This window comes from Thermoactinomyces sp. DSM 45891, assembly GCF_900119485.1.
Classification (GTDB): Bacteria; Bacillota; Bacilli; order Thermoactinomycetales; family Thermoactinomycetaceae; genus Baia.
The window spans coordinates 10,882-63,760 of record NZ_FPJZ01000016.1; the positions used below are offsets into that span (position 1 = coordinate 10,882).

General features: G+C 42.4%; 49 protein-coding genes and 1 pseudogene. 45 read left to right on the forward strand and 5 right to left on the reverse strand.

Annotated features, from left to right (window positions below; translation table 11 throughout):
• Window positions 1–771: pseudogene (locus BT147_RS11790) on the forward strand (hypothetical protein); the annotation flags it as partial.
• Between the two features lie 350 nt (window positions 772–1,121).
• Here BT147_RS11790 and rpsT read toward each other — a convergent pair.
• Complete coding sequence (gene rpsT / locus BT147_RS11795) at window positions 1,122–1,379, reverse strand: 30S ribosomal protein S20 (protein WP_072335511.1); 258 nt, start codon at window positions 1,377–1,379, stop codon at window positions 1,122–1,124.
• Window positions 1,380–1,535: 156 nt separating this feature from the next.
• On the opposite strand from rpsT, the gene gpr reads away from it, so the two are divergent.
• Window positions 1,536–2,639 carry a GPR endopeptidase gene (gene gpr, locus BT147_RS11800; RefSeq protein WP_072335514.1) on the forward strand — a complete coding sequence of 368 codons (1,104 nt, stop codon included), beginning with the start codon at window positions 1,536–1,538 and terminating at the stop codon, window positions 2,637–2,639.
• A 132-nt stretch (window positions 2,640–2,771) separates the two neighbouring features.
• Here gpr and BT147_RS11805 read toward each other — a convergent pair whose 3' ends face one another.
• Window positions 2,772–3,566 (reverse strand): AAC(3) family N-acetyltransferase, encoded by a 795-nt coding sequence (locus BT147_RS11805; RefSeq protein WP_072335517.1) that lies wholly within the window; start codon window positions 3,564–3,566, stop codon window positions 2,772–2,774.
• 146 nt (window positions 3,567–3,712) lie between these two features.
• Between BT147_RS11805 and BT147_RS11810 the strand changes: the two genes are divergently transcribed.
• The 14 genes from BT147_RS11810 to deoC all read left to right on the forward strand — a co-directional run bounded on the left by BT147_RS11810 (window position 3,713) and on the right by deoC (window position 19,115).
• Window positions 3,713–4,885, forward strand: a complete 1,173-nt coding sequence (locus BT147_RS11810; protein ID WP_072335520.1) for a stage II sporulation protein P — start codon at window positions 3,713–3,715, stop codon at window positions 4,883–4,885.
• 10 nt (window positions 4,886–4,895) lie between these two features.
• Window positions 4,896–5,372: a DUF3679 domain-containing protein gene (locus BT147_RS11815; protein WP_286119430.1), complete on the forward strand. Its 477-nt coding sequence runs from the start codon at window positions 4,896–4,898 to the stop codon at window positions 5,370–5,372.
• 106 nt (window positions 5,373–5,478) lie between these two features.
• On the forward strand, window positions 5,479–7,296 hold the full coding sequence (lepA, locus tag BT147_RS11820; protein WP_072335535.1) for a translation elongation factor 4: 1,818 nt from the start codon (window positions 5,479–5,481) through the stop codon (window positions 7,294–7,296).
• Between the two features lie 62 nt (window positions 7,297–7,358).
• The gene (hemW, locus tag BT147_RS11825) at window positions 7,359–8,513 is read left to right on the forward strand and encodes a radical SAM family heme chaperone HemW (RefSeq protein ID WP_072335538.1); all 1,155 of its coding nucleotides are present in this window, start codon (window positions 7,359–7,361) and stop codon (window positions 8,511–8,513) included.
• 93 nt (window positions 8,514–8,606) lie between these two features.
• Window positions 8,607–9,641, forward strand: a complete 1,035-nt coding sequence (gene hrcA, locus BT147_RS11830) for a heat-inducible transcriptional repressor HrcA (RefSeq protein ID WP_072335541.1) — start codon at window positions 8,607–8,609, stop codon at window positions 9,639–9,641.
• A 54-nt stretch (window positions 9,642–9,695) separates the two neighbouring features.
• Window positions 9,696–11,234: a TCP-1/cpn60 chaperonin family protein gene (locus BT147_RS11835; RefSeq protein WP_286119409.1), complete on the forward strand. Its 1,539-nt coding sequence runs from the start codon at window positions 9,696–9,698 to the stop codon at window positions 11,232–11,234.
• A 15-nt stretch (window positions 11,235–11,249) separates the two neighbouring features.
• A complete protein-coding gene (grpE, locus tag BT147_RS11840; RefSeq protein WP_072335544.1) occupies window positions 11,250–11,846 on the forward strand; it encodes a nucleotide exchange factor GrpE in 597 nt (198 codons plus the stop codon).
• A gap of 34 nt (window positions 11,847–11,880) precedes the next feature.
• Window positions 11,881–13,716 carry a molecular chaperone DnaK gene (dnaK, locus tag BT147_RS11845; protein WP_072335547.1) on the forward strand — a complete coding sequence of 612 codons (1,836 nt, stop codon included), beginning with the start codon at window positions 11,881–11,883 and terminating at the stop codon, window positions 13,714–13,716.
• Window positions 13,717–13,743: 27 nt separating this feature from the next.
• The gene (dnaJ, locus tag BT147_RS11850) at window positions 13,744–14,859 is read left to right on the forward strand and encodes a molecular chaperone DnaJ (RefSeq protein WP_072335550.1); all 1,116 of its coding nucleotides are present in this window, start codon (window positions 13,744–13,746) and stop codon (window positions 14,857–14,859) included.
• A gap of 50 nt (window positions 14,860–14,909) precedes the next feature.
• Window positions 14,910–15,848, forward strand: coding sequence for a 50S ribosomal protein L11 methyltransferase (prmA, locus tag BT147_RS11855; protein WP_072335657.1), 939 nt, complete (start codon window positions 14,910–14,912; stop codon window positions 15,846–15,848).
• 17 nt (window positions 15,849–15,865) lie between these two features.
• Window positions 15,866–16,600, forward strand: coding sequence for a 16S rRNA (uracil(1498)-N(3))-methyltransferase (locus BT147_RS11860; protein ID WP_072335553.1), 735 nt, complete (start codon window positions 15,866–15,868; stop codon window positions 16,598–16,600).
• Window positions 16,601–16,612: 12 nt separating this feature from the next.
• Window positions 16,613–17,962 carry a tRNA (N(6)-L-threonylcarbamoyladenosine(37)-C(2))-methylthiotransferase MtaB gene (mtaB, locus tag BT147_RS11865; RefSeq protein WP_072335556.1) on the forward strand — a complete coding sequence of 450 codons (1,350 nt, stop codon included), beginning with the start codon at window positions 16,613–16,615 and terminating at the stop codon, window positions 17,960–17,962.
• Between the two features lie 45 nt (window positions 17,963–18,007).
• The gene (locus BT147_RS11870) at window positions 18,008–18,439 is read left to right on the forward strand and encodes an NUDIX hydrolase (RefSeq protein ID WP_072335559.1); all 432 of its coding nucleotides are present in this window, start codon (window positions 18,008–18,010) and stop codon (window positions 18,437–18,439) included.
• A 4-nt stretch (window positions 18,440–18,443) separates the two neighbouring features.
• Complete coding sequence (gene deoC / locus BT147_RS11875; protein WP_072335562.1) at window positions 18,444–19,115, forward strand: deoxyribose-phosphate aldolase; 672 nt, start codon at window positions 18,444–18,446, stop codon at window positions 19,113–19,115.
• A 204-nt stretch (window positions 19,116–19,319) separates the two neighbouring features.
• On the opposite strand, the gene BT147_RS11880 is transcribed toward deoC, so the two are convergent.
• Window positions 19,320–20,279 (reverse strand): Na/Pi cotransporter family protein, encoded by a 960-nt coding sequence (locus BT147_RS11880; protein ID WP_072335565.1) that lies wholly within the window; start codon window positions 20,277–20,279, stop codon window positions 19,320–19,322.
• A 166-nt stretch (window positions 20,280–20,445) separates the two neighbouring features.
• A complete protein-coding gene (locus BT147_RS11885) occupies window positions 20,446–20,904 on the reverse strand; it encodes a hypothetical protein (RefSeq protein ID WP_072335568.1) in 459 nt (152 codons plus the stop codon).
• A 90-nt stretch (window positions 20,905–20,994) separates the two neighbouring features.
• Here BT147_RS11885 and BT147_RS11890 point away from each other — a divergent pair, with 90 nt between their 5' ends.
• The 20 genes from BT147_RS11890 (at window position 20,995) to BT147_RS11985 (ending at window position 39,154) form a co-directional block, all read left to right on the forward strand.
• Window positions 20,995–21,348 carry a histidine triad nucleotide-binding protein gene (locus tag BT147_RS11890; RefSeq protein ID WP_072335571.1) on the forward strand — a complete coding sequence of 118 codons (354 nt, stop codon included), beginning with the start codon at window positions 20,995–20,997 and terminating at the stop codon, window positions 21,346–21,348.
• Window positions 21,349–21,589: 241 nt separating this feature from the next.
• The gene (gene rpsU / locus BT147_RS11895) at window positions 21,590–21,766 is read left to right on the forward strand and encodes a 30S ribosomal protein S21 (protein ID WP_072335574.1); all 177 of its coding nucleotides are present in this window, start codon (window positions 21,590–21,592) and stop codon (window positions 21,764–21,766) included.
• Window positions 21,767–21,784: 18 nt separating this feature from the next.
• Window positions 21,785–22,228, forward strand: coding sequence for a GatB/YqeY domain-containing protein (locus tag BT147_RS11900; RefSeq protein ID WP_072335577.1), 444 nt, complete (start codon window positions 21,785–21,787; stop codon window positions 22,226–22,228).
• 135 nt (window positions 22,229–22,363) lie between these two features.
• On the forward strand, window positions 22,364–23,110 hold the full coding sequence (locus BT147_RS11905) for an NfeD family protein (RefSeq protein ID WP_072335580.1): 747 nt from the start codon (window positions 22,364–22,366) through the stop codon (window positions 23,108–23,110).
• Between the two features lie 43 nt (window positions 23,111–23,153).
• Window positions 23,154–24,116, forward strand: a complete 963-nt coding sequence (gene floA, locus BT147_RS11910; RefSeq protein ID WP_502688571.1) for a flotillin-like protein FloA — start codon at window positions 23,154–23,156, stop codon at window positions 24,114–24,116.
• Between the two features lie 29 nt (window positions 24,117–24,145).
• Window positions 24,146–24,571: a hypothetical protein gene (locus BT147_RS11915; protein ID WP_072335585.1), complete on the forward strand. Its 426-nt coding sequence runs from the start codon at window positions 24,146–24,148 to the stop codon at window positions 24,569–24,571.
• Window positions 24,572–24,677: 106 nt separating this feature from the next.
• Complete coding sequence (locus BT147_RS11920) at window positions 24,678–24,872, forward strand: alpha/beta-type small acid-soluble spore protein (protein ID WP_072335588.1); 195 nt, start codon at window positions 24,678–24,680, stop codon at window positions 24,870–24,872.
• 106 nt (window positions 24,873–24,978) lie between these two features.
• The gene (locus tag BT147_RS11925) at window positions 24,979–25,260 is read left to right on the forward strand and encodes a YabP/YqfC family sporulation protein (protein WP_072335591.1); all 282 of its coding nucleotides are present in this window, start codon (window positions 24,979–24,981) and stop codon (window positions 25,258–25,260) included.
• A 34-nt stretch (window positions 25,261–25,294) separates the two neighbouring features.
• Window positions 25,295–26,488 carry a sporulation protein YqfD gene (yqfD, locus tag BT147_RS11930; RefSeq protein WP_143187997.1) on the forward strand — a complete coding sequence of 398 codons (1,194 nt, stop codon included), beginning with the start codon at window positions 25,295–25,297 and terminating at the stop codon, window positions 26,486–26,488.
• 5 nt (window positions 26,489–26,493) lie between these two features.
• The gene (locus BT147_RS11935) at window positions 26,494–27,462 is read left to right on the forward strand and encodes a PhoH family protein (RefSeq protein WP_072335597.1); all 969 of its coding nucleotides are present in this window, start codon (window positions 26,494–26,496) and stop codon (window positions 27,460–27,462) included.
• 32 nt (window positions 27,463–27,494) lie between these two features.
• On the forward strand, window positions 27,495–29,639 hold the full coding sequence (locus BT147_RS11940) for an HD family phosphohydrolase (RefSeq protein WP_072335599.1): 2,145 nt from the start codon (window positions 27,495–27,497) through the stop codon (window positions 29,637–29,639).
• Entirely contained in the window at window positions 29,636–30,106 is a 471-nt protein-coding gene (gene ybeY / locus BT147_RS11945; protein WP_072335602.1) for an rRNA maturation RNase YbeY, read from the forward strand. The genes BT147_RS11940 and ybeY overlap by 4 nt, the downstream gene beginning before the upstream one ends.
• Before the next feature lie 11 nt (window positions 30,107–30,117).
• Complete coding sequence (locus BT147_RS11950) at window positions 30,118–30,813, forward strand: diacylglycerol kinase (protein WP_072335604.1); 696 nt, start codon at window positions 30,118–30,120, stop codon at window positions 30,811–30,813.
• On the forward strand, window positions 30,810–31,232 hold the full coding sequence (locus tag BT147_RS11955; protein ID WP_286119431.1) for a cytidine deaminase: 423 nt from the start codon (window positions 30,810–30,812) through the stop codon (window positions 31,230–31,232). Before BT147_RS11950 ends, BT147_RS11955 begins: the two co-directional genes overlap by 4 nt.
• Window positions 31,225–32,136, forward strand: a complete 912-nt coding sequence (gene era / locus BT147_RS11960) for a GTPase Era (RefSeq protein ID WP_286119424.1) — start codon at window positions 31,225–31,227, stop codon at window positions 32,134–32,136. Before BT147_RS11955 ends, era begins: the two co-directional genes overlap by 8 nt.
• A gap of 92 nt (window positions 32,137–32,228) precedes the next feature.
• The gene (locus BT147_RS11965; protein ID WP_072335610.1) at window positions 32,229–32,360 is read left to right on the forward strand and encodes a YqzL family protein; all 132 of its coding nucleotides are present in this window, start codon (window positions 32,229–32,231) and stop codon (window positions 32,358–32,360) included.
• A 13-nt stretch (window positions 32,361–32,373) separates the two neighbouring features.
• Window positions 32,374–33,150: a DNA repair protein RecO gene (recO, locus tag BT147_RS11970; RefSeq protein ID WP_072335613.1), complete on the forward strand. Its 777-nt coding sequence runs from the start codon at window positions 32,374–32,376 to the stop codon at window positions 33,148–33,150.
• Window positions 33,151–33,667: 517 nt separating this feature from the next.
• A complete protein-coding gene (gene glyQ, locus BT147_RS11975; RefSeq protein WP_072335664.1) occupies window positions 33,668–34,558 on the forward strand; it encodes a glycine--tRNA ligase subunit alpha in 891 nt (296 codons plus the stop codon).
• Window positions 34,551–36,632 carry a glycine--tRNA ligase subunit beta gene (gene glyS, locus BT147_RS11980; RefSeq protein ID WP_072335616.1) on the forward strand — a complete coding sequence of 694 codons (2,082 nt, stop codon included), beginning with the start codon at window positions 34,551–34,553 and terminating at the stop codon, window positions 36,630–36,632. Before glyQ ends, glyS begins: the two co-directional genes overlap by 8 nt.
• 500 nt (window positions 36,633–37,132) lie before the next feature.
• Window positions 37,133–39,154, forward strand: coding sequence for a M4 family metallopeptidase (locus BT147_RS11985; protein WP_072335621.1), 2,022 nt, complete (start codon window positions 37,133–37,135; stop codon window positions 39,152–39,154).
• A 101-nt stretch (window positions 39,155–39,255) separates the two neighbouring features.
• Here BT147_RS11985 and BT147_RS11990 read toward each other — a convergent pair whose 3' ends face one another.
• Complete coding sequence (locus BT147_RS11990; RefSeq protein ID WP_072335624.1) at window positions 39,256–40,173, reverse strand: apurinic/apyrimidinic endonuclease family protein; 918 nt, start codon at window positions 40,171–40,173, stop codon at window positions 39,256–39,258.
• A gap of 230 nt (window positions 40,174–40,403) precedes the next feature.
• Between BT147_RS11990 and ccpN the strand changes: the two genes are divergently transcribed.
• From ccpN to BT147_RS12035, 9 genes are all read left to right on the forward strand, one after another.
• Complete coding sequence (ccpN, locus tag BT147_RS11995) at window positions 40,404–41,036, forward strand: transcriptional regulator CcpN (RefSeq protein ID WP_072335626.1); 633 nt, start codon at window positions 40,404–40,406, stop codon at window positions 41,034–41,036.
• A 10-nt stretch (window positions 41,037–41,046) separates the two neighbouring features.
• The gene (locus BT147_RS12000; RefSeq protein ID WP_072335668.1) at window positions 41,047–41,871 is read left to right on the forward strand and encodes a pyruvate, water dikinase regulatory protein; all 825 of its coding nucleotides are present in this window, start codon (window positions 41,047–41,049) and stop codon (window positions 41,869–41,871) included.
• Window positions 41,868–44,519, forward strand: a complete 2,652-nt coding sequence (gene ppdK / locus BT147_RS12005) for a pyruvate, phosphate dikinase (protein WP_072335630.1) — start codon at window positions 41,868–41,870, stop codon at window positions 44,517–44,519. Before BT147_RS12000 ends, ppdK begins: the two co-directional genes overlap by 4 nt.
• 378 nt (window positions 44,520–44,897) lie before the next feature.
• Entirely contained in the window at window positions 44,898–46,727 is a 1,830-nt protein-coding gene (gene dnaG, locus BT147_RS12010; protein WP_072335633.1) for a DNA primase, read from the forward strand.
• A gap of 30 nt (window positions 46,728–46,757) precedes the next feature.
• Window positions 46,758–47,879 carry an RNA polymerase sigma factor RpoD gene (gene rpoD / locus BT147_RS12015; protein WP_072335636.1) on the forward strand — a complete coding sequence of 374 codons (1,122 nt, stop codon included), beginning with the start codon at window positions 46,758–46,760 and terminating at the stop codon, window positions 47,877–47,879.
• Window positions 47,880–48,100: 221 nt separating this feature from the next.
• Complete coding sequence (locus tag BT147_RS12020) at window positions 48,101–49,240, forward strand: acyl-CoA dehydrogenase family protein (protein WP_072335639.1); 1,140 nt, start codon at window positions 48,101–48,103, stop codon at window positions 49,238–49,240.
• A gap of 166 nt (window positions 49,241–49,406) precedes the next feature.
• On the forward strand, window positions 49,407–50,006 hold the full coding sequence (locus BT147_RS12025; RefSeq protein ID WP_072335641.1) for a GNAT family N-acetyltransferase: 600 nt from the start codon (window positions 49,407–49,409) through the stop codon (window positions 50,004–50,006).
• Between the two features lie 87 nt (window positions 50,007–50,093).
• Window positions 50,094–51,194 (forward strand): 4-hydroxyphenylpyruvate dioxygenase, encoded by a 1,101-nt coding sequence (hppD, locus tag BT147_RS12030; protein WP_072335644.1) that lies wholly within the window; start codon window positions 50,094–50,096, stop codon window positions 51,192–51,194.
• 111 nt (window positions 51,195–51,305) lie between these two features.
• Window positions 51,306–52,784 (forward strand): M1 family metallopeptidase, encoded by a 1,479-nt coding sequence (locus BT147_RS12035; RefSeq protein WP_072335646.1) that lies wholly within the window; start codon window positions 51,306–51,308, stop codon window positions 52,782–52,784.
• The last annotated feature ends 95 nt before the right edge of the window (window positions 52,785–52,879 follow it).

A 52,879-nucleotide genomic window follows, 5' to 3' on the forward strand; every position in this document is an offset into this window, starting at 1 on the left:
GCGGATGGTGCAGACGGCGCTACAGGACCTCAAGGAGATACCGGGCCTCAAGGACCGACGGGCGCGGATGGTGTAGACGGCACTACAGGACCTCAAGGTGCTACCGGGCCTCAAGGTGCTACCGGGCCTCAAGGTGCTACCGGGCCTCAAGGACCGACGGGTGCGGATGGTGCAGACGGTACTACGGGACCCCAGGGAGACACGGGACCTCAAGGTGCTACAGGACCTACTGGTGCCACAGGGGCTGGACCTCAAGGACCTACAGGACCTACTGGTGCCACAGGGGCTGGACCTCAAGGACCTACGGGACCTACGGGAGCTAATTTGATGGCTAATAATGCAAGATTCGCTCCTAGTGGGACAGTTTCTACTGGATCGCTCGGACCGGTTGCTCTTGCTCCAGTATTTAATAACAGTAATGGAAGTATCAGTCTAAGTGGTAATAATATCGTCTTATCTCCGAATAGCGTTTATTATGCTTCTGTAGATCTTCGAGGAACTTATACTCCATCAACAGATGGTTTAACAGTTGTAGAATTGCTCGCAAATATGAATGGTGGCGGAGGAACTGTTATGACAGATCAATATTCTTCCGCGGGGATGACAGGAGTTCAAAATCCAAATGTCTGGACTGTAAATGCATCAGGATTAATACAGACTACTCCTGCAAGCACACAACTTTCACTTTCTCTTCAGATTTCACCTCAATCTGGCGGATCTGCGGCATTTACTGTAAATAGAAGTAATGTAAGCATTATACAAATCGCATAGTATATCCCAAATATCATTTTTTTGGTAAAGTAAAAAGAAATTACCCTTTGTATTTTGGTTGATGGTACACCCCATCCTCCTACTACAAAAGGGCGATTTCTTTTTACTTTACCCATTTACAGGCTTTTATTCATAAAGATAACCTGCTCGAAGCAAAGTCCGAAAGGACGGGATTCAATGAAATCGTATGAAAACACCACAACACCCATTCATTCGGAGGAAACAAGCAATGGGCGCGATGAACGACTTGCAGATCATTTGATGTAAAACACCCTTTATTTCATAAACAAACGATTTGAATGTACAAAAAAAGCCTTCCCACAGTTTAGAGGGTCGGCCGGTTGCTTCCACTACGCTTGAAGCTTTTTCGCTAGACGGGACTTCTTACGAGCCGCTGCGTTTTTGTGTAATAGACCTTTGGTTACTGCTTTATCCAAAGAACGGCTAGCCTCTTGTAAGGCTTGAACAGCTAGGTCTTTGTTGGAAGCATCAACTGCGGTGATATACTTTTTCACAGAAGTACGAACAGCGGATTTTTGAGCCGCATTGCGTTCGCGACGTACCTCGTTGGTTTTAGCGCGTTTAATAGCAGATTTAATGTTAGCCAATGAATTCACCTCCAGAGAAAACGTTACGCATCTCATTACGTGCAACATGCAACATTTTAACATGCGTATTGGTAAAAAGCAACCAATACAGAGAATTAGAAGATCCATCCTGGGTCAAAATACCATAGAGAAGAAAAGGATGAAAGTAGGTATATTATGAACCAAGAACATCAAATTCAGCTACCCCCGTATTCGATTCGGACGGATCTAGCTCGTGAGGCGCATGAAATGGCAGTTCAAAAGCATCACGAAAAAGGACAAATTCAGATATCGGGTGTTCGAATCGAAGAGACAAAAGATCAAGGAATTACGACTAGCTGGATTTGGGTTGACAATCAAGCTGGCGCACAAGAACTGGGGAAAATGCCCGGAACCTATCTTACGATTGAAGTGCCTGCCCTACGAGGTAAAGATTCTGTTCTCCAACAGAGAGTAGCAAAACACTTTGCTAAGGAATTTTCTCGTTTCCTTCACGAAGTTGGAATTGGCTCAGATGCTTCTTGTTTGTTAGTAGGATTAGGTAATCGAAATGTAACAGCGGATGCACTAGGACCTTTAGTAGTCGAACATTCTATGATTACGAGACATTTATTTCTATTAGCTCCTGAACAAGTAGCGGAAGGATATCGTTCAGTCGGAGGAATCGCACCCGGGGTACTCGGCACGACAGGGATGGAGACGAGCGAAATTATCAATGGAATCGTGCAACATGCTAAGCCCGATTTCGTTATCGTGTTTGACTCTCTAGCGGCACGCGCCTTAAATCGTGTAAATACAACGATTCAAGTGGCGGATACAGGTATTCATCCTGGATCAGGAGTAGGAAATAATCGCAAGGCAATAAACAAAGAGACCCTAGGAATTCCTGTTATTGCAATCGGAATTCCTACGGTGGTGGACGCTGTTACGATCGCTCATGATACGATTGATTATGTATTATCCCATGTAAGTCGTGAGATGCAGGGGGTCAAAAATAACCCACTTGATCCTTACAATCGTCCAACTGTTCGTGATCTACAATCGCATGAGGTTCCGTTAGAGACACGTAATCGCATGATGGGCATGATTGGGAAGTTAAGCCCAGAGGACAAGCGAGGATTGATTAAAGAGGTATTGCAGCCATTGGGACAAAACTTAATTGTAACGCCGAAAGAAGTGGATGAATTTATTGGCGATATGGCGAAGCTGGTTGCACTTGGTGTTAACTGTGCCCTGCATCCAGCTGTAAACAATGAGAATGCTTCGATGCATATGCATTAGGATTTCATTAGAAGCAAAGTGCTGTCTCCTAAGCTCATTGCCCCTATTCCATTCTCATATATTGATCTTTCGGCAATGGTATAAAAAATGAGCGATTTTCTAAAATAGAGGGTCGCTCATTTTTTATGACAACTATTTACAACCATACAACGATTGCAAATAAGAAACCGCAAACTTATGAGCTGATTCTGCAGGGAATAGGTAACATTCTCCTTTACCAATGAGGCTATTTACACAATCAGGCTCCTCTTTCCATTTCTCCCCCATAGCTACAAACGGCTCCGCATCTACTTCTATATGTGAAAACGACTTCCAGACTCTTACACCATCTTCAATCATAGCGCATGCGTACGTGGTTATAGGAATATTGCACTCATACTCCGCACGATGCCAGAAGGTAGTTGTCTCTAGGGCAGAGCCTAGATGAAGAACATATCCCTTTTTCCCTAATAAGCGATCTAAGGGTGAATCGGGTCCAAAACCGATATTAATCGTGTGATGAGCGAGGATCTCAGCGGCATCTTTTCCCCAGGCGGCAAATGACCACACAGGATGTTTACTTCGAAGCACTCCAGGAAGAGTGCGAAATAATTCAGGAACGACCCCCATCCCCATAGTAGGTGTATGAGATGGATCATAGGGGGGCATGTGTTCTCGAATGGATTCCCACCAATCCTCCGGCGCTGGTGGGGCAACCCAATGGGCAGGGTCAGAATTACCAGGGGTTTGTGTAGGCATGAGAATCGTCCCTTGATCCGTTACGATTTCCATTAGTGCGCGACATACTACTTCCGCACCTCCACATACCCAACCTAGTTTTGATAAAGAGGAGTGGACAATCAGTGTCATTCCTTTGTATACCCCGAGGTTGTGGAGATCCTCTTTCAATGAGGTGAGAGTGATCATAGGTCCTTGTAGTGGTTCCATCACGTTATGCTCCTTTTCAGATAAATTAATAATATGGCAATACCCTAATTCTAGTTAAAGAAACATTTGAGTCTCATATTCTAGTTCTATCAACTTCTACTCTCTCATAAGGTGTAAGAGAAACCACAACTGTGGGAGGAATAGAGTTGAAAAAATGGAATTTTGCTAGTTTCACTTCGGTAAATATGTCTGGACAACGTGTCCGTCGAAACTTTGTGATTTTAATGTTGTGCACAGCAGTCATCTTTATGATCGCGGGGGGCTTTGCTGTTTTACAGGCGAAAGTTACGACCCACACAACAGACGGGAACCCTCTTACCTCCCATGTATCAAATCAAACTCTCATCTCTTTATTAGGAGGAAATATTCCTTACTTAAATGAGAGTGTCCAAACGCCTAGCAGAGATAGTTTGATCTCTAGACTCGCTTTGGAACTAATGATGAGCATTGATATAAAAGATCCACGTACCTTTCTCGGTCATGAATTGCCTAGTTTTGCGCTGTTTGATACAGAGATTTATCTAGCGAGTGAGGATGTAACCTTTGATTCCATTCCAATCGATACACCTCCTGATGCGAAGATTGAAGACCAGATCGCGAAGGCCATTGAAAAGGCGGTCCAGAGCGGTGAGTTACCGGATGATCCGAAGAAATTGGTGGGGGCGGGTCCTGGTACTAAGAAAGTATTTATTTATCATTCCCATTTTTCAGAGTCGTTTCTACCAGAGATAGGGAGTACGAATCCTAACTCGGCCAGTCATATGAGCAAAAATATCACAATGGTGGGAAAAAGACTGCAGCAGGAATTAGCCAAGATGAATATCGGTTCGATTGCATCCAATAAACCCTATCCCTATACCACCGCTTATGCGATGTCGAAGCAGACAGTGATAGCTGCGATGAAACAAGAAAAAGAGTTGGAGTATTTTATCGATATTCACAGAGATTCACAGAGAAGAGATCATACTACTAAGACTTACAATGGAAAGACATATGCTAGATTTGCTTTTGTAGTAGGGAAAGCTAGTAAAAACTATGCTCAGAACCTAAAACTAGCAGAGTATCTGCATAAAGAGATGAATCGACTTTACCCGGGGCTATCAAGAGGTGTGTTCCAAAAGCCGAAGACAAGAGGGACGAATGGCGAGTACAATCAATCACTCTCTCCTAATTCGATGCTTGTCGAAGTTGGTGGAATTGATAATAATTTTGAAGAAACGTATCGAGCGGTTGATGTTTTGGCAAAAGTGTTAGGTGAGAGGATTGTGGACGCTACCCCTGCAAAAGGAACCGTCCCCTCCACCAAGGAGAAGAAGTGAGGTGTCTTCTATGCGCTGGATGATTCAATCAGTCAGCTTACTGGTAATGTTAATCTTAGGTATTTTCCTTGGGATTGATTCTGCAGAGAAGAACATGCAGAAGATGCAGGGAACAGAAGGTGCTCCCCGGGCAGTTCAGGTTACCCCTACAGATGGGAAAGTACAAATTCAGGTACTAGGGAAAGATGTGATTCTAAACAAAAATGATTCTTTGTTTGAGGATCCTTCTTCACCTTCAGAATCTTCGACCCCGACCCCGGCTGAATCAGAGAAACCGAAAGCACAGTCGTCTTCCCTTCCACAACCCAATACAGATGCCGAGGTAAGTGGTGGCAGTAGCCTAGCTCAGTTTGGCAATGAACTAGGTGGAGGATTAAAGACGACGACTCGTAAGGTGCTAGATTTCATGTTTGGTTGGACAAGTAATGGGTCGAATCTATCTGAACCTCATATACAGGGCTCAGATTCCGGTACAACTCCTCCATAAGGGGGGTTGTATTTTTTATGTTTTCTTTCACCTAGCAAAAGCCAATCCCCCTCTGTTATAATAAGAAAATGCAATTCGTGCGCCTAAGTAAGCAGGAGGTAACGGGATGGATAGAAAAGAACGTCAGCAACACACCCGTAACTTTTCCATTATTGCTCATATTGACCACGGAAAGTCGACTTTAGCAGATCGCATTCTCGACTTTACTGGGGCTTTGAGTGAACGGGAAAAACAAAATCAATTCCTAGATAAAATGGATTTGGAACGTGAACGTGGAATTACGATTAAATTACAATCAGTTCGGCTTCCCTATAAAGCAAAAGACGGAAACGAATATATCTTGAACCTAATTGATACACCTGGACATGTAGACTTTTCCTATGAAGTATCGCGTAGTTTGCAGGCATGTGAGGGAGCATTACTTGTGGTTGATGCGGCCCAAGGTGTAGAAGCACAAACCCTCGCTAATGTATACTTAGCTTTGGAAAACGAGCTAGAGATCGTTCCGGTTATTAATAAGATTGACCTGCCCGCCGCCGATCCAGAGCGTGTGAAGCAAGAGGTAGAAGATGTAATCGGTTTGGATGCGAGTGATGCCGTTTTAGCATCTGCAAAAGCAGGCATCGGGATCGAAGAGATTTTAGAACAGATCGTAGAAAAAGTACCACCACCAGAAGGGGACCCAGATGCTCCTCTACAAGCACTCATTTTTGATTCCTTCTATGATGCATATAAAGGTGTCATTGTCTACATGCGTGTCGTGAATGGCTCGGTACGTAAAGGCATGAAGATTAAAATGATGGCGACAGAAGCTGTGTTTGAGGTGACGGAGGTAGGAGCATACACTCCTCATCCAGTAGCATTAGATGAGCTTTCGGTGGGAGATGTTGGATTTATTGTAGCCAACATTAAAAATGTGAAGGATACTCGAGTGGGGGATACCATTACAGATGCAAGTCGTCCAGCCATTGAGCCACTACCAGGTTATCGGAAGACGAATCCGATGGTATTCTGTGGATTGTATCCAGTTGAATCCAATGAATATGAGGACCTCCGTGAGGCATTGGAGAAATTAGAGCTAAATGATGCGTCACTTGCGTATGAGCCTGAGACTTCCAATGCACTTGGTTTTGGCTTCCGTTGCGGGTTCTTGGGACTCCTTCACATGGAAATCATCCAAGAGCGCATCGAGCGTGAATTTAACATTAACTTGATTACAACGGCGCCAAGTGTTGTGTATCGAGTTCATCATACAGATGGGACGACAATCGACATTGAAAACCCATCTTTATTCCCGCCTCAACAAAAACTAGATCGTGTCGAAGAGCCTTATGTCAAAGCAACGGTACTTGTTCCCAATGACTATGTTGGAACGATCATGGAGCTCTGTCAGAATAAGCGTGGTAACTATATGGATATGAGCTATCTGGATGCGAATCGGGTACAGATTGTGTATGAATTACCACTTGCTGAGATCGTGTATGACTTCTTTGATCAATTGAAGTCGAGTACCAAAGGTTATGCTTCGTTTGATTATGAGATGATTGGCTATAAAGAATCTAGCCTAGTGAAGATGGATATCTTGCTAAACGGAGAATCAGTGGATGCTTTATCCTTTATCGTTCACCGTGATCGTGCATACCATCGTGGACGGATTTTAGTAGAGAAGTTACGTAAACTCATCCCACGTCAAATGTTCGAAGTGCCAATTCAAGCCACGATTGGACAAAAAGTAGTCGCGCGTGAGACGATTAGTGCCATTCGCAAAAATGTATTGGCAAAATGTTACGGTGGAGATATCAGTCGGAAGCGGAAATTGCTAGATAAGCAAAAAGAAGGAAAAAAGAGGATGAAAGCAGTTGGTTCCGTAGAGGTTCCACAAGAAGCATTCATGGCTGTCCTTCAAGTAGATGACGATAAATAGATAAACATGCCGTGATGTGGAGTTTTCTAACCACACACGGTTTTTTCTATGGAGGTAATCAAATGGCTCCAAAAGCAATTTATTTGCACATACCATTCTGTACTCATAAATGTTTCTACTGTGATTTTACTGCATATGTAGTCGAAGGACAGCCAGTAGAAGAGTACTTGACTGCGATCGATCGCGAGATGGCGGTCACGGTGAACCAAGTTCCTCCTGAAGAGATTGATGCGATCTTTATCGGTGGCGGGACACCAACTGTGCTAACTCCATCCCAGATGAAACGGTTTTTAACAAGTATTCGTCAACATTTCCCTAATTGGTCTCCACATATTGAGTATACGATAGAAGCCAATCCAGGTACGACAACCCCAGAACTTCTTGATGTAATGAGAGAGGGTGGGATCAATCGGATTAGCTTTGGTGCTCAAACCTTTCGTGAGGAACTATTAAAAGATATAGGCCGCATTCATGGGGTGTCTGATATAGAGCGAAGTGTGCGGCAGGCGAGAGAGGCTGGATTCGAGAATCTCTCCCTGGATTTAATGTTTGGATTACCTAAACAGACTGTACAGGATGTCCAAGATACATTAGAACGAGCCGTAGCACTTCAACCTGAGCACTTTTCTGCATATAGTTTAAAAGTGGAGGAAGGTACACTCTTTCATCACCTATATGAACGCAAAGAACTGCCTCTACCTAATGAAGATGATGAAGCGCAAATGTATCTTCTGACCCGGCTGTATTTGGATCAGAATGGTTATGGTCAATATGAAGTAAGTAATTTTGCCAAGCCGGGTAAAGCGAGTCGGCATAACAAAACATATTGGTATAACGAGGAGTACTATGGGCTGGGAACGGGTGCTCATGGTTATATGAATGGTGTGCGATTTGCCAATATCAAAGGGGTAAAGGAATATAATGTCCGTTTGCAAAAAGGTGAGCGTCCTGTAGCAGAGTCTTATCAAGTCGATCGCAATGAAGATATCGAGAATTTCATGATTCTAGGACTTCGTCTTATGGAAGGGGTAAGCAAAGATACATTTCGTGAGCGTTACCATCTTGATATGGAAAAGGTATTTGGTCATGTATTTGAGCCTTGGATTGAGAAAGGTTTATTACAGTGGCAAGGGGATCGACTTGTTTTAACTGAGCAGGGATTGATGTTTGGCAATGATGTTTTTGCGTCATTTTTAGAAAATGCTCGAATTGATTAGGTTTGTTCGTTGACATTTATTTAGACATTTTGGTAAGTTAAATGTAGTATTTTAGCACTCAACTAACTAGAGTGCTAACGAGGGGGGAGGCAGATGTTAACAGAGCGGCAAAAGCGTATTCTCTGGGCGATTTGTGAAGATTATATTGAGTCAGCGGAGCCTGTTGGTTCTCGTTCTGTATCGAAGAAGGATGACGTAGGTTTTAGTGCAGCAACAATTCGGAATGAGATGGCTGATTTAGAAGAGATGGGTTTTTTAGAGCAACCGCATACATCTGCCGGTCGGATTCCTTCACAGCAAGGATACCGATTCTATGTGGATCATCTTCTCACCCCTCAGATCTGGGGCGATGAGGAGATCCATGCGATCCATAATCTCTTTCAAAAAGATACTACCCATATTGAGCAAGCAATTGAGCATACTTCTGAACTGTTGTCTCAACTAACCAACTATACATCTGTTGTCATTGGTCCTAAGCTTCAAGACCATCGGTTGAGACATTTACAGATGATCCCTCTTACAGAACACAGTGCAGTATTTATTATCGTAACTGATCTAGGCCATGTGAACCAACAACGGGTCTTGCTCCCAGAAGGTATGTCTATTTCTGTGATGGAGCGCTTAGTGAATTTACTAAACAAACGACTACAGGGAATCTCTTTGTCTAAGTTACGTCTTGTAGTAGAGCGGGATCTCACAGATGAGTTAACTCGCTATGTAGCTGAGTATGGTAACATGATCTTCCTACTTGACCAGATGTTAGCTCCCCAGCAAGAAAATCGTATTTATACGAGTGGTACTACCAAGATGTTAGACCAACCTGAGTTTCGAGATTTACACAAAATGAAATCGTTGTTAGACTTGCTAGATGGGAAAAATCAATCGATTATTCAGTTGCTAAATTCCTCACCTTCAAGTGGTGTACAAGTGAAAATAGGGAATGAAACTTCGATTGAGGGAGCGAATCATATTAGTTTGATTATCGCTTCGTTTACCCTCGATTCAGAGTCCATTGGTGCGATCGGAGTTTTAGGACCTACTCGTATGGAATATGCCAAAGTAATTGGCCTGATGGATATCATCTCAAAAGATATTTCCAAGCGTCTCACAGAATTCTATGAAAAATAATCCTTTTTTCGTATAATCAAAGGTGTTCATGAATAGGGAAGGAAGTAAGCCAACGTGCCTGACAACAAAGAGCATGTAAGAATCGAGTCTGGTGAGAATCGCCAATTACAAGCACTACAATCAAACGCAGCGGCTGTAAAGGCAGTGGCTTCAGCAGTGGAGTCTACAATTGGTCCTAAAGGTTTGGATACGATGCTAGTCAATGAGGCTGGGGAAGTGATCATCACCAATGATGGGGTTACGATTTTAGATCGCATGGAAGTGAGTCACCCAGCGGCGAAGATGATCGTTAATGTAGCCAAAGCACAGCAGGCTGAGGTAGGAGATGGAACCACAACGGCTACTCTCCTAGCCACAGCAATTGTGGATGAAGGTGTGAAACAGGTAGCGCGTGGTGTGCCAGTAGTCAAGGTGATTGCAGGTATTCAGCGCGCGGTTCGATACGCCTTACATAAAATGAAAGAAAAAGCTCGTCCTATCAGGGAGCTAGAGGACGATTGGTTACAGCGAATCGCATTTACAGCGAGCCGTGAAAATGAGGATATTACAGTGGCTGTCATGGAAGCGGTTCATCTAGTAGGACGTGATAAGCTACTGGAAAACAGTTTTAGACTTTCGCAAGCTGTGGTAGCTCATCCGAGGGCAACAAGTGCTGTATTCTCGGGAATTCTTCTAAACAAAACGAGAGCAAATCTCCAGATGCCAAGATATTTAGAAAATGCTCAAGTTCTTGTGCTCGCTGATTCACTTGAACCAGAATGGGTAGATGATGAGTCACTCAGTACGGAAGCTGGCTTTAACAAACAAGAGTATCTTCGCAAGCAATTTCTTGCTGCTCTTGAATCTTTGATGGGGCTAGGTGTAAAGTTAATTATTACCTCTAGAGGATTAGATTCACTAGCTGAGGATATTTTGACCGATTCTGGAATAATGGTTATTCAAAGAGTGGTACCAGATGAGCTTCAAAAAGTAGCTGAACATACAAATGCTAAGATATTAAAGCGCAATGCCCTCTATAAGCCTATAGAAGAAATTAAGTCCTATCTAGGTCTTGCTGAAGAAGTAGAAGATAACGATGTATTAGAGAGAGTTCGAATCAGTGGCGGTAAAGGAAAGCCATTTGCCACCATTTTGGTTAGTGCTGCTACGGATGAAGTAGTAGAAGAACGGGAGCGAATTACGAAAGATGCCGCTTCTGCTGTGCAAGCCGCTGTTCGAGGGGGCTATCTACCTGGTGGTGGAGCACTCGAACTCTCCCTCGCAAGAGACGTAGAAAAGTTCCGCGAAACCGTACAGGGAATGGAACGATTTGGTGTGGGCGTTGTCTCAGAGGCATTGCTAAGACCGATGACACAGGTAGTTGCCAATGCTGGATTTAACCCATTAGAAAAAATTGAAATGGTAAAGGCATTGCAACTCAAGAGAGAATCGGATTCTCTAGGTATTGACTGCGATCGTGGTGTCGTGGTAGATATGGTCGAGATGGGAGTAGTTGACCCATTATTAATTAAGTTTCATGCATTAGGAACGGCTGGTGAAGTAGCTACAGCCATATTACGAATTCATTCGATTGTTCGGATGAAGAATTATTAGAAGAGGAGGGGGACTATGTCAAAAGAGTATTTAGACCCTTCGCAGGCAGAAAACACAACACATGAAGATGTAACCCAAGAGGATGTAGCCGAAGAATCTTCTTCCGCTCAAGAGCAGGTGCTGACTCCTGAAGAATTGCTACTAGACCAATTAGAGCAATCTCAGGTTCAATTGAAGGAGTTACATCAAAAAGTAGAAGAGCATCAGCAAAACTATCTTCGTGCTCTTGCTGATTTAGAAAATTATCGCCGTCGTGCTCGTAAGGAGAAGGAAGATATACTCAAGTATGCAAGCGTTCCCTTAGTTGAGTCACTCCTACCCGTACTTGATAATTTCGAGCGAGCATTAGATGCTGCAGATGGAAATCAAGATGTAAAAGTATTACAAGAAGGAATTGAAATGGTGTATCGTCAATTCCTACAGGCTTTGTCCAAGTCAGGACTTACTCTCATCGAAGCTGTAGGCAAACCATTTAATCCACATGAACACAATGCTGTAATGCAAGTAGAGATGGATGAGGTAGAGCCAGGGACGATTGTAGAAGAGTTACAGTCAGGCTATAAATTTTCAGATCGGATCATTCGTCCTTCCATGGTGAAAGTTTCCCAATAATGAAGGATTGAATGTAAAATAGGAGGTTAATTACATGGCTAAAATTATCGGTATTGACTTAGGAACAACTAACTCTTGTGTATCATTTATGGATGGGAATGAACCTGTTGTCATTCCAAATGAAGAGGGGGGCCGTACAACTCCTTCGATTGTGGGCTTTTCGAAAACTGGAGAACGTTTAGTTGGGGATGCTGCAAAACGTCAAGCTATTACCAATCCAGATAACACCATTATGTCGATTAAACGTTATATTGGAACGGATCATAAAACGACGGTAGACGGCAAAGATTACACTCCACAAGAAATCTCAGCTATGATTCTTCAAAAATTAAAAGCAGATGCAGAGGCGTATCTAGGTGAATCCGTGACACAAGCAGTTATCACCGTGCCTGCATATTTTAATGATAGTCAACGTCAAGCGACTAAAGATGCAGGTAAAATTGCGGGTCTTGAAGTACTTCGCATCATCAACGAGCCTACGGCTGCTGCGTTAGCATACGGCTTTGAGAAAAACGAAGACCAAACCATTCTTGTATTTGACCTAGGTGGCGGTACCTTTGACGTATCGATCTTATCTTTAGGCGATGGTGTGTTTGAAGTTCTTTCCACAAGTGGAGATAACAAGCTAGGTGGGGACGACTTTGACCAAGTGGTAATCGATTATCTAAAAGAGCAATTCAAAAAAGATAATGGTATTGACCTTTCTCATAACAGCATGGCGATGCAACGTCTGAAAGATGAAGCTGAAAAAGCGAAGAAAGCACTTTCGGGTGTTTTAACAACTACGATTTCTCTTCCATTCTTGACAATGGATGCAAACGGAGCTCCACTTCACTTAGAAGTTACGCTTACTCGTGCGAAGTTTGAGGAACTTAGCTCTGCATTGGTAGAACGTACGATGGTGCCCACTCGCCGTGCACTACAAGATGCGAACCTAACGGCAAATGATATTGATAAAGTAATCCTCGTAGGTGGTTCTACTCGGATTCCAGCTGTACAAGAAGCGATTAAAAAGCTAATCAACAAAGATCCATCTAAAGGTGTAAACCCTGATGAAGTAGTAGCGATGGGTGCAGCGATTCAAGGTGGCGTACTATCTGAAGATGTGACGGGAGTCGTTCTTCTCGATGTAACCCCTCTTTCACTCGGGATTGAAACCTTAGGTGGCGTATTTACAAAGCTGATTGATCGTAACACGACGATTCCAACAGAGAAGTCCCAAGTGTTCTCTACCGCTGCTGATAATCAAACTTCTGTAGACATCCATGTCTTACAAGGTGAGCGTCAAATGGCGGGTGATAACAAAACACTAGGTCGTTTCCAATTGACAGGTATTCCACCAGCACCACGTGGCCTTCCACAAATTGAAGTAACCTTTAAAATCGATGCAAACGGGATTGTAAACGTTGGCGCGAGTGATAAAGCAACAGGTAAATCTCAAAATATCACGATTCAATCCTCGTCCGGATTATCAGATGAAGAGATCGAACGCATGGTACAAGATGCAGAACTTCATGCTGATGAAGATAAAAAGCGAAAAGAACAAGTGGAAACCCTCAATAAAGCAGATCAGTTGATCTTTACAGCTGAGAAAACTGTAAAAGAAATCGGTGACAAAGTGGAAGCTTCTCTAGTGGAAGAAGTAGAGAAAGCGAAAGAAGAGTTAAAAGCAGTCTTGAGCAGTGAAGATCAAGATATGGAGAAAGTCGAAGCCGCAACGACCGTGTTAGAAGAAAAAGTGCAAGCTCTATCGATCAAGCTTTACGAACAACAAGCTCAAGAGGCACAAGCTGCGCAAGCAGAGCAAGAAGATGGTAAGAAAGAAGAGCCAAAGAAAAACGTTGTTGACGCTGAGTACGAAGAAATCTAGAACGGAATTCAAGGTGGGAGAGGTGACTTGGTGAGCAATCGTAACTTCTATGAAGTACTTGGAGTAGAAAAAGGTGCTTCAGATGATGATATTCGCAAGGCTTATCGGAAACTTGCTCGTAAGTACCATCCTGACGTAAATAAAGAACCAGACGCTGAAATAAAGTTTAAAGAAGTAAAAGATGCGTATGAAGTGCTGGGGGATGCTCAGAAACGTTCTAACTACGATCAATTTGGTACGGCGGAGCCAGGCGGATTTGCTGGTGGAGGAGCAGGGTTCAATCAAGACTTTGGATTTGGTGATATCTTTGATATGTTTTTTGGTGGGGGAAGAAGGGCAAACCCTAACGCCCCTCGCCAAGGAGCAGATCAAGAAGTACGAATCCAAATTGAATTTAAAGATGCTGTGTTTGGAAAAAGTGTGGATGTGCTCATTACAGTTCCCGACAATTGTGATGCTTGTCGTGGAACGGGTGCAAAAGAGGGTAGTGAGCCAGAAGTTTGTACATCTTGTCACGGTAGCGGACAACAAGAAGTGGTTCAAAACACCCCATTTGGTCGTGTTGTAAACCGTCGAGTTTGCCAAAACTGTCAAGGAACGGGTAAAATCATTCGCGAGAAATGTGAACCATGTGCGGGTGCAGGTCGAGTTAAGAAAAAGCGAAAAATCCCTGTTAACATTCCTGCAGGGGTGAATGATGGCGATCAATTACGGGCAGTAGGTGAAGGAGAACCAGGAATTAACGGTGGCCCTTCTGGTGACCTATATGTCACGATTTTTGTGAAGAAACATGATTTCTTTACACGTGAAGGATATGATCTCACCTGTGAAGTGCCGATTAGCTTTGCACAAGCGGCATTGGGAGATGAAATCGTAGTTCCAACCTTAGATGGTCGTGCTAAATTGAAGATTCCTGCTGGGACGCAAACGGGTACTGAATTCCGGATGCGTGCAAAAGGAGTACCGCATCATACCGGAGTTCAAGGTGATCTTCGTGTGATGGTGAAGCTTATTACCCCAACAAAGTTAACAGACGATCAAAAAGTAGCGCTACGTGAATTTAACCGCCTTTGTGGTGAGTATATCCACGAGCAGAACGATAACTTTTTTGATAAAATGAAAAAAGCATTTAAAAACGATTAAAGGAGAAGCGGGCGATGTTGCCCGTTTTTCTGTATCTAGGGGGACCTAGCTTGAAATGGACGGAAGTGTGTGTACATACGAATCATGAAGCGGTAGAAGCAATTAGTAATTTGTTAATTGAGTTAGGTGCAGATGGTGTATCGATCGAAGATTCTGAGGTGTTAACACGGAACTGGACGAATCAATATGGAGAGATTATCGATTTAAATCCAGATGATTATCCAGCAGAAGGTGTACGTATAAAGACGTATTTACCTGAGATGGAGTCAGGTGATGAGTTTATCTGTCAAGTAAAAACTGGATTACAAAATATAAAAGAGCTTGGTCTGGATGTAGGATTAGCCGAAGTCACAGGTAGGGAAGTAGATGAAGAAGAATGGGCAAATGAATGGAAGCAGTATTACAAGCCCATTCGAGTAACGGAGAAACTTACTATTAAGCCATTTTGGGAAGAATATACCCCAACTAGTGAAACGGAACAAATAATTGAGCTAGACCCTGGCATGGCATTTGGGACTGGAACGCATCCAACTACAACATTATCGATGAAACTAATGGAAAAATATCTGCATCCAAACTGTACGGTAGTCGATGTGGGATGTGGAAGTGGAATTTTAAGTATTGCAGCTGCCAAATTAGGGGCAAAGCAAGCTATAGCATTAGATCTTGATCCGATCGCAGTGAAGAGTGCCAGTGAGAATGTAGAGTTAAATGGTGTTCAAGAGATCGTTCATGTGAAAGAAGGAGATTTACTAAAGGGGATGGGTGAACGCACGAATATAGTAGTAGCCAATATCTTAGCTGAAATCATCGTATTGTTTACACATGATTTACCTCGTGTGCTAGTACCAGGTGGTATCTTTATTGGATCTGGTATTATTGAAGAGAAAGCGGACCTGGTTATCCAGTCGCTTAAGACCAACGGCCTTCAGGTATTGGAAACGGTTCACCAAGACGGTTGGGTAGCGATTGCGGCGAAAAAATGGTAAACTGGTAGGAGTTTTGTATGCAAAGATACTTTATCGATCCAGCACAGATCGTGGATCAAACCATTCATATTATAGGTGATGATGTTCATCACATAAAAACCGTGATGCGCTCTAAACCAGGAACTACAATCCTCGTAGCAGATGGAACAGGGGTCGAATACATCGCGGAAATAGAGAACTACGACCCGGATCGTGTATGTTGTCGTGTGGTAGAAACGAGAAATGCGCATGGAGAATCACATACTCGTGTAACTATTGCTCAATCGATGCCCAAAGGGGATAAGTTTGAGTTGATTTTGCAAAAAGGTACAGAGCTTGGAGCTAGTCGCTTTCTTCCCTTTCATTCAGAACGAACTGTGGTAAAGATTGAACAGAAGAAGGTAGCAAAAAAATGGGACCGTTGGCAAAAAATCTCCAAAGAAGCAGCAGAACAAGCGCATCGTGGACAAGTTCCCACTGTGGAGACACCAATTTTGTGGAAGCAACTATTGCAACACATTGAGTCATTTTCTGGTACGGTTTGGATTGCTTATGAAAAAGGTGGAAAACCCTTGACAGAAGCCATCTCTGAGACTCATGAGGATCAGATCATGGTGATAATTGGTCCAGAAGGTGGCTTCTCTGAGAAAGAAATAATGGAAGCAAAGCAGGCAGGGGCGATTCCCCTTTCTTTAGGAAATCGTATTTTACGTACAGAAACAGCTTCTCTAATGGTACTTTCCTGTATCTTTTTTGCTCGTCATGAACTTTAGGAGGTGAAACAAATGAGTCGTGTTGCCTTTCATACATTAGGATGTAAGGTGAATTCCTATGAAACAGAGGCTATGTGGCAATTGTTTCAACAAGCAGGATATCAAAAAGTAGACTTTGAACAAGAGGCGGATGTTTACCTGATTAATACCTGTACCGTAACTAACACAGGTGACAAAAAGAGTCGACAGATTATTCGGCGCGCTGTTCGTCAAAACCCAGATGCTGTAATCGCTGTAACCGGTTGCTACGCCCAAACTTCTCCCGCAGAAGTAGCTGCCATCCCAGGTGTAGACATCGTTGTAGGAACACAAGGGCGTGATCAACTGGTGGGCTATGTCGATCAGTTCCGTCAAGAGCGACTGCCGATTAACGCTGTAGGAAATATTATGAAGCAACGTGAGTATGAGGAATTAGAGGTTCCAACTTTTTCTGATCGTACTCGTGCTTCCTTGAAGATTCAAGAGGGGTGTAACAACTTCTGTACCTTCTGTATTATTCCTTGGGCCAAGGGACTCTCACGTAGCCGGAAGTCAGTAAATGTACTCTCCCAAGCACAGCAGTTGGTGGAGGCGGGTTATAAAGAGATTGTGTTAACAGGTATTCATACAGGTGGTTACGGTGATGATTTTGAAGACTATAAACTGGCCGATCTACTATGGGATTTGGATCGGATCGAGGGGCTCAAGCGAATTAGGATCAGCTCGATCGAAGCGAGCCAAGTAAACGAAAGAGTAATTGAAGTCTTAAACGCCTCTGAGAAAATGTGTCGTCACTTGCACATACCTCTGCAAGCTGGTGACAACGAAGTGTTAAAGCGTATGCGCCGTAAATATACCGTAGAAGAATATCGTGAAACGATTCGCCAGTTACATGAGGCAATGCCAAACTTGGCGATTACTACCGATGTGATTGTTGGTTTCCCTGGCGAAACCGATGAACAATTTGAAAACGGACTCCGCTTTGTAGAGGAATTAGGGATGTATCAACTTCACGTTTTCCCATATTCTAAACGAACAGGGACTCCAGCCGCACGTATGACTGATCAAGTACCTGAGAATGTTAAAAATGAACGAGTTCGTAAATTTATCGAGCTTTCCAAACGTCTCCAGCTACAATATTCCAAGCAGTTCGTAGGAGAAGTACTCGAAGTAATTCCGGAGCGTCCATATAAAGAGGATCCCAGAAGTGGATTATATATGGGGTATGCCGACAATTATCTCCAAGTTGCCTTTCCTGCCACTGAAGAGATGGTAGGAAAAGTTTGTAAAGTGAAGATTGACCGGGCTGAATCTGACTACGTCTTTGGCTCTTTTGTCCGCATCATCGATGAAGTCCCACGCCCAGCCGTTTTATCGAACTAAGGGGGTTCTCCCACATCTTCGTATTCTGGGAAGCGAGGCAATACCATGCAAGAAATCTCTGCTGGTGGTGTAGTGTATCGAGTGAATCAAGAGGGTTATCAAATCCTCTTGATTCACGATCTCTACGGGAAAATGACTCTACCTAAAGGGAAGAAAGAAGGCCTAGAGACTGAGGAAGAGAATGCCTTGCGAGAAGTATTGGAAGAAACCAACATCAAAGGGCGGATCATCCAAAAACTACATACCATTCACTATACCTACGTGCATCCTTCACATGGAGAAGTGAAGAAAACAGTACATTATTACCTAATCGAAGCAATCGAAGGAGAAATTGAACCACAGCTTGAAGAAATTCAGCATGTGGGATGGTACTCTGTGGAAGAAGCCTACTTGACTCAAAAAGAAAAAGGTTACCCAAACAATTACATTATCTTTGATAAAGCTTATGATGCTTTACAACTGAACAAAGGAGTCTAACGAAATGGCACAAAAAAACATCGCGCGTATGATCGATCACACTTTATTAAAACCAGATGCAACGAAGGATCAAATTCTTCAGCTCTGTAAAGAAGCCAGAGAACATGTTTTTGCTTCGGTTTGTATTAATCCATATTGGATTAGCCTAGCAGCAAAAGAACTCTCAGGAAGCGAAGTAAAAGTATGTACTGTAGTCGGATTTCCATTAGGTGCATCTACTAGTGAGGCCAAAGCATTTGAAGCCAAAGATGCCATCGCCAAAGGTGCTGAAGAGATCGACATGGTTATGAACATCGGAGCATTAAAATCTGGAGATCTCGAAACCGTTGAAGAGGACATCCGTGCTGTTGTAGAAGCAGCGAACGGCGTTCTCGTAAAAGTGATCTTAGAAACAGGCCTTCTCAGTGACGAAGAAATCGTACAAGGCTCCAAAGCTTCTAAAGCGGCTGGTGCTCACTTCGTCAAAACCTCAACCGGCTTTGGTTACGGCGGTGCCACCGTTGAAGCTGTCCGTCTCATGCGCGAAACAGTCGGCCCTGAACTAGGCGTAAAAGCATCCGGCGGAGTTCGCGATCTTGCTGGGGCTGAAGCCATCATCGCAGCCGGCGCCAACCGAATCGGAGCCAGCGCCAGCATTGCCATCGTAACTGGCGGCACAGGTGCCGGAGCGTACTAAAACAACTGGCAAGCAAAAAAAGAAAGCCTTCATAAGCTTTCTAGACAAATAAAATGAGTCTGGTGGCGTTTAGGGGATCCTAAGCGCTCTTTGTGTATTTTCTGCGTGAAATGGCTCTGAGCTGTGGTCAGATTCATTTGTCACCAGCCACCTGTAAAGACTTCCTGATTTATTCTTAATCTGTTGAAGATAGCTGGTTCCAACTCACCGCCCCCAACTTCTCCACGCCAAAATTCGCCTCTCTGGAATCAACCATTCCACCAACCTAGCAAACTGACCCGCAAATGGCAACACCAGCGCTGAACATAACACATTAAATATCGTTTGCACATGTGCTACTTGTGTCGCAAGGTTTTCCGATAAAGTAGGAACCCACTGCTGCATCCAAGGAATCAGCGGAGCAAATGCAATCACCCCACCTATATTTAAAATCAGATGAGCAACCGCAACCCTACGTGCATATGTATTCGTTTGAATCGCCGCAATCAGGCCCGTTACACACGTTCCAACATTGCTTCCAAGTACAATCGCCATGGCAAAGGACAAATCAATTGCTCCAGTCGCATAAAAGCCCATAGCAAAAGCGGTAGTAGCACTACTACTGTGGATGAGAGCTGTAATAATCGCCCCCACTATAACGCCTGTTAAGAGCGGATTTCCACCTAATGACATCAATTGATCCAAGTAACCCAATTCCTTTAACGGCATTGCAATTGCCTGCATCATCTCGACTCCCCAAAAGATCCCAGCAAATCCGGTTGCCACCCAGCCCAGTTGCCTTACTGTATACCAAGGGAGTAAAATCATAATAACCCCAATCATTAAGAGGGGGATAAAGAAATCCTCTATTTTTAATGCTAAAATTTGCGTAGTTACCGTTGTACCAATGTTGGTTCCTAAGATAATCCCAATCGAATGTGTAAAAGACAAGATTCCAGCATTTACAAACCCAATGGTTAAAACCGTTACCGCAGTACTGCTTTGTAACAGAGCAGTTGTAATCGTTCCCGTCCAGAAACCTCTCCAAGGGGTCTTGGTGAAGCGTAGAATCCAATCTTGTAGCTTATTCTCAGCAAGACGTTCCAAGCCACCGCGCATAAGGTGCATTCCGTATAAGAAGATGGCAAGTCCTAGACAAAGTGGGAAAATGATCTCATGCCACATACCTGTTCACCTCTTCCACCATGTATATGGACAAGAGTGCAATTCCATGACAGAATGATGAGGTAAGCAAGATTCACAAAGCGTTCCAGACATTTATAAATCTTTGCCGTTATAATAAATGTAACCAAAAAAATAGCCTCCAGATTGGAAGCAGAGATGATACATATTATCTTCTTCGTTTACGTGAAGAGGAGCTGAGTGAATCTAATTCGGTATAGTTGGTGCGGTATGGCTCTGACCAACCGGGGAGTGCTCGTGGACGTTCTTCCTTGATACGGCGTTTCTTTGGTGCTGGTTCAGGCGCACCGAAGATGGCACAGGGCTCATCTAGGGAATCGAAATCCGGCTCAACTAAGCGAGATTTCTTTGCTGGTGCAGGCTCATCTGACTGTCTACCGTAGGAAGGATGGAATTCATCAAATCCATTAAAACCCCCAAACTCGGCAAAACTACCGAACTCACCAAAGCCGTTATAGTTATGGTCATGCTCTGTTTTTTGTTTAGAAGACTTTGGAGCTGGAGAGGTCATATTTTGTTTACTGCTTTCGAATTGTACTATCTCTTCTTGAACAATTTTGCGGATCAGTCTACGAAGTTGAGATTCATTTAAGGCATTTTTTTTCATCATTATCCCACCTTTGAAGAAAATCGTGATAGCAGTATATGCCAAATTAAGGGAATGGTGTATGGTTTGATTGGAAAGGAGGGCTGAGAAATGCCAACAAGTTCAGAGTGTATTTTTTGTAAAATTGTAACAGGCGAAATACCGTGTCAGAAAGTGTATGAGGATGAACATGTCATTGCATTTCATGATCTATATCCTGTTGCACCGAGTCATGTACTTGTCATTCCCAAAAAACATGTTTCCACCCTTATGGACTTTTCCGAGGAAGATACAGAGCAACTGGGAAGAATTTTGCAAGGCGCTCGGCAGGTCGCTAAAAAATTAGGACTTGACGAAGAAGGCTTTCGTGTGGTTAATAATATGGGGGAGTATGGTGGTCAAACTGTATACCATGTTCATTTTCATGTCTTAGGCGGTCGTCATTTGACATGGCCTCCGGGCTAACGGAAGTCCTTTTGACATGTCTTTGCTTTATACGGTATAATGGAGTTTGACTATATCTGTCCCAACGGAGCCAAGAGTGGCTAGGGAATGTCATTTTAAGCATCTGACTCATCCCAACGTTGGCTATTTATCTTATGCAGGTGTCGTGGATGTTGCCATCCTTCTATGGATTGGTCCGCTACTTGCGTGTATTTGTGGGTCCTCTTACCCGAGCAGCTGACCCGTGGAGGGAGGGAAAATCATGGTCGAAACAAAAGTTCGTAAAAACGAATCCTTGGATACAGCTCTTCGCCGGTTTAAACGTTCCTGCGCGAAGGACGGTGTGCTCTCTGAAGTACGTAAACGTGAGCGTTATGACAAACCAAGTATTAAGCGCAAGAAAAAAGCTGAGGCTGCGCGTAGAAATAAGCGTAAATAAATAGCGAGGTGACTCCGAGTGAGTCTTGCACAGCAGCTAACACAGGATATGAAAACTGCCCTTAAATCGGGAGATAAAGAGCGCTTGTCTGTTATTCGGATGGTTCTAGCTTCAATTAAGAAGTCTGAAATAGATAATCGTGGTCCATTGAACGATGAAGGAACGTTAGAAGTAGTTTTGCGCGAAGTAAAACAACGCCAAGACTCAATAAGCGAATATGAAAAGGCAGATCGTCAAGATCTGGCTGATAAAGAACGCTTTGAACTGGGAGTTTTGCATGCCTATCTTCCTAAACAGTTAAGTGAAGAAGAAGTACGGGCAATCGTACTAGAAACCATCCAAGCTGTGGGTGCTTCGAGCAAGGCTGATATGGGGAAAGCGATGGGGGCTATTCTACCGAAAGTGAAAGGGAAAACTGACGGTAAACTAGTGAGCAAACTCGTCCAAGAAGCTCTAAGTTAAGAAAAAGCGGGATGATCTGTGGTAAGATCATCCCGCTTTTTCTTTTTTTGCATGCTAACTTGCTAAATTGAAGGTTTTAACAATTGGTTAAGCAGGGAACAAAGATAAGGGAAAGTGGAAGGGGGGAGGATTCGTTTGTGGCGAAGCTCATGGATAATGAAGATAAGCATTCTTTTTCTGATTGCCATGATTCCGAATCAAGTCTTGGCAGCAGGTAGCATGGATAGTGGAGTGGCAGGAGATATTTCATGGCTTCTATGGATACTAGTGAGCATAGGGTTATTGGGACTAGTATTGGAAGTGATGATACCAGGTCACCTCATCTCAGGTTTAGTAAGTATTTTTTCATTTGCTACCTATTTTTGGCTACGACTTGGGCAAAATGAAACAGACTGGCTTATCGTAGGTGCGTTTGTAGTGGGATTTGTCTTATTATTTATTGAAATTTTTGTACCTGGATTTGGTATCTTTGGTGCTCTAGGGATTGTTGGTATTTTTTATGCTATTATTGTGTCCGCTCCGTCTATAGTTGAGGGAGTCATTGCATTATGTTTAGGATTGATTATTACTTCCATAGCTTTGTGGATTCTTTATCGATTCTTTGGATTAAGAACCAAATGGGGCAACCTAGTCCTAACAAGTACACAAGACAGAGAAACTGGCTTTAACGCTAGCAAAGATCGTCGTCATTTGATGGGGAAACGCGGAGTTACGGTTACACCACTCCGGACATCGGGTTGGGTTCTGTTTGAACATGGTCGCGAAGATGTTGTAAGTGATGGAGAGATGATTCCGAATCATACAGTGGTAGAAGTGACCTTGGTTGAAGGCAGTCGCGTAGTAGTCTCTAGAGTTCGGGAGAACGAAAGTTTGGAACAGTAAGATAAATTAGAGGAGTGAATGATAGATGGATATGGCTCAAATTATGCCAGTCATTATAGGAGTTTTAATCGTAATTGGTATTCTATTGTTTCTTAATATGGTCCCTGTTATGTTATGGATTAGTGCGTGGGCCTCGGGAGCTTATATCGGGCTTGTCAAATTGGTAGCAATGCGTTTACGTCGAATCACACCGAGTCGAGTTGTAAATCCATACATTAAAGCTAGAAAAGCAGGCTTAGATGTAACGATTGATCAACTCGAGACCCATTTGCTTGCAGGAGGTAATGTAGACCGAGTCGTGGATGCGTTAATTGCTGCAGAACGTGCCAATATTAATCTCGAATTTGTGAAAGCGGTTGCGATTGACCTTGCTGGCCGTGATGTATTAGAAGCTGTGCAGATGAGTGTAAATCCAAAAGTAATCACGACTCCGATTGTGTCGGCGGTAGCAAAAGACGGAATTGAAGTAAAAGTAGTTGCCAGAGTGACCGTTCGTGCTAATATTGATCGTCTGGTAGGTGGTGCTGGTGAAGAGACTATTTTGGCACGTGTAGGGGAGGGAATTGTTACAACAAACGGTGGTGCTGAAAGCCATAAAGACATCTTAAAACATCCTGATTTGATCTCTGAAACGGTTCTGAGAAAAGGCTTAGATGCTGGTACGGCTTTTGAAATTCTATCGATTGACATCGCTGAGATTGATATCGGGAAAAACATCGGTGCACAGCTTCAAACGGACCAAGCGGAAGCAGATAAACAAATTGCCCAAGCGAAGGCAGAAGAACGCCGTGCGATGGCTGTCGCGACAGAGCAAGAAAACCGTGCTCGTGTAGAAGAAATGCGTGCAAATGTGGTTCAAGCAGAAGCTGAGGTTCCGTTAGCATTGGCAGACGCCCTTCGAAATGGAAAGCTAGGCTATATGGATTACCTGCAAATGCAAAATATTGAAGCGGATACCAAGATGCGTAAAAATATTAGCGGTTCCGATTCAATCGAAAATGAATAACCTCCACTACAGAACAGGAGGAAACAGCAATGGGTAGTATCGCTATTATTATTGCGGTTTTCGTAGGTCTATTTAAATTATCTGATTATATCCTCAGGGTAAATAATAAGAAACCTGTTTTTACACCTGCGATTAACCGACTGGAGGATTTGATGGACTTTATGGATGACGATGAGGACTCACCTAAAAAGAAGAAGAAGCGCCCCAAGTCATCATCCAAGCAAGTAAAAGTCCAAGAAGCGAAAGAGCAATTAGAACCAGCGTTTCCAAGAGCTTCTCAGCAGTACCGCCCTAATTTCGGTAGTTTGAGTCAAGGGATACAGAGACAGCGAGAAAAAGTCTCTGTTAAACCAATATTTTCACCAAAAGAAGTACAAAAAGCGTTTGTGTATAGGGAAATATTAGGAGCTCCAAGGGCCCTAGAACCGTATAGATCAAGACGTTATCCGCGTTAACTGCTTAGGTCTCCTAAGCAGTTTTTTATGCTTATTTTGCTTGGTAACATATGTGCATACTATGATTCAGCAAAAGCTCCATACTATCGATAAGGAGGTGATAGTTATGGACCAGTTTTCTAATAGTTCAAAGCGTTTACTAGTTCCAGGAGCATCATCCGTGCTTAACCAGTTCAAAGAAGAAATCGCAGCTGAGTTAGGTGTAACCTTAGGTTCAGAAACATCAGCACGTTCTAACGGATCGGTAGGCGGAGAAATCACAAAGCGCTTGATTGCTCAATCAGCGCAACAAATGAACTAAGTCATTCGGACAGCTATTTACGGTCAGAGGTAGATAGCTGTTTTACTTTGTTCATAAATAGGCATCTTTAGTCATATGGTACAACAAGGAGATGGAGGGGCGTCTTATGAAGAAAAAATGGAATGGTCACATGCGAGACTGGGCTTCAAAATGGCTAGACCTACCACCCGATGTAGCAAACGAAGTCCCTCGAATCGAATGGATCGGAAACGACCGATTACGTGTAGAAAATTATAAGAAAATTGAGGAATTAACAGAGAAATCAATCTCCCTTTCCACTAAATTGGGGTTTCTCGATATACAAGGTTCACGCATCGTAGTAAAAGTAATTGACTCAGAAGTAGTGATTGTTGAAGGCGAAATTAAGGATGTCCGATATAGAAAGTAAGGAATAAGGGGCGAGAGCATTGTTGGGAGTAAAAATGCCAAATCAGATTGAGGGAGAAATAACAATAGAGTGTCGAGGGGCAATGCTTACCCCTTTTTTAAATGATGTGGTACAAGCAGGAATTGTCCTGAAACAGATCGAGTGGAAACGAGATGAACTCGTTCAGATCACAATGCTCGTTCCAGATTTCAAGCGGGTTATTTCTCTCCTACGACAGCACGGATGTAAGATGAAAATTGTAAAAAAATCAGGATTACCATTTCTAGTAGCAAAAGCAATGCGTAGGAAGTTTTTTGCAATAGGAACTATTATATTTATTTCTTTGCTGTATATGATGAGCTCATTGGTCTGGAAAATAGATATACTAGGAAATGAGAAGATACCGACACAACTAATTCAAAATTTATTACAAAAAGAAGGGGTTTATCCGGGGCAATGGAAGGGGAAAATTCCTTCTCAAGAGGAGTTAAAACAGAATCTTCTAGATCAACTTCCTCAGGCGACATGGATTGGGATTCAAATGCAAGGAACTCGTGTCGTGGTGACAGTGGTAGAGAAAAAAGGGGTCGATCAAGCGACAGAGCCGACGAAGGTGGGGCCTGTTAATTTGGTCGCAAAGAAAGATGCTTTTGTTGTAGATCTGGCAGTAGAAAAAGGGAATCCATTGGTGAAAGTAAATGACACTGTTCAAAGGGGGCAGGTTCTAGTTTCTGGTAAATATGGAGACCCTACCATTCAAGAAGGTGGCCAAATCGTTGGGGCCAAAGGAACCGTTATGGGTGAAGTGTGGTATGAGTCTAATATCGTGGTTCCAATGCAAATGGAGTATAAGAAATTTACTGGCAATCGGCGAACGAAAACGGTTCCTATGATTGGAACTTGGCAAATTCGTAACCCTTTTAGCGAGGACCATCCATATCAGACGTTTGAAATCGTTTCAAATGAGAGCTTTTTACAGATTGGAAAGTGGCGTTTTCCAATTGGTTGGATTAAAGAAGAATACATGGAGACAGAACTTGAAAAAAGGGTCTTATCACCTGCTCAAGCGGTTGAGGCAGGAATGAGCCAAGCGAAAGCCGAAATCCTAAACGTTATCGGAAAAGACGGTCGAATTATCAGCCAAAAAATTTTGCAACAGTCTATAAAGAGTGGTAGAGTTTATTTAAAAATTAACTTTGATGTAGTGGAAAACATTGCGGTTTCGAAGCCGCTCCTTCAAGGAGAATAAAAACATTGAATCTCGAAGAACATACTAAAAAAATTCAGCTTTCAAATCCAGAAGAAGCATTAAGCTTGTTCGGCCCCCAAGACCATTATCTAAAGCAAATTGAAGGCAGTACAAGAGCCAAAATTTTTACTCGAAGTTCTGACATCACAATTACCGGGTCACAAGAAGACTTAGAGGTAGTCGGTCATTTATTTCGTGTCCTGTTAACATTAATTCGCCAAGGCTTTCAATTAACAGAGCGAGATATTGTGTATGCAACTCGTCTGGCACAGCAGGGCACAGTAGATGAATTATTGGAGCTATATGGAGAAGAGATTGGTGTCTCTCATAAAAATCAAAAAGTGCGTGTAAAGACATTAGGACAGCGTCACTATGTAAGTGCGATGAAGAAACATGATATCGTTTTTGGTATCGGTCCTGCTGGGACAGGAAAAACCTTTCTGGCAGTCGTTATGGCCGTTACAGCATTAAAAAATCACCATGTGAAGAAGATTGTCTTAACTAGGCCTGCTGTTGAGGCCGGGGAAAGCCTTGGCTTTTTGCCAGGGGATTTACAGGAAAAGGTGGACCCGTATCTACGTCCGTTATATGATGCATTGTATTTTATGTTAGGAAATGAACAAGTAACAAAGATGATGGAACGTGGTTTGATTGAAGTAGCTCCTCTCGCTTACATGCGTGGGAGAACGTTGGAAGATTCATTTATCATCTTAGATGAGGCCCAAAACACGACTCCAGAGCAAATGAAGATGTTTTTAACCCGGCTGGGGTTTGGCTCGAAGATGGTCGTAACAGGGGATGCCACGCAAGTTGATTTACCAAAAGGAAAAAAATCTGGATTACGAGAATCCGAACGCATCTTGAAGAAGATACCAGACCTAAAATTTGTCTACCTTGGTCAAGAAGATGTCGTCCGCCATTCATTGGTGCAGAAGGTAATTGAAGCGTATGAGCAAGACGAGATGGATATCTAGTGTTCAATGACTTGACAAGGAGCCGATCTAGGATGAAAGGTAAAGAAATAGAACCATCTTTGTGGCTCGAGCGCTTACGAGAGACAGAGTTTTGGAAGACAAGCAAAAAAGTAACCATTCTTTTATACGCGATCTTTGGGATCGCGTTCTATTTGTTGCTTATTGGAAATGTACTCCCGATGCAGTATGAATTAAAAGAAGGAAGCATTAGCCCGAATACGATTACCGCCCCTGCAACTATTATCGACGAAGTTGCCACGCAAAAGGCGAAAGAACGGGCGAAGCAAGGGGTTTCTCCAGTATTTACCAAAGATGATAAGGTAACAAATGATCAACTCGATCAGATCGAACGTTTTTTTAGTGAAGCAAAATCTACCTTATCTGAGAAATCGTTAAACGAAACAGAGAAAAAGAATAGAATCAAAGAAGTAATGGGGGGAAAGGAAGAAAAACTTAGCGAAGAGTTCTTTGGGAAATTAGTTCGTACCCCTGTCGATGATTTAACAGAGATCCGAGTGGGTACACGGGAAATTGTCGCGGAAATTATGGGGGATGGTGTTAAGGAGACAGAATTAGCAGAGAAGACGCGGGCTGTGGATCAAAAATTTTCTACCCTTTCTCCAAACTCCCGTTATTTAGTTCAAAGGCTAGCTAAATTTTATATCATTCCAAATGAATTTTCCGACGCTCCTAAGACAAAAGCTCTGCAAGAGGCGGCGATGAATAATGCTGATCTTGTTAAAATTGAGCAGGGACAAAATATAGTTACCAAAGGTCAAAAAATAACAGCTGATCAATATGAGAAGCTAACGAAGTTTAAGCTTCTTCGTTCGACGAATCTTTGGGGCTCTTATATAGGACTAGCTCTGTTACTAATCATAGTGCTTATCTTTTTCTATCTCTATATTCAACGATTTCATCCTTCTGTGGCACATGATAATTTTAAAATCATCATGTTCTTTCTTGTACTCACGATTTGTATGACGGGCATGAAACTCGTTGCAATTGGACAAAATTTGGATGAATGGAGCACTTTAGGTTACTTAAGTCCGGCCGCACTAGGCGGGATGCTAGTAACGTTATTACTAAACGTGGAGCTAGGCTTTTTATGTATCGTGTACCTCAGTATTGTTACTAGTATGTTTTTTAGTGGTGAAGGTCATCAACTATTTGATTTCCGCTTCGGTTTAGTTGCACTCATGGGTGGGGTGGTGAGTGCTTTTGCTCTATCAGGGGTCAAACGACGAAGTTCTGTGCTATATGCAGGAATCTATGGGTCGATTGCCTCTGTTGTTACGATCATGGCTTTATTTTTCATCTTTCCAGCGGAAGGATGGAGTACCATTTGGAGATCTCTCTCTTTGGGCTTGGCAGGAGGTATTTTCTGCTCTATTTTAACGATTGGATTCTTACCTGGTTTCGAATCTCTCTTCGGGATTTTGTCCCCTCTCCGCTTATTAGAACTGAGTAATCCAAATCATCCATTGCTAAAGAAACTACTCTACGATGCCCCTGGCACCTATCATCATAGTGTTATTGTAGGGAATTTAGCAGAGGCGGGAGCAGAGGCGATCGGGGCAAATGGGCTTTTAGCTCGGGTAGGTGCTTATTACCATGATTTAGGGAAAACCAAACGGCCTCAATTTTTTATTGAAAATCAGATTGGGAAAGAAAATCCTCATGATAAAATTTCGCCTAACTTGAGTAAGACGATCATTATCTCGCATACGCGTGATGGGGTTGAGATGCTAAAGAAATATCGAATCCCTGAGCCGATTCAAGATATTGCAGCCCAGCATCATGGTACAACCCTGATCAAATATTTTTATTTCAGGGCGCTCGAAGCAACGGACGGGATGAATGTGCTTGAGGAAGATTATCGTTATCCGGGTCCTAAACCTCAGTTTAAAGAGGCTGCGATTGTGGGGATTGCAGACTGTGTGGAAGCGGCCGTTCGGTCAGTAGCTAAACCAACACCATCACGGATTGAAGGGGTCATCAAAAAAATTATTCAACAAAGACTGGAAGATGGCCAATTTGACGAATGTGACTTGACGATTAAGGAATTAGACCTTATTGCTCAGGCGATGTGTGCCACTCTGCAGGGAATCTTTCATAATCGAATCGAATATCCAGAGAGTCCAACTCTAACTGGTAAAGGAGCGAAGCAACATTGAGTGTAGTCATCGATCTTACAGTTGAAATCGAAGTAACCAAGGAGCAACAGGAAGCGATCAATATCATTGATTCTTGTCTACAACAAGCAGCCACAGTGGAAGAAATACCAGATGTTCAAGTATCCATTACCATTACCAATAACCAAGAAATTCAGGAGATCAATGCGGAGCATAGAGGGATAGATCGCCCTACGGACGTTTTATCATTCCCGCTCTATGAAGCGGATGAAGAATGGATGCTCGAAGAAGGAGAAGAAGCAGTTGCCATAGGGGATGTCGTGATTTCACTTGATCGTGCGATTGAACAGGCAAATGATTATGGTCACTCTTTATCGAGAGAAATGGGCTTTCTAGCTGTGCATGGCTTTCTACACTTACTGGGATACGACCATGAAACGCCAGAGCAGGAGAAGGAAATGTTTCGTAGCCAAGAACTCATCTTAGACAAAGTGGGTTTAAGGAGGTAACCTCTCATCTTATGAAATGGGTGACCAAGGTATTAAATAGCTTTCGCTACGCATTGGAAGGACTTCGTTATACTGTAGTCACACAGCGCAATATGCGAATTCATTTTGTAGTAGCGCTCGCGGTACTAGTCGTTAGTCTGTATCTTCCGTTAAGTAAATTCGAAGTGCTGGTACTGTTCGTCTCGATTGTGCTAGTATTATTTGCTGAGCTATTAAATACGGTGATTGAAGTGATTGTGGATATGGTGACCGAAGAGTACCATCCACTAGCCAAAATAGCGAAGGATGTAGCCGCAGGAGCTGTTTTGTTGACAGCTGGACTTGCTGTAATCGTCGGAATTAGTGTATTTTATCCTTATCTCAATATGTTGTTTCATCAAGTGTATAGTACTCAAAAGGCTCTTTATCCTGCAAACATTGGTTTAGCGGCACTTATTGCATTTGATTTCTTTTTGACTCTGATGGTGAAGGCATGGGTTCATCGTATGAGAAAGCCAGAATTGGAGCCTAGCATGACTACTTCATTGTCGGTTTGTGTAGCAACGTTAATTGTGGCGGTCATCGGCAACTTAACGATTACACTGATGGTTTTGTGTTTGATTCTTCTATTTTTAGGGACAAGGGCCAGGGTGCAAAAACCTACACCCATTTTCTTTGGAGCGGTTCTAGGACTGGTTGTGGCGCTCATGGGTGTCCAACTGTTATAAGTGAATATAAGGAAGGTAATAAGATGAAAAAGTTAATAGAATTAGCGATTGAAGCAAGGCAAAATGCGTATGTACCGTATTCAAAATTTCCAGTTGGAGCGGCCCTTCTAGCTGCGGATGGTACTATATTTAAAGGGTGTAATGTTGAAAATGCTTCCTTTGGCCTAACAAACTGTGCAGAACGAACTGCGATTTTTAAAGCGGTTTCAGAGGGAGTTCATGGTTTTGAAGGAATTGCAATTGTAGCAGATACAAAGGGACCTGTGTCACCGTGTGGAGCTTGTCGTCAGGTGTTATCCGAGCACTGTGCCCCTGAAATGAAAGTATGGCTGACAAACTTACATGGAGAAGTACAAGAAACAACGGTCGGGGAGCTACTGCCGGGTGCTTTTGTTAAGGGGGATTTGCACGTTGAGTAAAAAAATACATAAATCTGGTTTTGTTGCCTTAATTGGACGTCCCAATGTAGGCAAATCTACTTTAATGAATTACTTGATTGGTCAAAAAGTTGCGATTATGTCAGATAAACCTCAGACAACTCGTAACCAAATACGTGGCGTTTTAACCAATGAAGAAGGCCAAATTGTATTTTTGGATACGCCAGGAATTCATAAACCACAATCTCGTTTAGGGGAGTGGCTCGTGAAGACCGCGCAGAATACACTTGCTGAAGTGGATTTGGTTTTGTTTTTAGTGGATGCAGGAGAAGGTTTAGGTGCAGGCGATCGCTATATCATGGAGAATCTAAAGGGCGTACGGACACCAGTATTTCTCGTAGTGAATAAGATAGATCAAGTTCATCCAGATAAACTTTTTCCCATCATCGATGAGTATAGGAAAATCCATAATTTCACAGAGATTGTCCCTATTTCAGCTTTGAAGGGGAACAATACCAATACATTGACAAGTGTGATCTTTGAGCATCTACAGGAGGGACCAGCCTACTATCCATCGGATCAAGTGACAGATCACCCAGAGAGGTTTATAGTTGGGGAGCTGGTCCGTGAAAAAGTATTAGAGCTGACAAAAGAAGAGATTCCTCATTCTGTTGCAGTGGTTGTTGAGGAAATGAGCATCCGTGAAAATCAGCAGACGATCTATATTCGAGCTGAGATCTATACGGAACGTACTTCGCAAAAAGGGATTTTGATCGGTAAACAAGGTGCGTTGTTAAAAGAAGTAGGAAAACGGGCACGTGCGGAAATTGAACCCCTACTCGGATATAAAGTCTTTCTTGATTTATGGGTGAAGGTAAAAAAAGACTGGAGAAATGCAGATTTCTATATACGGCAATTTGGTTATCGGGATGAAGATTATTCATAATAAAACTTGCCAATTTTTCCATCTCATATGAATCCCCTTCTTCGGTCATCTTAAGAATGTACAGGTACATCAAGCAGAAAGGACGATGCTAGATGCGTAATTTCTCGTGGCATTGCTTCTCTACGACTGGCGATATCGAAGCCTATTTACTTTATAAAGAGTGTGAGGCGTTGGCTGGTGGATGTGACCAGAGACTGGTTGAGGATGAAGAAGAAGAAGGGTAGAAAGGGCTAGCCAATGTTAGTAAAGATTGAGGGAATTGTCATTAGGGCACGTTCATTTGGTGAGAGTAATCAAGTGGTTCAAGTTTACTCAGAGAACCTGGGAAAGCTTTCTTTTGTTGCACGGGGTGCCAAGAAAACAAGAAGTCGGTTTGGTGCGTTGACACAACCTTTTACGATTGCCGACTTTGTCTGTTTTTCAAGTGGAAACGGTCTTCCGACATTAAACCAAGCAGACCTTGTCCATTCCCATCAAGCAATTAGGCAAGATCTACTACGAACTTCATATGGAGCATACTGGTTAGACTTAGTTGACCATCTCTTTGAGGAGAAGGAACCGAACCCGGGTTTATATCGCTTTTTAAAAACAGCTTTCAATTGGTTAGAACAAGAAAAGGACCCAGATATACTTACACGTATGGTTGAATGTAAAATGATGGCTGCTGGTGGCTATCGACCTATCTTACATGCGTGTGCTCACTGTGGCTCTGAGGAACGCCGTCCTGTTACTTTTAGCATTTATCAGGGCGGTTTTCTATGTGATGCATGTAAACACATTGATTCTCACTCTCTTCCTTTATCTGATACAACTATTCGCATTCTTCCTGTTCTGGTGAATCTTCCGATCGATCGACTGGGGGAAATCACGATAAAAGAAGAGACGAAGCAACAGTTGGAGAGAGTGATCAGATCGTTTTTGATGGAGCATGTAGGAGTTCGGCTCAAGTCATGGGATATTTTGGAACAGATGCGGAAAGTATGGATGGATTCGGGTGAGGGTTCTACTACTTAAGCGAAGTTCACATACTAAATAAGACCAGAAATTTAAGTCCTAAGTACCTAAGCATCTAAGATCTAAGTACCGTAAGACCAGCTTGTATTTGTATTAGGGCTCGGACAATGCTGTGGGATCGGTACTGAGCGGGTACAGACTCTCCGGCCTCGATTAAGCAACAGTCCTGTCTAAACGACACCGATTAAGAAACTTTCTGGTCGTCCTTGACACTCCAGATTATTTCCACTACATTTAAAGGTACAATCGAATGACCGTGCTACGAAGGAAAAGAGTACCTAGGAAGAGTTGCCAAAGCGAATCAGGGATAGTGAAAGCCTGGTCAATCAACCTAGCGAAGGGCAGTCTGGAGCACGAAGCGGAATGAAGGCGGATAGTAACAACATCGTTGCTATCAATTAGGGTGGAACCGCGGGAGTAAGCCTCTCGTCCCTATGACGAAGATCTTGATGATCTTCGTTGTAGGGATGAGAGGCTTTTTTGCTTGTCCGCGAATTTTATGGAGGTGACCATGCTAATGAATTTTCAAGCAATCGTGAAGACACTGCAAGACTTCTGGTCTGCTAAGGGATGCATTTTCAGTAATTCGTATGACGTGGAGAAAGGCGCGGGGACACTAAATCCGATGACTTTTCTACGTACACTAGGGCCTGAGCCTTGGAATGTGGCGTATGTAGAGCCTTCCCGCCGCCCAAGTGACGGTCGTTACGGAGAGAATCCCAATCGTCTATACCAACACCATCAATTTCAAGTCATCATGAAGCCAGCTCCAAACGATATTCAAGAGATCTATCTGAAGAGCTTACAAGCACTCGGAATCGATCCATTGCAACATGATATTCGATTTGTTGAGGATAATTGGGAAAATCCTACATTTGGTGCTGCGGGACTTGGCTGGGAAGTATGGCTAGATGGTATGGAGATTACGCAGTTTACGTATTTTCAACAAGTAGGCGGAATCGAGACCAATCCTGTCTCGGTAGAGCTAACATACGGACTGGAGCGTCTGGCTCTTTATATTCAAGAGAAAGAAAACGTATACGAGTTGGAGTATACAGATGGAGTTTTGTATGGGGACATCTTTAAGCATCCTGAATATGAACACTCTAAGTATACATTTGAGATATCGGATGCAGACTTGTTGTTCCATTTGTTCGATAGCTATGAAAAAGAGGCTCATCGCATCTTGGAAGAAAATCTTGTCTTCCCCGCATATGATTACATCTTAAAGTGCTCTCACACATTTAACTTGTTAGATGCTCGAGGTGTAATTAGTGTCACGGAGAGAGCGGGATATATTGGTCGGGTGAGAAATATGGCTCGTCGTTGTGCGAAGGCCTTCATCGAAGAGCGTGAGAAGCTTGAATTTCCGTTGTTAAAGAATTCTGGGGGTGAGCAAAGTGAGTAAACAGGATTTCTTACTCGAAGTGGGCGTAGAAGAAATGCCGGCCCGCTATGTTTCTGAGTTGATCAGGCAATTGGAACAAAATACGCAGGAGTGGTTTAAGAAATATCGAATTTCATTTGAGCAAGTAACTTCTTTTTCTACTCCGCGACGTTTGGCTGTTCTGGTCAGCGGGGTAGCGGATCGACAAGCAGATCTTCATGAAGAGGTAAAAGGTCCGCCAGCTCGCATTGCGAAAACACCAGAAGGTGAGTGGAGTAAAGCAGCAGAAGGGTTTGCACGTAAAAATGGAGTTTCAGTAGATCAGTTGGAGCTTCGAGAACTAAAGGGTGAGAGCTATTTATTTGCTGATGTTCATCAACCGGGTGGCGAATCATTTGATATCGTGTCCTCAGCTTTTCATGAGGCATTACAAGCTTTTCAGCCACCTAAGACGATGCGCTGGGATCAATATCGCTTTGTCCGTCCTGTCCGTTGGCTCGTTGCATTATTAGGTACTTGCATTGTACCTATCTCATGGGCTGGTGTAAGTGCGGGGAATCTCACTCGTGGACATCGGTTCCTAGGTGAAGAAGTAGCGATTTCGGAGCCTGCCTCGTATGAAGATGTTCTTCGTGGGCAATATGTGATTGTAAATGCAGAGGAACGCAAACAAGCGATTGTCCAACAGATCCGTTATCTGGAAGAGGAAAATGACTGGATTATTCCGATTCACGAGGGGTTATTGGAAGAAGTTACGAATTTAGTGGAGTATCCTACAGCGTTATCCGGTATGTTTGATGAATCATTTTTACAAGTGCCCGATCCTGTGCTAATCATTACGATGCGGGAACATCAGCGCTATTTCCCTGTGCAAGACTTAGAAGGGAAGCTTCTCCCATTTTTTATTACCATTCGTAATGGTGATCATCAGCATCTTGCTCTAGTAGCGAAAGGAAATGAGAAGGTATTATCCGCACGTTTAGCAGACGCTCGTTTCTTCTATGAAGAAGATTTAAAAACAGATTTGTCTACATTTCAAGGGAAACTAGAGCAGATTGTTTTCTTTGAAGGACTTGGTACTATGGCTGATCGAGTGCGCCGAATTCAATGTATCGCGCAGCAGATTGGCAGACTATTACAGCTAGACGAGAAAATGCTACAAGATTTAGATCGTGCCGCCTCTCTTTGTAAATTTGACTTAGCTACACAAATGGTAGGCGAGTTACCCGAGTTAGAAGGTTTTATGGGTAACGTTTATGCACAAGCAGCAGGAGAGACTCCAGGGGTTGCTATCGTAATCGATGCTCATCACAAGCCTCGTTTCGCAGGGGACGAGATGCCTGCTACGCTTCTTGGCACGATTCTCTCAGTAGCAGATAAGATGGATACACTATGTGCAACGTTCGGTATCGGTATTCAACCAACTGGTTCCCAAGATCCATATGGCTTGCGTCGTCGAGCAACAGGATTAATCCAGTTATTCCTAAGTGAACATTTACGTGGTGTAGAGATGATTGAAGTCATTCAGATCGTAGAGCAAACACTACGTCTGCATAACCTGGTTAAACTATCGCCAGAGCAATTCTCCAATGAACTCTATCCGTTTTTGATCCTTCGCTTCCGAAACATCTTACAGGATGCTAACTTACGCTATGATGTGGTGGAAGCAATTGCAGAGTCTGGATTTTCTCGTCCTGCACTTGCTGTGGACAGAGCTCATGTTTTACAAGCAAAGTTAGATCGGGAGGAATTCAAGCTAGAAGTAGAAGGCTTTACTCGGGTGGCTAATTTAGCGGCGAAAGCAGATGATGCACATGTTCAACCCGATTTGTTTGTTGAAACATCGGAAAAACAACTTGCAAAATCACTTGAACTTGCCAATGAAGCGTACCGCTCAGCTTATGAATCGGAAAATGCTTTAGGCATGTATGATGCCATCGCCAGTTTAACTCCTGAGATCCATCACTTTTTTGACCATGTGATGGTTATGGTAGAGGAGGAGCAGATTCGAAAAAATAGGCTCGCGCTGCTCAGAGAAATTACTAACACGACGCGTACTTTTGCGGCATTTGAACAAATCGTGTTTCCTTCTTAGAAAATGAAAAGCTTTCAAGAGGTGTTTGCATCATCTTGAAAGCTTTTCTTATGTTGTAGAAACCTATATGTATTCCTTTGTGGCATACAATTTTCTATTAATGTTTAGTAATTTTCAAAATAAAATTACTTTTAACGAAATTAAATCATTAATTTGCGGTCAAGTCGATATGATTCTGAGAGGAATAAGATATTTTTAATGACCAATATTCGAAAATATCAGATGATATAGGCATTAAACGTAGAAAAACGATGATATAAAAAAGAATCGTTCTATATTATGAGTTGTAAAACCAATAGCGATACTAGTAAACAGTATAAAATAGTATATTGTTTTTTTGTTTGGTTTGTATTATTCTTTACTAAAGCTAAATAGTCTTGCTACTATTCTTAGTTTAAAATACATTTAATATATTCAGGATATTCTATCATTAAGGACTTTAAATATATTAAGTGTATAAAAAAGTTTTTCAACTTTATAGCGAAAGAGGAGGACTAGACATGTCAGTGAAAAAAGGTGTGTCGATTGCTACTGCTTCTATGCTGACTTTAAGTGTAGCAAGCGTAAGTGTCTGGGCGGCTAATGATGCTCCAGTAAAAAATGTTCTTGATCAACAAGAAGCATTACAAAAAATATCGAAAGATACAGGCTCTCAATTTTCGGTAGCTTGGGATTCAGAGACCAAGGCCCCTTCTTTTGTTAGAGGTAAAATTTCGAATAAAAAGTTAAAAACCAAAGAGGATGCCTTAGCTATATTGGAAGAGAATAAAGGGCTATACCAGATCAAACAAGCAACGTCTGATCTAATATTAGACAAGCAAGGTTCAGATCAGTTTGGTAGCTTTTATAAGTTTCAGCAAGTGTATAAAGGAATTCCTGTATTTGGACATCAGTTAGTGGTTCATGGGGATCAAAAACAAATAAGCAATTCTGTAAGTGGTACATTTGATGCTCAAGTATTCTCAAAAGAGATTAACACCGAAGCGAAGTTGACTGAAGCGGAAGCGACTAAGAAGGCTAAGCTAGCCAATGGATTAGCTGAAGTCAAAATGTTTGATATTCAAAAAGCTAATCTATACATCTATGGAGTTAGTACAGGAAAACATATACTTGTTTATCGTGTTACCTTATCTACACTAGAAAAGAGCGAACTATTCTATTCTGATATATTTGTCGATGCTCAGACAGGTGCGATTGTGGATCAGATTGATAAGGTTCACCATGCAGCGGCTGTAGGGAAAGGCAAGGGTGTTCTAAATGATAACAAATCTATAAACACAGATTCATACTCAGGTGGATACTATCTACGCGATATCACGAAGCCTATGTACTCCCAAAATGGTGGAGCGATTGAGACATATACAGCAAAAAATCAGATGGTGTCACCAGGCACACTTCTTACGGATTCAGATAATATATGGGTAGACCCAGCGGCTGTTGATGCCCATGTGTATGCTGGAAAGGTATACGATTACTACTATACAAAGTTGGGTCGAAACTCTTTTGATGGTGAAGGTGGAACGTTGAAGTCTACCGTTCACTATAGAGAAAATTATGGTAATGCAGGTTGGACAGGGACACAGATGGTCTATGGAGATGGGGATGGCAGTGATAAATACGCATACCTATCAGGAGCATTAGATGTAGTTGCCCATGAAATAACGCATGGTGTTACAGAACGAACAGCTGATCTGGTATACGAAGGACAGTCGGGTGCTCTAAACGAATCATGGTCAGATGTATTTGGAAATTTAATTGAAAATAAATCAGATCCAGAGTGGCTCTGTGGTGAGGATATCTATACACCTAACATACCAGGGGATGCATTGCGCTCCATGTCAGATCCCAATAAATATGGGGATCCTGATCATATGAGGGATTATGTGAACACAACTGAAGATCATGGTGGTGTTCACACAAACTCAGGGATTCCGAACAAAGCATTCTATAATTTCGTCACGACTTCTGGTGTGACTCGTGATAATGCAGCAAAAGTATGGTATCGCGCTCTTTCGCAATACTTAACTTCTAATTCAAAGTTTATCGATGCGCGCAATGCAACCATTCAATCAGCAACTGACCTTTTTGGAACAGGGTCGAAGGAAGTAAGTGCTGTGACAAATGCTTGGAGTAACGTTGGAGTAGGTGGTAACTCTCCTGATAATCCAGATCAACCAAGTGGCGATCCATACGAATCAAACGACACTCGTGCTACTGCATATAAGATCAGTTCTGGTACTACCTACAACGGCAAAATTACCTCTAGAACTGATGAGGATTGGTTCCGGCTTACAAAATCAACCTCCGGAATCATTTCGGTAAGGTTGACGAACTTACCAGAGGATTACGATCTCTATCTTTATGACTCTTCTGGAAACCTACTGACGTATTCCGAAGAGGGTGGTAAAACGAGTGAGTCGATCTCTTACCGAGGTTCTGCTAGAGCGACTTACTATATAAAAGTAGTTGGTTATGATGGGAAGAACAGTTCAACTGCCTATGCACTAAAGGCTACCTATTAAAGGGAATTGTGCCTTATTCTTAGAGTAAGTAGGACATGATTCATATCCAAAAAGACTCCTTGCTTCTCCAGTTCGCTGGTGTGGAAGCAAGGAGTCTTTTTTCAGCCTCGTTTTAATGCGTGTAGCGCATCCATCATATTTCGTAGATGTGGTTCAGATTGGGCTATAGCAATAGAGATTGGAGTTTCTGGACTTACCGTTTCAGCAAAGGTTAATAATTCTCCATAAGCAGAAGTTGGGAAGGAGATGTGTGTGGTTTCTTTGGTATCTCCCCAACTCATAGCATAAGAAAGCTGGATAAAGGCCACATGCGGTTGAATTTTCTCATAGAATTCAATCCAGTTTGGGGGAGCATAAAGGATTTCTTTCTCTGTAGCCCCAGCAAACATACTTCTTGAACGGTGCATGTAAGTTAGTAGATGTGAGGTGATTCGGGCATTAGCCGTATCGAAACACAACTTTACGCCTGTTTTTTCTACTATTTTTAGGAGATGATTAGGTGTGCGAAGTGCTGGATAAAGCTCAGAATGTCCTGGTTCAAAATACCCCTCATCCCCCATGGGTGCATTTTCTAGAAGGAGTCCAATTTGATGTTGGTCCGCATATTTCTTTAACTGCGTTAATTGGTCAATAATCCGCTGTACATACTCGGTTTTATAATCCTGTAACGCATAAAAATCAGTTGGACGGGCGTCTAAATATTCAAAAATGGTTCCTAGGGCTACTTTGGTTCCATGAACGATGAAAGACGTAGGAGAAGAGGTAGTAGCGTGTATAATGTTAAACCACTCTAACCATGCCGATAGAGAGAATTCTGTGTCTCCTAAAGTTAGGTTTTTAGGAGCACGATAAGCAATTGGCTTAATTCGAGCCAGTTGCAACAGGCTTTGGAATTCCTGAGTGGTACATATCTCATTGGGAAGTTGAAGCATCATTTGGTCAAAACCAAATTGTATACTACGACGCAACCCAGATAAATCTAGTTCAGTATTGATTGCAAGGGGATTTGATAATAACATGTTGTCTGCCTCCAAATATCGTTAACTCACCTTCACATTGTATAAAAAACGTTGTCAGTTGGCTAGGATACATACAAAATATAAGTTTTCGTTTTTTATTTGTAGAGCTTCTATCTTTGAACTCTTATTGGAAAATGAAAACATATAGTATATACTTTATAAGGTAATTACTATAAAAGTATAACACATTTCGATAAGTCTTTACCCGCTGGAGGTGCACCAACATCGAGCTGACGAAGCGCCAGGAGAAAATACTGGAAATCGTAAAAAGTGAAGGTCCCATTACAGGTGAACAAATTGCGGACCAGCTACATCTGACTCGTGCCACATTACGCCCGGATTTAGCTATTTTAACAATGTCTGGATTTTTAGATGCGAGACCACGTGTTGGTTATTTTTATTCTGGCAAGACTGCCAACCAATTAATGGGAGAACACATTCGTAATCTATATGTTAAAGACTACAAGTCTGTGCCAGTGGTCGTAACAGAGGCAACTTCTGTTTACGATGCGATTTGCACGATGTTTTTAGAGGATGTAGGTACGATTTTTGTGATTAAAAAAGAAGGTTATCTGATCGGTGTAATATCACGTAAAGACTTATTACAAACTTCTATGGGTAAACAAGATCTAAGCTCGATTCCTGTAGGAGTCGTGATGTCAAGAATGCCGAATCTGATCACTTGTACATCAGAAGATACACTTCACTATGCTGCACAACAAATGATGAGACATCAAGTTGATTCACTTCCCGTTGTTCGTCCTTTTCAAGGAGATACTAGGCACTTTGAAGTGATTGGACGTATTAGTAAAACGACTTTAGCGAAGGCATTTGTCGAACTCGGGCAGCACATTTCTGTATAGAGGAGGAACCATCATACTACTATCTAATCATGCCGTGGTTTATGTAATTTCAGACTCTGTTGGTGAGACAGCTGAGTTTGTAGTGAGGGCTGCGGTCAGCCAGTTTGAATACACACATCTAGAGATCCGTCGTGTTCCCTATGTGATGGATCGAGAGACGATATTGGAGACAGTGCAGGCTGCTAAAGAAGAGAAAGCATTAATTGCTTTTACTTTAGTTTTACCCGAAATGCAACATTTCCTTACGGAAGAAGCCATCAAAGCGGAAGTTCCCTATGTAGATATTATGGGGCCAATGATGGATGGACTCTCTAAGCTGATTCAGAGTGAACCGAAACGAAAGCCCGGACTCATTCACAAATTAGATGAGGAATATTTCCGTAAAGTAGAAGCGATCGAGTTTGCTGTGAAATATGATGATGGTCGGGATCCTCGTGGTTTACTGCGAGCCGATGTTGTATTAATCGGCGTATCCCGTACTTCCAAAACCCCATTATCAATGTATTTGGCTCACAAACGACTCAAAGTGGCCAATGTACCACTTGTTCCTGAAGTGGAGCCACCAGATGAATTATATTTGATTCCATCAGAGCGCTGTATCGGTTTAATTATTGATCCAAGTCAATTAAATAATATACGAAAAGAACGTCTAAAAGCCTTAGGTCTTACATCAGGAGCGAATTATGCGAGTGAGACTCGTATTTTAGAAGAGTTAGATTATGCGGAAAGGATTATTCGTAGAGTAGGTTGTCCACGTATTGACGTGACGAATAAAGCAGTAGAAGAGACTGCCAATATTATTCTAGATATGAAAAAGGGAGGCTACACTAGATGAGTCGGAAATGGGTGTATTTATTTCATGAAGGATCAGCTAAGCAGAAATCTTTACTTGGTGGAAAGGGAGCGAACTTAGCAGAAATGACGAACGTGGGGCTCCCCGTTCCTCACGGTTTTACGATTACGACAGAGGCATGTAACCAGTATTATCAGGATGGAAAGGTAATTAGCGATGAGATTATCGAGCAAATGAAGGAATCCCTAAAAGGATTGGAAGAGAATACGGGAAAGCAGTTTGGAAATCCTGACAACCCGCTCTTGGTTTCCGTTCGCTCAGGGGCAGTATTTTCTATGCCGGGGATGATGGACACGGTACTTAATCTCGGTTTGAATGATGAAACAGTGGCAGGATTGGCAAAGCTAACAAATAATCCAAGATTTGCATACGATTCATACCGTCGTTTTATCCAGATGTTTGGGGATGTAGTGATGGGCGTGGAACATTATCATTTTGAAAAAATCATCCAAGCAAAGAAGGCGCAATGTGGTGTAAAAAGTGATCCTGAGCTAACGGCCGAAGATTGGCAGGATGTCATTATGAAGTTTAAAGCAGTTATCTTTCAACAAACCCAAATGGCGTTTTCAGAATCTCCTATAGAGCAATTGCTTCAAGCGGTTACGGCCGTGTTTCGTTCGTGGCATAATCATCGCGCTAAGATTTATCGTAATATCCATAAGATTCCGGATCATCTAGGTACAGCAGTAAATGTGCAATTAATGGTATTTGGAAATATGGGAGATGATTGTGGGACAGGGGTAGCTTTTACTCGAAACCCTTCTACTGGAGAAAATTACTTATACGGTGAATTTTTACTTAATGCTCAAGGGGAGGATGTAGTTGCGGGAGTGCGTACACCCGAACCGATTGCTCAGTTAGCAGAGAAAATGCCTGGTGTTTTTGAGCAGTTCCAGCAAATTGCGCAGAAGTTAGAACTTCATTATCTAGATATGCAAGATATTGAGTTTACTGTAGAGAGGGGAACTCTTTATATACTTCAGACCCGAAACGGAAAGCGTACAGCAGATGCAGCGGTGAAAATTGCGGTAGATATGGTAGGAGAATCTTTAATAAATAAAGAAGAAGCCATATTGCGGATTGATCCAGATCAACTGGATCAACTTCTTCACCCACGATTAGATCCAGGTGCAGAGTTAGAAGTGGTTACAAAAGGTCTACCTGCTTCACCAGGAGCAGCTTCAGGTGAAATCGTCTTTCATGCTGACGATGCAGAAAAATTAGCTAGTAAAGGCAAGGCAGTTATTTTAGTACGACCAGAAACGACGCCAGAAGATATCCATGGTATTTTAGCCGCCAAAGGTATTTTGACCAGTCGGGGTGGGATGACTTCTCATGCAGCTGTAGTTGCACGCGGTATGGGGAAAGCATGCATCTGTGGTTGTGAACAGTTGAAAATTGATCTGCGTTCCAAAGAAGTAAAAGTCGGGGGTCATGTTTTCCATGAAGGCGATTTGATCACGATTGATGGAAGCACAGGCCGTGTCATTCAAGGAAAAGTCCCACTCATTGATCCCGTTCTATCTCCTGAATTTACAGAACTGCTTAGCTGGGCGGACGAGATTCGAAGGATGAAAGTACGGGCCAATGCAGATAATCCAGAAGACTCACGTAAAGCGAGGGAGTTTGGTGCAGAAGGAATCGGCTTATGTCGTACGGAGCATATGTTTATGGAGCTAAACCGAATTCCGATTGTACAGAAAATGATCTTAGCAGAGACTGATGATGAACGGAATGAAGCATTAGCTTCATTGCTTCCTATGCAGAGGGAGGATTTTGTGGGTATTTTGGAAGCAATGGATGGCATGCCGGTTAACATCCGTTTACTTGATCCGCCGCTTCATGAATTTCTGCCTAATTTAGAAGAGTTAATGGTCGAGTTAACTAAATTACAAATGACGCCTGATGCGGATAGGCTAGAGATGATTCGCAAAGAAGCATTGATTCGTAAAGTACGATCACTCCAAGAGTTTAACCCCATGCTGGGGCATCGAGGTTGCCGTCTTGGACTAATCTATCCCGAGATCTATGCGATGCAAACACAAGCTATCTTTGAGGCGGCAGTCCATTGTTTGCAGAGAAGTATTCCAGTGGAAATTGAAATTATGATCCCACTAGTAGGGCATGTCAAGGAATTAACCGAGATGAGACGTCTTGTTGAACAAATCGGTTCGGAGATCGAAAAATCAACTGGGCTGAAGATCCCATACACAGTAGGAACGATGATTGAAGTGCCTCGTGCGGCACTCACGGCGGATCAAATAGCGGAAGAAGCCGATTTTTTCTCCTTTGGAACCAATGATTTAACCCAAACCACATTCGGATTTAGCCGTGATGATGCTGAAGGGAAGTTCCTGCACGCATATGTAGATAATAAAATACTTCCGGAAAATCCATTTGTTTCAATTGATCTCGATGGTGTCGGGAAATTAATTGAGATGGGTGTCTCCCTAGGAAGAGGAAAAAAATCCGATTTAAAAACGGGAATCTGTGGAGAGCATGGTGGCGAAAAGCGATCGATCGAATTTTGTCACAAAATTGGGCTGGATTATGTAAGTTGCTCCCCGTTCCGTGTACCGTTAGCCCGATTGAGTGCGGCACAAGCAGTTATTAAGCAAGAAAATAGGTGAAAAACAGCCCATAAAAAATTTCGTGATAGATACCCGGTTGACCTCGGGTATTTTTTTATTACAATGATTCTAAGATATAGTGTAAAGCTTTTTCTAATATTGAGGATTGGAGCATTTTCTTTTCATGTCATTTTATATATAATTGGAAGAATGTAGAGTTCTCATTTATGGGAAGGAGAAGGCTTATTTTTTGTAGAATTAAGGTGATATATCTCCTTTATCACGGTAAGTATGACGAAATTCTTCTTGAAGAAAATATTACCATGTGAAATAGACACATATGATGAAGGACTTTTTTGCTGAATGGCGAATAAGTACCAGATGTGTATAGAGGACATATTTCACTACAAAGTCTGCCAGTAGAAAGTAGTGGTGGGGATGGGGCACAGAATTTCAGATGAAGTTATCAATCAAGTCCGCAGACACTTCGACATCGTAGATGTAGTGGGAAAATATGTTCAGTTAAAGAAAAGTGGGCGTAATTATTTTGGATTATGTCCTTTTCACTCGGAGAAGACCCCTTCTTTCTCGGTAGCTGCTGATAAACAAATTTATTATTGTTTTGGCTGTGGTGCAGGTGGAGACTCGATCAAGTTTATCATGGATGTAGAGCAATTATCTTTTTTGGAAACTGTAGAACGACTCGCTGAAGAAGCAGGGATTTCTCTGCCTAATGAAGTAAGAGAACTTACACCTGAAGAAGTGGAACGGACTACGTTGTACAAAATTCTTGATCTATCTGCCAAGCTGTATCATCATGTATTGATGAACACCCCTCAAGGAAATGATGGAAAGGCTTATCTAGCACGAAGGAGAGTTAATCCAGAGACTGCACAAGAATTTCAACTGGGATTTGCACCTAGGTCTTATGACTTTTTATTATCCTTTCTTACTAAGCGTGGTTATGCAACTTCCTTAATTGAAAAGGCTGGTCTCATTAAAAAGAATGAATCTCAAGGAATCTACCGAGATCGCTTTTACGGCCGACTCATGTTTCCGATTCACGATTCCAAGGGACGTGTGATCGCATTTGGTGCGAGAAGTTTCGAGGAGAATGAGCAAGCCAAATACTTAAACAGTCCGGAGACTGGAATGTTTCATAAACGAAAACAACTGTATAATCTTCATCGTGCAAAGTCTTCAATCCGTAAAGAACAAAATATCGTTCTTGCGGAAGGTTATATGGATGTCATCATGATGTGGCAGGAAGGTGTTCATACAGGGGTTGCTACACTTGGGACCGCGCTCAGCGAAGACCAAGTAAAGGTAATCAAGCAACATACGAAGAGTGTTATAATTTGCTATGATTCTGACAATGCTGGCCGAAATGCTGCCTTGAAAGCGCTGGAGTTGATGAAGCCGCATGAATTGATGGCAAAAGTAGTAGCACTTCCAATTGGCTTTGATCCAGATGATTACATTCGTCGATTTGGGGGAAATTCTTTTCAGAAGGAAATGATCTCAGGTGCTCTTTCATCTACTTCCTTTCAACTAGAACTGGCGAAAAAGGATTTCAGGCTTCAAGATGAGGTGGAACGCCTCGCGTATATTCGGAAAGCGGTGGAGTTGATTTCTGATTTGCCTATCGCCATTGAACAGGATCACTACTTGAGAAAACTGGCTGAAGAATTTCAAATCTCAATGGAAGCTTTGAAAGAGGAACAGAGGCATATCAGATTTCGAAAGAAAAAGCAAGCCTGGGGGGATAAAGAGGCAGGGAAGTGGAATAATGGGTACAAAGAAGATGGAAAAAGGGTACTTAGAAAGTTACGTTCCTATCATCCGATCGAACGCGCGGAGATGCACCTACTCGCACATATGATGCGGGATCGCTCTGCTTGTGATTGGGTACAGGATCATTTAGGAGCGGATTTTCAGACTGAGGTCCATACAGCACTAGTAGCGCACTTGTATTCGTATTATGCAGAAGGTCACCCAGCAGATCTAGGGCAGTTTTTGCACAGTCTTAATGAACCTTCCTTTATTCATAAAGCGACAGAAATTGCAATGATGGATGTCCCTGACGAAGTGTCAGAAGAAGCTCTAAAGGATTATATAAACCAAGTAAAGCAAGTTCCATTGGAACGTGAATGGAATAAAAACCAAAAGCTTGTGAAGCAAATCGAACGTGCTGGAGAGCCTATGAAAGCCGCCCAGTTGGGACTAGAGTTAATTGAACAGCTGAGACAAAAGAAAAAAATGCGGTAATCATGCGATCCAGGAAGGAGGAAACCTACTTTGGCGAAAGAACAAAATGTCGATACGGAATTAGAATTTACTCTTGAACAATTAAAGAGCCAGCTTACAGAGTTAGGAAAAAAACAAGGCTTTTTAAGCTATAAGACCATTATGGAAAAATTATCGAGTTACGAACAAGATTCGCAACAGGTAGATGAATTCTTTGAAACACTAAATGAGCAAGGGATTGATGTAATTAACGAGGGTCAAGACGATGAAGATCCCTTTAAATTTAATGCTTCAAATAATACAGAGGATCCATATGTCGATGATCTAAGTGTCCCACCAGGGGTTAAGATTAATGATCCTGTCCGCATGTACTTAAAAGAGATTGGTCGAGTTCCTCTACTATCTGCTGAAGAGGAAGTAAAGCTTGCCACTCGTATCGAAGAGGGCGATGAAGAGGCAAAACGCCGTCTCGCAGAAGCGAACTTACGTTTAGTTGTGAGTATTGCGAAAAGATATGTTGGACGTGGGATGCTCTTTCTTGATTTAATCCAAGAAGGAAATATGGGACTTATTAAAGCAGTTGAGAAATTTGACTACCGGAAGGGATTCAAATTTAGTACTTACGCAACATGGTGGATCCGCCAAGCAATTACACGTGCTATTGCAGATCAAGCACGTACGATTCGAATCCCTGTGCATATGGTTGAGACTATTAACAAGTTGATACGTGTCAATCGTCAGTTGCTTCAAGAACTGGGTCGAGAGCCTTCCCCGGAAGAAATTGCAAACGAGATGGGACTTACTCCTGAGAAAGTCCGTGAGATTCAAAAGATTGCTCAAGAGCCAGTATCACTCGAAACACCGATTGGGGAAGAAGATGACTCACACTTAGGCGACTTTATCCCTGATGATGATGCACAAGCACCAGCAGAGGCAGCAGCCTATGAGTTACTAAAAGAACAGCTAAAAGATGTATTAGATACTCTTTCTGAGAGAGAAGAGAATGTACTTCGACTTCGATTTGGTCTTGACGATGGAAGAACTCGCACACTAGAAGAGGTTGGTAAGGTTTTTGGTGTTACTCGTGAACGAATTCGTCAGATTGAAGCAAAGGCATTACGCAAGCTTCGCCACCCAAGTAGAAGCAAGCGTTTGAAGGATTTCCTAGAATAAAGATTCCGTCTCTTTTCGTGGATTTCAGGTAAATAGCGCCCTTCGGGGTGCTTTTTGTTTGGATTGATCTAATTTTATCTTTTTTCATTCCCCAATGCAAATCGGAATCAAGACCAAAATAAGAAGATATGCTAATAATATTGAAAATTATTGAAGTAAACAAACTTATCTGGCTATAATGGACTTGAAAGCGCATACATTCCGTTGGTGGAGGGGACAGCATGAACTATGACTTAACAGCAGAGCAACTTATGATCCGTAATATGATGCGGGACTTTGCGGATGGTGAAGTAGCTCCAGAAGCAGACGAGCGAGATCGCAACAAGGAGTTCCCGCTCGAGATTATGAAAAAGCTAGGAAAGTTGGGGATGATGGGGCTTCCATTTGAAGAAGAGTATGGCGGTGCAGGTGCAGATACTATCTCGTTTGCTATCGCAGTTGAGGAGCTAAGTCGTGTATGTGCTTCTACAGGTATTACTTATTCGGCCCATATCTCTTTAGGTGGTGCTCCATTGTCGCTATTTGGGACCAAGGAACAAAAAAGGGAGTTCCTCGTACCAATTTGTGAAGGAGCCTCCTTAGGAGCATTTGGATTAACAGAGCCAGGTGCAGGTTCCGATGCAGGTGGAACGATTACAAAAGGGATTCGTACAGAAAATGGTTGGACTATTACAGGCTCAAAGTGCTTTATTACCAATGCAAGTTATGCGAAGTTTGTATCCCTTACTGCTAAAACAGAGACGACGGGGTCCTCGAAAGAAATTACAGCGTTTATCGTACCTACAGACGCACCTGGATTTGAAGTGATCAGCAACTACCATAAGATGGGGTTGCATAGTTCCAATACAACCGAGTTGGTTTTAGATCGTGTAGAGATAGCGGAGGACGCTGTGCTTGGAAAAATAGGAGAAGGTTTTAAACAATTCTTGGTGACGTTAGATGGAGGCAGAATTGGCATTGGTGCTATGGCAGTTGGTATTGCTCAGGGAGCGTATGAACTGGCACTCAAATATGCAAAAGAGCGTATGCAGTTTGGAAGATCGCTTTCGAAGTTCCAAGTGATTCAACACAAGTTGGCAGATATGGCGATGGAAATTGAGTTAGCGCGGACATATGTATATAAAGCGGCGTGGCTGAAGGATCAAAACAGAAAGTATACGACAGAGGCTTCTATATGTAAATTATATGCGTCAGAGATGGCGATGCGAGTCTGCTCCCAGGCTGTTCAGATTCACGGTGGATGGGGTTATATGCACGATTATAAAGTAGAGAGAATGTTCCGAGACTGCAAATTAGCTGAGATTGGAGAAGGAACGTCGGAAATACAACGTAACATTATCTCAAGGGAAATTGGTTGTTAGAGGGGGTTGCTTTTTTATCCCCATTTATCGAGCGATCGTTCGATAAACTAATTGTAGACAGTCTTGATAAAAAAATAATCTGTTATCATTCTTGCGATATCGCTTCCTGTATAATAAATGGAAGACGATATCATTTTTTTGATTTTATGAAAAGAGGAGTAGCTAATTGAATACCCCCCCCATCCTAAAAGATTTTCCTCATTCGTTTGAGACAGAACGATTGATCATACGTGCTCCATTACCGGGTGATGGTTCTGAAATCTGTGAAGCTATGATGGAGACTTTAGATATACTACAACTTTGGATGCCTTGGGCACAGCAAAATCCGACAGAAGAGGCAGTAGAAGCAAGCGTGAGAAAAGCACACTGTGAATTTCTGGAAAGAACGGATTTTCGCTTTCACCTTTATGAAAAAGATACAAAGATTTTTGTGGGTAGTAGCGGATTACATCAGGTCAATTGGCAGATTCCCAAATTTGAAATTGGATATTGGTGTAGAAAAAGTTTTATGGGAAAAGGATACATAACGGAATCAGTAAGAGGTTTAACAGTATTTGCTTTTCAAGTTTTTCATGCCAATCGAATTGAGATTCGTTGTGAAGAGCGCAATATGAAAAGTCGAAAAGTAGCGGAGAGACTTAACTATCAGTTAGAAGGCGTTTTACGGGATGCTAGCATGGATATGCAGGGAAATCTGACAAATAAGTGTATATACAGTATGATTGCGGATGATTTTCGTAAGCTTTCATTGCGCAAAAGCGATTGAGCGGCAATGTAAACGCTTGCATAAATAGTTTTCTACAATGTAAACTGAAAGAGTAGTTGTAAATTTCCGATTAAAGGAGAGATTCAGATGACATCTAATGTACATAAAGACCATCTACCTATTATCGATGTTGATTATTTGGAGATTTACGCTGGAAATGCAAAGCAGACAGCCTACTTTTTCTGTCAGACTTTTGGGTTTCGCTTAGTGGCTTATAGAGGGCTTGAGACAGGAAGCCGTGACAAAGTATCGTACCTATTAGAGCAAGGAAATATACGTTTGCTGATAAGTGGAGCATACCTTCCTGAGCATGAGATCACGAAGTTTGTGAATCTACATGGTGATGGAGTGAAAGATATCGCATTTTCTGTGGAAGATGCTGAGCTTGCTTTTGAAGAAGCGATCAAACGGGGAGCACTTGCAATCCAGTCCCCCACGATTGAAGAAGACGATTTTGGGGTTGTGAAGCGTGCTATCATTGGAACCTATGGTGATGCGGTTCATTCATTAGTTGAACGGAAACAGTATAAGGGGGTGTTTGCACCAGGTTTTGTCGAAGCACCAATGCAGATCCCTAGCAATCCTGCTGATTTAGTGGCTCTGGACCATGTAGTTGGAAATGTGGAAAGTATGGAAGAGTGGGTTTCTTATTACGAGCAAGTGCTCGGATTTAAACAAATGATTCATTTTGATGATGATGACATCAGCACGGAATACTCAGCACTGATGTCGAAAGTGATGACCAGCGGAACAGGTCGTATTAAGTTTCCGATTAATGAACCTGCTAACGGGAAACGCAAATCCCAAATCCAGGAATATTTAGATTTTTATCGCGGGGCAGGGGTACAACATATTGCGCTCATTACCAATGATATTGTGAATACGGTTGAAGCATTGCGCAAAAATGGCGTAGAGTTTCTCGATACACCGGGTTCCTATTACGATGAATTAACGGAGCGAGTCGGAAAAATAGATGAGCCATTGGATGAATTACGGCGTCTCAGTATCTTAGTAGACCGAGATGATGAGGGCTATTTATTACAAATCTTCACGAAACCTCTAGTCGATCGCCCAACATTATTCTTTGAAATTATTCAACGTAAGGGTGCTCGTGGTTTTGGGGAAGGGAACTTTAAAGCACTATTTGAAGCGATTGAACGTGAACAAGAGCGTCGTGGAAATTTGTAAGGTGTTTTCGGAAACAGACTCTAGACAGGTAGGGTCTGTTTTTTTGTATAAAATATATAATAGTGGGTCACGCTAAGCAGAAATATGCCAAAGTTTGAGGTGCCCATCTTGATGAAATTCACAAATCAGAAGATATTTTCTGTTAGTATATCAGCGATTCTAGTTATTTTTGCGATAAGTAGTACGTTTCTAAAGTTGAACCCAAGCACTACGGAGTCAAAAGAGAATCGAGCTATAGTGGATCGCCCACATTACCAAATTGATGCTACCTATGATGATCAAAATCAAGTAGTGAAAGGGAAAATGAGGGTTGATCTACCAGAGTCACGAACCGATCCTCAGAAAGAGGTTTATTTTCACTTGTATCCGAATGTCTTTCAAAATTGGAAGTACAACAAAGAATCGAAACCTCAAAAACCTGGTTTCATTAAGATACAAAATGTAAAAGTAGATGGCAGTGCGGTAAAGCAAGAGATACAAAATGAGATCATGAAAGTCGCCTTGCCTCAGGAGTTAGGGAACGGGAAGTCTGCACGGATTGAGATGGATTACACCTTACAGTTACCCAAAGGTGGAACAAGGCTTAACACCTTTAAGCATACAGCCTTCCTTGCACAATGGTACCCGATGCTTTCTGTGAAAGATAAAGAAGGGTGGCATAATGAACCTTATACTTCAATCGGCGATCCTTTTTATACGAACATGTCCGATTTTGACGTTACATTCCATGTTCCGGAGGGATATCAAGTCATTTCTACTGCCAAGGACCCGATCACCACGAAGGGCGGAGAGATAAAGCTGACGCAACATCAAGTCCGTGATTTTGCCGCTGTTATCACAAAGGATTATCAAGTGGTTCAAGGGAAATCAGGCAATATTCAAGTGAATCTGTGGTACTTAGCGGGTATGGACGATGTGAAAGAGGAGCTACATAAAGCGGCAGTCGATGGAATGAAATTTTTTGGTGAGCGATTTGGTTCATATCCCTATGAGGAAATCGACGTGGTTCTCGGCGAAACGGGTTATGGGATTGCAGGGATGGAGTATCCGGGATTAGTTACTTCTGTGCCAAAAGCTCCGAGTCTAAAAGGAGAAGTACCTGCTGTAAACGTGGTGGCACATGAATTGGCACACCAGTGGTGGTACGGCGTGGTGGGGAGTAATCAGGCAAAAGAGCCGTGGCTAGACGAGGGGCTAACTAGCTTCTCTGAATTTCTTTATATGAAAAAGCAAAAAGGCGAAAATGGAGAAGAATGGTTGAAAAAAGTGGTGACACGCACGGATCAGATTCACGATTCCCTGCACGTTCATAGTGCCCAGAGGCTATATGATTATTCTGATGAGGTCTATGGATTAATGGTTTATCTTCGTCCAACGGCGATGATGTTTGATCTGGTGAAGCAGATTGGCGAAGACAAAGTGATGAAAATTATGAGCACGTATTATCAGAAGTTCCAATATCGGACAGCTACAACGAAAGATTTCATCCGGATTGCAAGTGAGGTGTCAGGAAAGGATTTAACATCCTTCTTTGATCAGTGGTTATACTTTAAAGAAGATGACTCAAAATCCAAAAAGTCTGCTTCATGATGTGAAGTGAACCCAAAAAGTTAGACATGAAGATTTAAGCAGCCTGTAGGGTATGTGTTCGGTATTGAACCGGACTCATGCCCTTTAGTTTTATC

What these genes read in the sequence shown, in the direction of transcription:
- gpr (WP_072335514.1), top strand. Translation starts at nt 1,536, where the DNA reads ATGAACCAAGAACATCAAATTCAGCTACCCCCGTATTCGATTCGGACG.
- BT147_RS11805 (WP_072335517.1), bottom strand. Translation starts at nt 3,566, where the DNA reads ATGGAACCACTACAAGGACCTATGATCACTCTCACCTCATTGAAAGAG.
- BT147_RS11815 (WP_286119430.1), top strand. Translation starts at nt 4,896, where the DNA reads ATGCGCTGGATGATTCAATCAGTCAGCTTACTGGTAATGTTAATCTTA.
- lepA (WP_072335535.1), top strand. Translation starts at nt 5,479, where the DNA reads ATGGATAGAAAAGAACGTCAGCAACACACCCGTAACTTTTCCATTATT.
- hemW (WP_072335538.1), top strand. Translation starts at nt 7,359, where the DNA reads ATGGCTCCAAAAGCAATTTATTTGCACATACCATTCTGTACTCATAAA.
- hrcA (WP_072335541.1), top strand. Translation starts at nt 8,607, where the DNA reads ATGTTAACAGAGCGGCAAAAGCGTATTCTCTGGGCGATTTGTGAAGAT.
- grpE (WP_072335544.1), top strand. Translation starts at nt 11,250, where the DNA reads ATGTCAAAAGAGTATTTAGACCCTTCGCAGGCAGAAAACACAACACAT.
- dnaK (WP_072335547.1), top strand. Translation starts at nt 11,881, where the DNA reads ATGGCTAAAATTATCGGTATTGACTTAGGAACAACTAACTCTTGTGTA.
- BT147_RS11860 (WP_072335553.1), top strand. Translation starts at nt 15,866, where the DNA reads ATGCAAAGATACTTTATCGATCCAGCACAGATCGTGGATCAAACCATT.
- mtaB (WP_072335556.1), top strand. Translation starts at nt 16,613, where the DNA reads ATGAGTCGTGTTGCCTTTCATACATTAGGATGTAAGGTGAATTCCTAT.
- BT147_RS11870 (WP_072335559.1), top strand. Translation starts at nt 18,008, where the DNA reads ATGCAAGAAATCTCTGCTGGTGGTGTAGTGTATCGAGTGAATCAAGAG.
- deoC (WP_072335562.1), top strand. Translation starts at nt 18,444, where the DNA reads ATGGCACAAAAAAACATCGCGCGTATGATCGATCACACTTTATTAAAA.
- BT147_RS11880 (WP_072335565.1), bottom strand. Translation starts at nt 20,279, where the DNA reads ATGTGGCATGAGATCATTTTCCCACTTTGTCTAGGACTTGCCATCTTC.
- BT147_RS11885 (WP_072335568.1), bottom strand. Translation starts at nt 20,904, where the DNA reads ATGAAAAAAAATGCCTTAAATGAATCTCAACTTCGTAGACTGATCCGC.
- BT147_RS11890 (WP_072335571.1), top strand. Translation starts at nt 20,995, where the DNA reads ATGCCAACAAGTTCAGAGTGTATTTTTTGTAAAATTGTAACAGGCGAA.
- rpsU (WP_072335574.1), top strand. Translation starts at nt 21,590, where the DNA reads ATGGTCGAAACAAAAGTTCGTAAAAACGAATCCTTGGATACAGCTCTT.
- floA (WP_502688571.1), top strand. Translation starts at nt 23,154, where the DNA reads ATGCCAGTCATTATAGGAGTTTTAATCGTAATTGGTATTCTATTGTTT.
- BT147_RS11915 (WP_072335585.1), top strand. Translation starts at nt 24,146, where the DNA reads ATGGGTAGTATCGCTATTATTATTGCGGTTTTCGTAGGTCTATTTAAA.
- BT147_RS11920 (WP_072335588.1), top strand. Translation starts at nt 24,678, where the DNA reads ATGGACCAGTTTTCTAATAGTTCAAAGCGTTTACTAGTTCCAGGAGCA.
- BT147_RS11925 (WP_072335591.1), top strand. Translation starts at nt 24,979, where the DNA reads ATGAAGAAAAAATGGAATGGTCACATGCGAGACTGGGCTTCAAAATGG.
- yqfD (WP_143187997.1), top strand. Translation starts at nt 25,295, where the DNA reads ATGCCAAATCAGATTGAGGGAGAAATAACAATAGAGTGTCGAGGGGCA.
- BT147_RS11940 (WP_072335599.1), top strand. Translation starts at nt 27,495, where the DNA reads ATGAAAGGTAAAGAAATAGAACCATCTTTGTGGCTCGAGCGCTTACGA.
- BT147_RS11950 (WP_072335604.1), top strand. Translation starts at nt 30,118, where the DNA reads ATGAAATGGGTGACCAAGGTATTAAATAGCTTTCGCTACGCATTGGAA.
- BT147_RS11965 (WP_072335610.1), top strand. Translation starts at nt 32,229, where the DNA reads ATGCGTAATTTCTCGTGGCATTGCTTCTCTACGACTGGCGATATCGAA.
- recO (WP_072335613.1), top strand. Translation starts at nt 32,374, where the DNA reads ATGTTAGTAAAGATTGAGGGAATTGTCATTAGGGCACGTTCATTTGGT.
- glyQ (WP_072335664.1), top strand. Translation starts at nt 33,668, where the DNA reads ATGAATTTTCAAGCAATCGTGAAGACACTGCAAGACTTCTGGTCTGCT.
- BT147_RS11985 (WP_072335621.1), top strand. Translation starts at nt 37,133, where the DNA reads ATGTCAGTGAAAAAAGGTGTGTCGATTGCTACTGCTTCTATGCTGACT.
- BT147_RS11990 (WP_072335624.1), bottom strand. Translation starts at nt 40,173, where the DNA reads ATGTTATTATCAAATCCCCTTGCAATCAATACTGAACTAGATTTATCT.
- ppdK (WP_072335630.1), top strand. Translation starts at nt 41,868, where the DNA reads ATGAGTCGGAAATGGGTGTATTTATTTCATGAAGGATCAGCTAAGCAG.
- dnaG (WP_072335633.1), top strand. Translation starts at nt 44,898, where the DNA reads ATGGGGCACAGAATTTCAGATGAAGTTATCAATCAAGTCCGCAGACAC.
- BT147_RS12020 (WP_072335639.1), top strand. Translation starts at nt 48,101, where the DNA reads ATGAACTATGACTTAACAGCAGAGCAACTTATGATCCGTAATATGATG.
- hppD (WP_072335644.1), top strand. Translation starts at nt 50,094, where the DNA reads ATGACATCTAATGTACATAAAGACCATCTACCTATTATCGATGTTGAT.
- BT147_RS12035 (WP_072335646.1), top strand. Translation starts at nt 51,306, where the DNA reads ATGAAATTCACAAATCAGAAGATATTTTCTGTTAGTATATCAGCGATT.